Raw genomic sequence first — 40,686 nt, 5'->3', positions numbered from 1 at the left:
GGTGCCGTGGGGCGGGGCCTCGTGGTCCCCCGCCCGCGGAGGACGAGGGGACCACGAAGTGGGAGGAGTCAGTCCCCCAGCGTGGCCCGCAGAGCCCTGAGGCGCGCCAGGGACGAGTCCCTGCCCAGGATCTCCAGCGACTCGAACAGCGGCGGGGAGATGCGCTGCCCGGACACGGCGGTGCGCACGGGTCCGAACGCGAGCCGGGGCTTGATGCCCAGCCCGTCCACGATGGCCTCGCGCAGCGCGGTCTCGATGGCCGCGGCGGAGAAGTCCGGGAGGGGCTCCAGGGCCGTGATCGCGGCGTCGAGCACCTGGGGCGCGCTCTCCCTGAGCTGCTTGGCGGCGTCGTCCGCGACCACGATCTCGTCGTCCGAGCGGAAGAGGAAGCCCACCAGGCCCTCGGTCTCACCCAGCAGGTTCATGCGCTCCTGCACGAGCGGCGCGGCCTGGTCCAGGATCTCGTTCTCGCGCGGGGTGAGGGTCTCCCCCACCAGGCCGGCGGCACGCAGGTACGGGACCAGCCGGTTGCGGAAGTCCTCCGGCTCCAGCATGCGCACGTGGGTGCCGTTGATGGCCGTGGCCTTCTTGACGTCGAAGCGCGCGGGGTTGGCCAGCACGTCGTGGATGTCGAAGTTCGCCACGAGCTGCTCCACCGTGAAGATGTCCTCGTCCGCGGACAGGGACCAGCCCAGCAGGGCCAGGTAGTTCAGCAGGCCCTCGGGGATGAACCCGTTGTCCCGGTGGTGGAACAGATTGGACTCCGGGTCCCGCTTGGAGAGCTTCTTGTTGCCCTCGCCCATCACGTACGGCAGGTGGCCGAACTCCGGGATGAACTCGGCCACGCCAATGGCCACGAGCGCGCGGTACAGCGCGATCTGGCGCGGGGTGGAGGACAGCAGGTCCTCCCCGCGCAGCACCTGGGTGATGCCCATGAGGGCATCGTCCACGGGGTTCACCAGGGTGTAGAGGGGCTTGCCGTTGGCGCGGGCCACCACGAAGTCCGGGACCGAACCGGCCTTGAAGGTGATCTCACCGCGGACCAGGTCCGTGAAGGAGATGTCCTCGTCCGGCATGCGCAGGCGCAGCACGGGCTGGCGGCCCTCCGCGCGGTACGCCGCCTTCTGCTCCTCCGTGAGGTCGCGATCGAAGTTGTCGTAGCCGCGCTTGGGGTCCTCACCCTTCTCGCGGTGGCGCTGCTCCACCTCCTCCGGGGTGGAGAAGTCCTCGTACACGTGGCCGGCGGCCACCAGGCGGCGCAGGACATCCTGGTAGATCTCGCCGCGCTGGGACTGCCGGTAGGGCTCGTGGGGACCGCCCACGTTCACGCCCTCGTCCCACGTGATGCCCAGCCAGTCCAGGGCCTCCAGGATCTGCTGGAAGCTCTCCTCGGAGTCGCGGGCGGCGTCCGTGTCCTCGATGCGGAACACCAGGGTGCCGCCGGTGTGCCGCGCCCAGGCCCAGTTGAACAGCGCGGTGCGGATGAGGCCCACGTGCGGGGTGCCCGTGGGGGACGGGCAGAAGCGCACGCGGACGGGAGTGCCCTCGGGAACGGTGGGATGCAGAGTGGATGCGTCGTCAGTCATGATGGCGCCATTCTACGGGGTGCCCCCGGACCGCCGCCCGCCCCGGCCCTAGCGGCGCAGGACGGTGGTGAGCTCGCCGATGCCCTCGACCTCCACCGAGAGCTGGTCACCCTCGTCCACGGTGCCCACACCGGCGGGTGTGCCCGTGAGGATCACGTCCCCGGGCAGCAGGGTGAACGCCTCGGACACGTAGGACACCAGCGCGGGGACGTCGAAGATCATGTCGGCGGTGCTGCCGTCCTGCTTGAGCTCCCCGTTCACGGAGGAGCGCACGGACAGGGCCGAGGTGTCCAGGTCCGTCTCGACCCACGGGCCCAGGGGGCACGCGCCGTCGAAGCCCTTGGCCCGGGCCCACTGGCCTTCCGTGCGCTGGGCGTCCCGGGCGGTGAGGTCGTTGGCCGCGGTGTAGCCGAACACCACCTCCGGCACGCGCTCCACCGGGACGTCCTTGCACATGCGCCCGATCACCACCGCCAGCTCGGCCTCGTAGGAGACCTCCTCGGTCCACGCGGGCAGGGTCACGGGATCGCCGGGGCCGGAGACGGCCGTGTTGGGTTTGAAGAACAGCAGCGGCCGGGACGGGACGTCGTTGCCCATCTCCGCGGCGTGCTCGGCGTAGTTGCGGCCCACGCACACGATCTTGGAGCGCGGGATCACCGGTGCGAGCAGCCGGGCCTCGGACACCGCGACGGTGCGGTCCAGCTCCTGGACGCCCACGTACAGGGGATCCCCGGTGAGGTACCGCAGCGTCTCCTGCCCCGGGTCCCCGTGGACGGTGCCGTAGTGGATTTCATTCTCGTGTGTGAACCGTGCGATGCGCATGCCCACAGGCTACACAGCGGCCCCGGTCCGTTCAGCACGGACCAGGGCCGCCACGGACGTGGAGGATCACACGAGGCGGGTCAGCCAGCCGTGGGGGTCCTCGGCCCTGCCGGTCTGCACGTCGAGCAGCTGCCGGCGGATGGCCATGGTGACCTCGCCGGGGCGCTCGTGCTCCGAGCCGATCACCTCGTCGTGGCTCAGGAGCCGGCGCACCGGGGCGATCACGGCGGCGGTGCCGCACGCGAAGACCTCCGTGAGGCGGCCCGAGCGCTTGCCCTCACGCCACTCGTCCAGGGTGAACGCGCGCTCCTCCACCTGCATGCCGCGGTCCCGGGCCAGCTTCAGCACGGAGTCCCGCGTGATGCCCTCGAGGATGGTGCCGGTCAGCTCGGGGGTCACCAGGCGGTTGTCGTCGAAGACGAAGAACACGTTCATGCCGCCGAGCTCCTCCACGGCGCCCTCGCGCTCCGGGTCGAGGAAGAGCACCTGGCTGCAGCCGTGGGCGTCCCCCTCCAGCTGCGCGATGAGCGACGCGGCGTAGTTGCCGCCGCACTTGGCCGCACCCGTGCCCCCCTTGCCCGCACGCGCCCACGTGTCGGAGAGCCAGATGTCCACGGGCTCCACGGTGCCGAAGTAGTTGCCCGCCGGGGAGGCGATGACGGAGAAGAGTGCCTGTTTGGAGGGCCGCACGCCCAGGAACGGCTCGGTGCCGATCATGAACGGGCGCAGGTACAGGGACTCCCCCTCCCCGGAGGGCACCCACGCCTCGTCCACCCGCACGAGCTCCCGGACCGCGTCCACGAACGTCTCCTCGGGCAGGGCGGGCAGGGCGAGGCGCTGCGCCGAGCGGTTCAGCCGGGCGGCGTTGGCCTCGGGGCGGAAGCTCCACACGGAGCCGTCCTGGTGGCGGTAGGCCTTGAGACCCTCGAAGATCTCCTGGCCGTAGTGCAGCACGGACGTGGAGGGGTCCAGGCTCAGCGGACCGTAGGGCTGGATGCGCGCGTTGTCCCAGCTGCCGGTGCCCTTCTGGACGTCGCCCTGCCAGTCGATGCAGACCATGTGGTCCGTGAAGTGCTGACCGAAACCGGGGTTCTCCAGGACTGCGGCACGCACCTCGTCGGTGGCGGGCTGGGGGTTGATCTGCCGGGTGAACTCAGTGCTCACGGGTGGTCTCCTTCGACGGTGCGGTCGCGCCACCCGCCCGGCGGGGCAGGGTGCAGCGTGATGTGTGTCTCACCAGTATGCCGTCCCGTGGGGACCGCACCCGGCAGCTACGCACCGACGGCGCGGAGGCGGGCCACGACGTCGTCGCCCACCCGTGTCGTGCCGCGCGTGGCGGGGCCGTTCTCCTCGAGGTCCGCGCGCACGGCGCGGTTCACCCGGTCGGCCAGCTCGGGGTGGCCCAGGTGCTCGAGCATCATGGCACCGGCGAGGATCGCGGCGGTGGGCTGCGCAGTGCCCGTGCCGGCGATGTCCGGGGCGGACCCGTGGACGGGTTCGAACATGGACGGGGCCGTGCGGTCCGCGTTGATGTTGCCGCTCGGCGCGAGCCCGATCCCGCCCGTGATCGCGCCGGCCTGGTCCGTGAGGATGTCCCCGAACAGGTTGTCCGTGACGATCACGTCGAACCGTGCGGGGTCCGTGGTCAGGAAGATCGTGGCGGCGTCGATGTGCATGTAGTCCACCGTGACGTCGGGGAACTGTTCCGCCACCTCGTCCACCGTGCGCTGGTACAGCCGACCCGCGTTGACCAGCACGTTGTGCTTGTGCACCAGGGTCAGCTTCCTGCGCGCACGGCTCTGGGCGAGCCCGAAGGCGTAGCGCACCAGCCGGCGCACACCGTGGGCGGTGTTCACGGAGACCTCGGTGGCGATCTCGTGCTCGGTTCCGGTGCGCAGGGTGCCGCCGTTGCCCGCGTACGGGCCCTCGGTGCCCTCCCGGACCACCACGAAGTCGATGTCCCCGGGGTCCGCCAGCGGACTCGTGGTCCCCGGGTAGAGGGTGGCCGGGCGCAGGTTGACGTAGTGGTCGAGGCCGAAGCGCAGCTTGAGCAGCAGGTCCCGCTCCAGGAGGCCGGAGGGCACCCGCCGGTCGTTCGGGGCAGCGCCCACCGCACCGAAGAGGATCGCGTCGTGCTGGCGGAGCCGCTCCATGGTGTCCTCGTTCAACACCTCACCGGTGTCGAGCCAGTGCGCAGCACCCAGCGGATAGGTGGTCTTCTCCAGCGTCACCCCGGCGGGGTCCGTGACGGCGTCGAGGACCTTGACCGCCTCCGCGACCACCTCCGGGCCGATCCCGTCCCCGGGAAGCACGGCGATCGAGTGGTGGCGGGCGGTCTCGGCGGCAGTGGATTCGCTCATGCGCCCACCCTAGGGGCATGAGAACGGGCACATCCACATGATGAACGCCTGTTCCACATGTTGAGACGGCAGGTAGCCGCGCGTGTGGGCGGAGAGCATGCAGGAGGGGCCCGGCAGGCAGCGGGCCCCTCCGTGCAGGTCCCCTCCGTCCGAGGACAGCGGACACCCGAGGCGCTCCGGCCCGGGCCGGGGCGCAGGGACACCTCAGTCCGCGAGCGCCGTGGGCTCCTCGTAGCGCGGGAAAACGCCCGAGGGCTTGGGCAGTGGCGTGCCGGGGGCCAGCGGGGTGTCCAGAGCGGCGAACGTGCGGGCCGGCCCCTCGGGCTGGCCGAGCTGGTCCAGGAGCCGCGCCATGGCACCGGGCATCACGGGCTGCACCAGGACGGCCACGATGCGCACCACCTCGGCGGTCGTGTACAGCACGGTGGCCATGCGCCCGGGATCGGTCTTGCGCAGCACCCAGGGCTGCTGGGCCGTGAAGTAGCGGTTGGCGGAGGCGATCACGCGCCACACGGACTCGAGCCCCCGGTGGAAGGCCAGGGCGTCGAACGCCGTGCGGTACTCCGCCACCACGGCCCGCGCCTCGTCCAGCATCGCCCGGTCCTCCGCCGTGAGCTCGCCGGGCCCGGGGACCGTGCCGTCCAGGTTCTTGGCGACCATCGACAGGCTGCGCTGGGCCAGGTTGCCGAGGTCGTTGGCGAGGTCCGAGTTGATGCGCCCCACGATGGCGTCGTGCGAGTAGTTGCCGTCCTGCCCGAACGGCACCTCGCGCAGCAGGAAGAACCGCAGCGGGTCCAACCCGTACTCCCCGATCAGCGCGTGGGGGTCGATCACGTTGCCCACGGACTTGGACATCTTCTCCCCCTGGTTGAAGAGGAATCCGTGCGCGAACACCTTACGCGGCAACTCCAGTCCCGCGGACATCAGGAACGCGGGCCAGAACACGGCGTGGAAGCGCGCGATGTCCTTGCCGATCAGGTGCACGTCCGCGGGCCAGAACCGCTGGAACAGGGGGTTCTCGGTGTCCGGGTAGCCCAGACCGGTGAGGTAGTTGGTCAGGGCGTCCACCCACACGTACATCACGTGGTCCGGGTTGCCCGGCACGGGCACACCCCAATCGAAGGTGGTGCGGGAGATGGAGAGGTCCTGCAGTCCCCCTTCCACGAAGGACGCGATCTCGTGCGAGCGTGTCTCCGGCTGCACGAACCCGCTCCGGTAGAGCTCGAGCAGGCGGTCCTGGTAGCGGGAGAGCCGGAAGAAGTAGCTCTCCTCCTCGGTCCAGGTCAACTCGGTGCCCGTGCCGATCGAGTAGCGCTGCCCGTCCGCTCGTACCTCGGTCTCGTCCTCCGCGTAGTACGCCTCGTCCCGCACGGAGTACCACCCGGCGTAGGTGTCCAGGTAGATGTCCCCGTTGGCCTCCATGCGCCGCCACAGCTCCTGCGACGCCGCGGCGTGGTCCGCGTCCGTGGTGCGGATGAAGCGGTCGTAGGAGATCTCCAGCTCGTCGTCCATCTCCCGGAAGCGCGCGGAGTTGGTGTCCGCGAGCTCGCGCGGGGTGGTGCCGAGCTTCTCGGCCGTCTGCTGCATCTTCTGACCGTGCTCGTCCGTGCCCGTCTGGAAGCGGGTCTCGAACCCGTCCAGGCGCTTGAACCGCACCAGGGTGTCGGCGGCGATCGCCTCGTAGGCGTGGCCGATGTGGGGGCGCCCGTTCGGGTACGAGATGGCCGTGGTCGCGTAGAAGGGAGTCTGCTCAGTCACCCCTCCACTCTAGCCACCCCGCGGCACCGCGCCCGTCCCAGGCGCGGGAGGTCCTGCTCCCCTGGGCACGACGACGCCGCGGCGCCCGTCCCGTGGGAGGGGCGCCGCGGCGTCGTGGTGGGGTGTGCCGTTCCCCTCCGCCGCGGGCGGCGGGCGACGCGGGAGAGGATCAGCGCGCGGCGGTGCCCTCGGTGTAGTCCTCGTCCGTCTGCTCCCACGCGAAGAGCGAGCGCAGCTGGCGGCCCGTGGTCTCGATGGGGTGCTTCTCCTCCTTGGCGCGCAGCTCGTTGAACTCCTTGGCGCCGGAGGCCTGGTCCTTCATGAAGCGGTCCGCGAAGGCGCCGTTCCGGATGTCCGCGAGGACCTCCTGCATGCGCTCCTTGACGTCCGGCTGGATCACGCGGGGGCCGGAGACGTAGTCGCCGTACTCGGCGGTGTCGGAGCAGGACCAGCGCTGCTTGGCAATGCCGCCCTCGACCATGAGGTCCACGATCAGCTTGAGCTCGTGCAGCACCTCGAAGTAGGCGATCTCGGGCTGGTAGCCCGCCTCGGTCAGCGTCTCGAAGCCGTACTGGACCAGGTGGGACACACCACCGCACAGCACGGCCTGCTCGCCGAACAGGTCCGACTCGGTCTCCTCCGTGAAGGTGGTCTCGATGACGCCGGCGCGCGTGCCGCCAATGCCCTTCGCGTAGGACAGGGCCAGCTGCAGGGCCTGCCCCGAGGCGTCGACCTCCACGGCCACGAGGTCCGGGACGCCGCGCCCGGCCTCGAACTCGCGGCGGACGGTGTGGCCGGGGCCCTTGGGGGCGACCATGGCCACGTCCACGCCCTGGGGCGCCTCGATGTAGCCGAAGCGGATGTTGAAGCCGTGCGCGAAGAAGATGGCGTCGCCCTCGTCCAGGTTGTCCTTGACGGACTCCTCGAAGACCTGCGCCTGGACCTGGTCCGGGGTCAGGATCATGATCACGTCCGCCTCCTTGGCGGCGTCCGCGATGGAGAGCACCCGCAGGCCCTCGGCCTCCGCCTTGGCGCGGGACCTCGAGCCCTCGTTGAGGCCGATGCGGACGTCCACGCCGGAGTCGCGCAGGTTCAGCGCGTGGGCGTGGCCCTGCGAGCCGTAGCCGATGATGGCCACGGAGCGGTTCTGGATGATCGAGAGGTCGGCGTCGTCGTTGTAGTAGATCTTGGCCATGGGGTGCTCTGTCTCCTTGGGTAGCGGGTGGGTCGTTGGTGGTCCCGCGCGGGCTCTGGGGCGCCACGCCGGACCGGGTCTGAGGGTGGTCGTACGGTCAGTGTCGCAGCGCCCTGTCCGACATGGACTTGGGGCCGCGGCCGAGGGCCACGGTGCCGGCGCGGACGATCTCGCGGATCCCGAAGGGCTCCAGGACGTCCAGCAGCGCGTGGATCTTGTCCCGGGACCCCGTGGACTCGATGACCACGGACTCCGTGGAGACGTCCACGATGGTGGCACGGAACAGGTCCGCGGCCTGCGTGACCTGCAACCGGGTGGCGGCGTCCGCGCGGACCTTGACCATGATGTGGTCCCGCTGCACGGAGGCCTCCGGCGCGAGCTCCACGATCTTGATCACGTTGATGAGCTTGTTCAGCTGCTTGGTGACCTGCTCGAGCAGCTCGCCGTCCGCGTCCACCACCACGGTGATCCGGGAGATTCCGGACAGTTCGGTGGGGCCCACGGCCAGCGAGTGGATGTTGAAGGCGCGGCGGGCGAAGAGCCCGGCCACCCGGGTCAGCACGCCGGGCTTGTCCTCCACCAGGACGGAGAGGGTGTGTCGGCTCATGGATCAGTCCTCCGTCTTCCACTCGGGAGTCATGTTGCGGGCGATCTGGATCTGGTCGTTGGAGACACCGGAGGGGACCATGGGCCACACCATGGCGTCCGCGGAGACCACGAAGTCGATCACCACCGGGCGGTCGTTGATCTCCAGCGCCTGTTGGATGGTGGCGTCCACGTCCTCGTCCCGCTCGCAGCGCAGCGCCGCGCAGCCGTAGGCCTCCGCGAGCTTCACGAAGTCGGGGATCCGGCGCGAGTCGTGGCCCGTGTTCAGCTCGGTGTTGGAGTAGCGGCCGTCGTAGAACAGCGTCTGCCACTGCCGCACCATGCCGAGCGACGAGTTGTTGATCACCGCCACCTTGATGGGGATGTCGTTGAGCACGCACGTGGCGAGCTCCTGGTTGGTCATCTGGAAGCAGCCGTCGCCGTCGATCGCCCACACCACGCGGTCCGGCTGGGACACCTTGGCGCCCATGGCCGCGGGGACCGCGAAGCCCATGGTGCCCAGGCCGGAGGAGTTCAGCCACTGCCGGGGACGCTCGTAGTCCACGAACTGGGCGGACCACATCTGGTGCTGGCCCACACCGGAGGCGTAGACGGCCTCCGGGCCGGTCAGTGCCGAGATCCGCTCGATCACGTGCTGCGGGCTGCCGTGGCCGTCGTCGGTGCTCGTGTAGCCCAGGGGGTAGGTCTCGCGCAGGGAGTCCAGCGTCTCCCACCACGTGGTCAGGTCCGGGGTCTGCGCGTCCGCGAACTCCTGGCGCACGGCCTGGGTGAGGTCCGGGATCACGTGCTTGAGGTCCCCCACGATCGGCACGTCCGCGATCCGGTTCTTCGAGATCTCCGCGGGGTCGATGTCCGCGTGGATCACCTTCGCGTTCGGGGCGAACGTGTCCAGCTGACCGGTGACGCGGTCGTCGAAGCGCGCGCCGAGCGTGATCAGCAGGTCCGACTGCTGCATTGCGTACACCGCAGGCACCGTGCCGTGCATCCCCGGCATCCCCAGGTTCTGCCGGTGGGAGTCCGGGAAGATGCCGCGGGCCGTCAGGGTGGTGACCACGGGGGCCCCGGTGAGCTCGGCCAGCTCGGTCAGCTCCGCGGCGACGTCGGCCCGCATGGCCCCGCCGCCCGTGTAGAGGACGGGACGCCTGGCCTCGGCGATGAGACGGGCCGCCTCCTTGATCTGCTTGGAGTGCCCCCGGGTGACGGGGCGGTAGCCCTTGAGCTCCACGTGCGGCGGCCAGCTGAAGGTCAGGCTCCCCTGCTGGGCGTCCTTGGCCACGTCCACCAGCACGGGTCCCGGACGGCCGGTCGAGGCCAGGTGGTAGGCCTCGGCGAGCACCCGGGGGATGTCCCGGGCGTCGGTCACCAGGTAGGAGTGCTTGGTCACCGGCATGGTCATCCCCACGATGTCCGCCTCCTGGAAGGCGTCCGTGCCGATCGAGGAGCTGGCCACCTGGCCGGTGATCGCAAGCATGGGGATGGAGTCCATGTTGGCGTCCGCCAGTGCCGTCACGAGGTTCGTTGCACCGGGGCCGGAGGTGGCAATGCACACCCCCACGCGGCCCGAGGCCAGGGCGTAGCCCTCGGCGGCATGGCCCGCGCCCTGCTCGTGGCGCACGAGCACGTGGTTGATCTTGTCCGTGTCCAACAGCGGGTCGTACGTGGGCAGGATCGCGCCACCCGGCAGACCGAAGACATCCGTGACACCGAGCAGCTCGAGCGAGCGGATGATGGCCTGCGAGCCGGTCATCTCCTCCGGGGCCACGACATCCGTGGCGGAACCGGTCAGCAGTACCTGGTCCGACTCGGCGGCCTGCTCCGTGGGCGCGGACGGAGCGCGCCGCTGAGCCATCACCGCCGGGGAGATCGGCTGGTCCTTACTCATGTGCTGTGTCCTTACGTGCTGTGGGGTGCGGGATGCCCGGCGGGGTGGTGCCTGGCGGGTGCGACCGGGATGGGGTCGTGCATGAAAAAGGCCCCTGCCACGGATCTCGTGGGCTGAGGGCCTGGGGAACGCGCGCGTCGAGACCGCCTCAGGCCGGATGTCCCACGAGGACGACCGGTACGAGGTCGATGATGATGCGCAGCGCCGAAGTCATGCCCTCATGGTGTGACGCAGGAAACCATCGTGTCAATCTGCGGACACCTCGTCTCAGATCATGAGACGCCCCGGGCTGACCAGGAACTGCGGCGCCCTGCCCTGCCGGAGGGCGGCGAGCTGCTGCAGGAGGAGGTCCCGCATCCGTGGCAGGTACGAGGAGTTGGAACCGCCCACGTGGGGCGCGATGATCGACCCCCGGGCGCTCATGAGCGGGTGGTCTCCCGGCAGGGGCTCGGGCTCCACGACGTCGAGCGCGCACCGCAGCCTTCCCGAGCACACCTCCGCGCTCAGCGCCACGGTGTCCACCACGGCCCCGCGGCCCACGTTGACCACCAGTGCGTCGTCCGGCAGGGCCGCCAGGGCCTCGGCGCCCACGAGTCCACGGGTCGCGTCGCTGAGGGGCAGGGCGAGCACCAGGACGTCCGTGCGGGGCAAGATCTCCCCCAGCTCGGCGATGCCGTGGACGCTCCCCCGCTCGTCCTCCCTCGCCGTGCTGGCCACCCGGGTGAGCTCCACCTCGAACGGCTCCAGCCGCGCGACCACAGCCCGCCCGATCTCCCCAACCCCCACCACGGTGACCCGGGAGTCCGCGAGCGAGCGGGAGAAGAACTGCCGGTAGACACCGTCCGCCTGCTGCCGCACGGCACGGTCCAGGTTGCGCTGGGCCGCGAGGATCAGACCCAGCGCGATCTCGGCGGTTCCGGCGGCGTGGACCCAGCCGGCCGCGGCGAGTGCGGTGCCGTCCCCGAGCAGCTCGGGCACCCCGTCGTAGCCCGTCGACTGCAACTGGAGCAGGGAGACGTCCCGCAGGACGGAGGGATCCCTCCGCCAGCGCGCACTGTAGTAGGGGGCCACCGCGACATCCACCTCCTCGCGGGCACACCCCTCCGGCTCCCCCACCATGTCCCACAGGACGCAGCGGAAGTCCGTGACGTGCGGCACCACCGCATCGAACAGCTCCTGCTCCGGCAGGGAGACCACGCGCAGGGAGGCAGGGTCAACGGGGGGTCCAGGGTGGCTCATGACACCGATTCTACGGCGCGGCAGGCCGCCCGCCGGTGCGCACCGCCCGGGGTGCGAGCCACCCCCGGACCTCGATTTGACTCACCCCGTCGGACTGCTAAAGTTATCTCTCGTTGCAGGGGAAAGCAGCGGGGAAAGACCGCCGCAAACCGACAGCAGCACACGCGCCTCTAGCTCAATTGGCAGAGCAATTGACTCTTAATCAATGGGTTCAGGGTTCAAGTCCCTGGGGGCGCACAGCAGAGACGAAGGCCGGACCACCGTGGTGGTCCGGCCTTTGTCGTGTCCGGCACCCCGTCCAGGCCCGGGTTCAGGATTCCCGGCCCGTACGACGGGCTTCACGGCGCGGGGCAGGGGGTCTCGGAGAGCAACCGGGGCGGGCCGGGCAGCGGCGTCTGCCGGTGCAGGAAGAGCGGGTGGAGAAAGAGGGAGGGGTCAGTGACCCTCTGCAAGGGCTCCCGCGCCCCGGTCCGCCGTCGCCGCACCGTGGCTCCGGGAGCGACCGTCCTCGACCTCCCTGCGCCACCGGGCTCCACCGTGGGCGGCAATGATCTCCACGAGGCGGTCCCGGAACTGCTCGTCGGAGTCACGGGACTCACCCAGCAGATTCTGCTCCAGGCGCGCCGCGTCCGCGAGCACCCGCTCCCCCGCCAGCGAGATGGCCACCACGTGGGAGCGGCGGTCACGCTCGTTGCGGGAACGGGTCACGTGGCCGTGGGCCTCGAGGCGGTGCAGGGTCTTGCCCATGGTCTGCGCCTGGACGCGCACCTGACTCGCGAGCTGGGCCTGCGTCATGCTCCCCTCGGACTGCAGGACGTCCAGTGCCATGACGCCCGCGTGGGTCACCCCGAGAGACGCGAGGTCCTCGTTCCACGCGTGCTCCACGAGTCGCGCTGCCGTGGACAGCAGACGGTTCGTGGGCCACTGGTTCCTGTACGACATGAGACAACTATATCCGCTCGACGTGATCCGCTTCCTATACTCCAGGAGGACGTTCAAGTCAAATCCCCCGCCGCCGGGCTCCCGCGTGCGCAGGGGATCCCGACCGCGCAGAGGATGCCGACCGAGCGGCGTCGTGCGGAGGGCCGGGACGAGAGACACCCGGGCCGTGGGATGATCACCTGACGAGCAGCGCGACCCCGTCCGCACCCCTGAACTGTACGCGAGGTCGGACTGTTTAGGGAACATCTGTCACCACACCGTAAGGAACACCTCATGGCCGATCGCCTTGCCCCCGGCACCGCCGCCCCTGCCTTCACCCTCCCGGACGCCCACGGGAAGCCCGTGTCCCTGGAGGACATGCGTGGCGAGAAGGTCATCGTGTACTTCTACCCGCGCGCGGCCACCCCGGGGTGCACCACGCAGGCCTGCGACTTCCGGGACAGCCTGGCCTCGCTCGCGTCCGCAGGCTACCGGGTGATCGGCATCTCCCCGGACGAGCCGGCCGCGCTGGAGCGGTTCGCCGCAGCTCAGGAGCTGGGCTTCCCGCTGCTCTCCGACCCCGACCACCGGGTGGCCGAGGCCTACGGCGCCTGGGGCGAGAAGAAGAACTACGGGAAGGTCTACGAGGGCCTCATCCGCTCCACCGTGGTCCTGGACGAGACCGGCACCGTGGTGCTCGCCCAGTACAACGTGCGCGCCACCGGTCACGTGGCGAAGCTGCGCCGGGACCTCGGCCTGGACGGCTGAACCTGCTCCTGCTCCCCCACGGCCCCCACAGCTGGCCCGCGGGACGCGAACGTGCCCGGCGCCGAGGCCAGGGCCGCGGGCCCTCGGCGCCGTGGGCCATCCGCATGACGGGCGGTTGATAAGGTGGGCGCTCCCGGGTGGAGCCGGACCCTGCTGGCTCCGGACCCGGCAGCGGCGCGAGTGGTGGAACTGGCAGACACGCAGGATTTAGGTTCCTGTGCCTCACGGCGTGCGGGTTCGATTCCCGTCTTGCGCACCAGACAGCTGCGGACCGCCACGCAGAACGGGACCACGGCGGCAGAAAGGGCCCTCGGTGACGTATGAGAACGGTTTCGGGCGGCGTGCGTTCCTTGCCGCCGCCGGACTCGGCGCGGTCCTGACCGGCTGCGGACGTCCCGGCGCGCACTCCGGGTCCAGCGCATCGGTCCCCGGTGGTCACTTCGTCCTGGCCCACGCGGCGGCACCCACGGGCCTGGACCCCTCACGACGCACCTCCCAGGAGACCTCGCGGATCGCCACGCAGGTGCTCGAGGGGCTCGTGACGGCCGACCGCTCCACGGGGGAGGCCGCACCCGGTCTGGCGGAGTCCTGGACCGTGGCGGACGACAAGCGCTCCGTGACCTTCCGGCTGCGGGACGACGTCCTGTTCCACGACGGCACCGAGTTCGACGCCGCCGCGGTCAAGGCGAACTTCGAGAAGTGGCAGGCACAGTCCGAGTCCGAGCAGCCGTGGGCACCGCGGTGCGCATTCGCCACGACCTTCCGCCACGGCCGAACCGGGTCCTCGGTCTCCTCCTGCTACGCGGGCGTGGACGTCGCGGACGAGCGGACCGTGGTGCTCCGACTGACCCGCCCCTACTCCCCCCTGCTCTCCGCACTGACCCAGCCCGCCTTCGGCATGGCCTCCCCCGAGAGCATCCGTGCGGGCACCGAGGACGAGCACCTCGTGGGCACGGGCCCCTTCCGCCTGGACTCCGCGGACCCCGAGAGCGTCACGCTGCTCGCCAACGAGCGCTACTGGGGGGAGCTGGGTCAGGTGGGCACACTCGAGATGCGCGTGGTGCCGGACGCCCACGTGCGCTGCGCCGCCCTGCTGAGCGGGGATGTGGACGCCTACGACCTCGTGGGGATGGACGCCTTCGCGCCGCTGGCGCGCGAGGGTGTGCAGGTGCTCTACCGGGACCCCTACTCCGTGTGCTACCTCGGGATGAACCGCTCCCTGCCCCTGTTCCGGGACGTGGACGTGCGCCGGGCCGCGGCCGCGGCCGTGGACCGCGGGGCTCTGGCGAAGAACCTCTTCCCCAACGGCACCAATGTGGCGGACCAGTTCGTGCCGGCCCGCTTCACCGTGGACGGGGACAACCTCCAGATCCCCGGCTACGATCCCCAGCGCGCCAAGGACCTGCTCCAGGCCAGCTCCTACAGGGGCCAGCGCCTGAAGTTCGTCTACCCGCGCAACACCTCGCGCCTGTACCTGCAGGAGCCCGAGCGGGTGTACGCGCAGATCTCCGCCCAGCTCACGAAGGCCGGCTTCCGCATCACCCCCGTGCCCATGGACTGGGACCGCGGCTACGCGGACGCCGTGACGGATCCGTCCGGTGACCACGCGTTCAGCCTCATGGGCTGGAGCGGGAGCTTCCGGGACCCGGACAGCTTCATGGGCCCCCTCCTGGGCACGGAGCTCGCCCTGCTGGGGGACGACGACGCCGGACTCACCACCGCGGTCAACCGCGCCGCCGGCATGGCGCAGGGGGACCCCCGCACCGCCGCGTACAAGACGCTCAACGACCGTGTGTCCGAGGTGCTGCCCGCGGTTCCCCTGTGCCACCCGGTCTCTGCCGTGGCCGTGAACTCGCGCGTGGTCAGCTTCCCGCTCACCTCCACCGGGTTCGAGCGCTTCAACGAGCTGCAGCTCGCCTGAACCCACTCACCGCCCCGTGCAGCCCGGACGGTGACCCGGCCCCGGCGAGGCGCGCGGGCGGCGTCGTGGCGCGCCCCGTGCGGCCCCGGGACGCGTTGGGAGAAGCCCGGGGCTGGGGATACCCTGGACGACGAACGCACGGGCGCAGTGCCGCGCCCACCCTGCACGCACGGGAGACACAGTGACTTCACCTCAGCCCACCGAATCCGTCGACGTCGTCCTCGTGGGCGCCGGCATCATGAGCGCCACCCTGGCAACCCTGCTCAACGACCTGCAGCCGGACTGGAAGCTGCTCGTGCTCGAGCGCCTGGACGCGGCCGGGCTGGAGAGCTCCAACGCGTGGAACAACGCGGGCACCGGGCACTCCGCCCTGTGCGAGCTCAACTACGCCCCGCAGGCCGCGGACGGCACCGTGGGCGCGGAGAAGGCGCTGAACATCAACGAGCAGTTCCAAGTCACGCGCCAGCTGTGGAGCTCCCTGGTGGAGAACGGCACGCTGCGGGAACCCCGCTCCTTCATCAACCCGGTTCCGCACGTGTCCATGGTGTTCGGCGAGGACCACGCCACCTACCTGCGGGCCCGCTACGAGGCCTTCAAGCCCCACAAGCTCTTCGAGCGCATGGAGTTCACCGAGGACCGCGACCTGATTGCGCAGTGGGCACCGCTCACGATGCACGGGCGCGGTGCAGGCCGGGTGGCCGCCACGTTCGCCCCGGAGGGCACCGACGTGGACTTCGGCACCCTCACCAACCAGATGCTGGACCACCTGACCGGGCGAAGCATCACCGTGCAGTACGGCCAGGAGGTCACCACCCTGGACCGCCAGAGTGACGGCTCCTGGCTGGTCTCGGTGGAGGACCGCCTGAACAGCGACAACAACCGCGTGATCCGCGCGGGCTTCGTCTTCCTGGGTGCGGGCGGCGGTGCGCTGCCGCTGCTGCAGAAGTCCGGCATCAAGGAGGCCAAGGGCTACGGCGGGTTCCCCGTGTCCGGGCTGTTCCTGCGCAACACCGATCCCTCCGTCACGGCTCAGCACAACGCCAAGGTCTACGGCCAGGCCTCCGTGGGAGCACCTCCCATGTCCGTGCCCCACCTGGACACGCGCTACGTCAACGGGCGCCGCGCCATCATGTTCGGCCCCTACGGCGGGTTCAAGCCCAACTTCCTCAAGCACGGCTCCCTGCTGGACCTGCCCAAGAGCGTGCGGGCGCACAACCTCTACCCCATGACCCGCGCCGGCATGGCCAACCTGGACCTCGTTAAGTACCTCGTGGGCGAGCTCACCAAGACCAGGGCGCAGCGCATCGATGCCCTGCACGAGTACTACCCCACCGCCGACGGCTCCCAGTGGGAGCTCATCGAGGCGGGCCAGCGCGTGCAGGTCATGAAGTCCGACGCCAAGAAGGGCGGCGTGCTGCAGTTCGGCACCGAGCTCGTGACCAGCGCGGACGGCTCCATCGGCGCCCTCCTCGGGGCGTCCCCCGGTGCCTCCACGGCCGTGCCGATCATGCTCAACCTGCTGTCCAAGTGCTTCCCAGCCAAGATGTCCGAGTGGGAGCCCCGGATCAAGGAGCTCATCCCGTCCTACGGGACCACGCTCAATGACAACCCTCGCCTCGCGGACGAGATCATGGGTCACACCGCCTCGGTGCTCGGCATCGAGTAGCCCACCCGTTCGGGTGGGCCCGCGGGGGCCGGTACGCACTGCGCGTACCGGCCCCCGCGCCGTCGTGTACCCCGTTGCGTGGACAGGCACGCCCCGTTCGGCCAGAAGTGTGGACAGCGGCGGCCGGAAATGCATCCTTTTGCTCTCGTAACATATAGATAACGTTCATAGGGGGTGAACGTCGCAAAGGGGGAACTATGACATCTAGGGGGAGCATCGAGGCCTGGGACGCTCTGAGCCGCTGCCACGTGTCGGTGACCCGGCAGCTGCAGCGCGACGTGGACCTGCGCGGTCTCTCACGCCGTGAGTTCGAGGTGCTGGCCACCTTGGACGGCGCGGATCGTGGCGGACTGCGGCTGCGGGACCTGAACAGCCACGTGCTGCTCACGCAGTCCAGCCTGTCCCGCATGCTGGAGCGGCTCGAGAACAAGGGTCTCGTCACCCGCCGCCAGGACTCGCAGGACCTGCGAGGCGTGCGAGTGGCGCTGACCGAGGCCGGGGGGCGGCTCTACAAGCAGATCTCCGAGGACAACGACCAGAAGGTCGCGGACGTGATGAGCACGGCACTGGACTCCCAGGAGATCCGGGTGCTCACACGGCTGAGCGAGCGCATCCACCAGTACGCGCTCTCGCTGTCCCGGTAGCCCACCGCAGCACCCGTCACCGCGTCCGTGAACCTTTCACGGGCGCGGTGATCTGTCTCCCCCCCGCCGCATTCGCTCCCGGACGCGTTCACCATGCCCCTGCAGGTTCCAAGATCAGTACACTTCTTCCTGACCCCGTGGTGCACACAGTGCGGCAGTTCTGCCAGAACACCGCGGAGATCGCTGCTTCCCCCTTCGAGAGGACCCCCATGACCCACCAGAACCTGGAGTCCACAGTGGCCCGGGAGGACTCCGCGCCCCACCCGGACCACGGCACCAAGCCCGATTCCCCCGGCAAGCTCAAGGGGCAGTCATGGGGGTACATCTTCAAGCGGGCACTGTCCGAGTTCACCAAGGACGGCTGCACGGACCTCGCCGCCACCCTGACCTACTTCGCGGTGCTGTCCATCTTCCCCGCGCTGCTGGCGCTGGTGTCGCTGCTGGGCGTCTTCGGCCAGGGTGAGGCCACCACCAAGGCCATCCTGGACTTCCTGGACCAGTACGCACCCGCGGCCCTCGTGGACCTGCTCTCGGAGCCGATCTCGCAGCTGACCACCCAGTCCGGTGCCGGACTCGCCCTGGTGGTCGGCATCGTGGGTGCGCTGTGGACCGCTTCCGGCTACACCGGTGCCTTCTCCCGCGCGCTCAACCGCATCTACGAGGTCGCCGAGGGGCGCCCCTTCTGGAAGCTCAAGCCCGTCATACTGCTCGTGACCCTGATCGTGGTGCTGATCGTCGCCGCCGTGATGATCATGGTGCTGCTCTCGGGAGACCTCGCGCAGACCCTCGGTGACGCCGTGGGTCTGGGATCCACCGCGGTCACCGTGTGGAACTGGGCCAAGATCCCCGTGGTCCTGGTCCTGCTCGTGCTCCTCATCGCCATCCTCTTCTACGCGACTCCGAACGTGCGGCAGCCCAAGTTCCGCTGGATGAGCCCCGGCGCGGCCATCTCGCTCGTGTTCATGATCGTTGCGGGGCTCGCGTTCGCGTTCTACGTGGCCAACTTCGCGAAGTACAACGCCACCTACGGGGTCATCGGCTCCGTGATCATCCTGCTGCTGGGCCTGTGGGTCATGAACAACGCGCTGCTCTTCGGAGCCGAGGTGGACGCCGAGCTCGAGCGCGGCCGCCAGCTGCAGGGCGGCATCCGGGCCGAGGAGACCATCCAGCTCCCGCCCCGCGACACCACCCAGGTGGAGAAGCTGCGCGCCAAGGAGGAGAAGCTGGAAGCCGAGGGCCGCAAGATCCGCCTCCACACCGAGCACCTGGACTACTCCCAGGACAGCTGAGCCCGTTCCCTCCCGGACTCCTGCCCCGACGGGCCCGCACGGTGCACACCGTGCGGGCCCGTTCCGTGTCATGGTCCGCCGCCGCACGCCACCGGCCGCCAGCTGCCCGCTGCCGCTGCTCACCGCCCACCGTTCACCGGGCGGCGAACGACCCGCCCGGGCACTGTGCGGGTCCGTGCGGCACCCCCCATACTGGGACCGGCACGCAACCGAGCACGATGACGGAGGCAACTTCATGCACAAGGTCAAGGGCGTAGTGGTCCGGGCGAAGAACGAGCCCGCGACCGTGGAGACCATCCTGGTTCCGGATCCCGGGCCCGGAGAGGCACTCGTGGACGTGCTCACGTGCGGGGTGTGCCAGACGGACTTGCACTACAAGGTGGGCGGCGTGGGCGACGACTTCCCCTACCTCCTCGGCCACGAGGCCACCGGTGTGGTCAGCGCCGTGGGAGACGGGGTCACGGAGGTTGCCGTGGGTGACCACGTGATCCTCAACTGGCGGGCCGTGTGCGGTGAGTGCCGAGCCTGCCGCCGGGGCCAGCCCTGGTACTGCTTCGACACCCACAACGCCTCTCAGCGCATGACCCTCGAGGACGGCACCGAGCTGGAGCCTGCACTGGGGATCGGCGCCTTCGCGGAGAAGACCCTCGTGGCGGCAGGCCAGTGCACCCGCATCGAGTCCCCGCTGGAGGACGACCAGTACGCCGCCGTGGGCCTGCTGGGCTGCGGTGTCACCGCCGGCATCGGTGCCGCCATCAACACCGGCGCCGTGCAGCGCGGGGACTCCGTGGCGGTCATCGGCTGCGGTGGCGTGGGGACCGCGGCCGTGGCCGGTGCCGCCCTGGCGGGCGCCACCACGATCGTCGCCGTGGACGTGGACGACGACAAGCTGCGCACCGCCCAGCGTCTGGGCGCCACCCACGTGGTCAACTCCCGCTCGGAGGACCCCGTGGAGGCCATTCGCGCGCTCACCGGGGGCAACGGCGCGGACCTCGTGATCGACGCCGTGGGCGTGGCGGACACCTTCCTGCAGGCCTTCCAGGCACGGGACCTCGCCGGGCGCATGGTGCTCGTGGGCGTTCCCGATCCCGGGACCACCGCGGAGCTTCCCCTCGACGAGGTCTTCTCCCACGGCGGGTCCATCAAGTCGGCGTGGTACGGGGACACCCTGCCCTCCCGCGACTTCCCCATGCTCGTGGACCAGTACGTCCTCGGGCGCCTGGACCTGGACGCCTTCGTGTCCGAGCGCATTGCTCTGGACCAGGTGGACGCCGCGTTCGACACCATGAAGTCCGGCAAGGTCCTGCGCTCGGTCGTGGAGCTGCAGCGATGACCCGGCAGCCCGAGACCGTCCTGACCGATCCCCGCGGCGGGGTCACCGTGGTGAACTGCGTGACCGCGGGGACGTTCAACCTGGACGGCGGCACGTGGGAGGTGGAGAACAACGTCTGGGTCCTGGGCAACCAGGCGGAGTGCGCCGTCATCGACCCCGCGCACGACCCCGAGGCGGTGCTCGCCGCCGTGGCCGACCGCACCATCACCCACGTGCTGCTCACCCACGGCCACGACGACCACATCAAGGCCGTGCGCGAGTTCGTGGAGCGGGCGGGCACGGACGCTCCCGTCATGATGAACCACGAGGACCTCATGCTGTGGCGCGCCGTTCATCCCGAGGGTCCCGAGCCGGAGCCCCTGCACGACGGTCAGCAGATCCTCGCCGGGACGGTGGCCGTCACCGTGGTGGCCACCCCGGGGCACTCCCCCGGTTCCGTGGTCTTCCACGCACCGGACCTGGGCGAGGACGGGGTCGTCTTCACCGGAGACACCCTCTTCCAGGGCGGTCCCGGCGCCACGGGCCGGTCCTACTCCGACTTCCCCACGATCATCGACTCGATCGCCAAGCGCCTGTTCACGCTCCCGGAGGACACCCTCGTGCTCACAGGCCACGGGGACTCCACCACCGTGGGCCGGGAGAAGCCCCACCTGGCGGAGTGGATCGCGCGCGGTTCCTGAGTTCAGCCGAGCACCCTGCACCAGGAGCGCACGAAGCCGCCTGCGGAACCTGACCCTCGCGGGTACGGTTCCGGAGGCGGCGTCGTGCTGGTGGGGCACCGTTCCTGCAACACGTGCCCCGGCGGGTGCTCGCGACGGCGAGCCGCCCTGGCCCCGGCCGGAGCGAGGGCTCAGATCCTCGGCTCCGGCCCGGGGGCGCGGCGCAGCCCGTGGTTGAAGACGAGAGCCGTGCCCAGCAGCAGCATCGAGGCGGCCACGGGCACCATGGCGGCGGACATGTAGTCGTGGTGCACGCCCAGGTACGCGCAGATGATCAGGCCCAGGGCGGTGGCCACACTCGTGGCCACGTTCATGAGGCCCACGAGACCCATGTAGCCGTGGGCCATGTCCACCTGCCCCGCGGAGCTGTGGATGCACAGCAGGCACGGACCGGAGAAGAAGCCCACGGCTATGAGCACCACGGAGAAGCCGACTGTGCCGGAGGGCCCGGAGAGCAGCATGGACGTGAGCAGGGCGCCCGTGGCCACCAGGACCCACATGTTGGCGGCCGTGATGCGGTGGCGGAAGCGCACCGCCAGGCTGGAGCCCGCCGCCGCCCCGAATCCGACCAGCGCGTACATCACCCCCATGGTCTTCACCGTGTCCAGGGAGACCGAGTAGACCGCGAGGCATCCCTGAGCCGCGCCGAGCAGGGCGTTCAGCGCGGCGATGCCGTAGAGCAGGCCGTGGCGCAGCCGGAACGCCGCGCGCTGCTGCGCCCGAGGAGCTGGTCGACGGTCCCGGCGCCACTGGCTCTCGGGCATGTTGGCCTGTGGATGCCTGGCCGAGGGGTGCACCACGAACAGCACCATGGTGAGCACCGACAGGATCGCCGAGGCACGCAGCACCGACGACGGTCCTGCCACCACGGCCAGCAGCCCGGTCAGTGCGGCGCCCAGGACCGTGGCCAGTGCCTCGTTGACGGACTCGCGGCGCATGGCCCCGCCGAACGCCTCGGGACGGTTCTCGGACTCCACCACGGACACCCACCGCAGCCGTGCGGCCAGACCCATCGGGGCCAGGGAGAGACCCGCGACGAAGAACGGCATGAACGCGCCCGCAGCGTCCCAGGTGGTTCCCACGGCATCGACGTCCACCCGGGAGAGCTGCCACATCACCACGCCCTGGATGAGAGCAACCCCTGCGAGGGCCCAGAGCCGCCAGCGGACGTTCGCGAAGACCGCCATGCCCACGCCGCACACGGCCATGCCGAGGCACAGGGCAGCCGAACTGACCGCAGCCGTCCACGCCGAGGCCGCGGATACCGCCACCCAGGTGAGGACTCCCAGGGGCGTCATGACCTGCGGCACGCGCAGCAGCAGGGTGATGAGCGCGAGCTGCCGGTCGCGGCGAACCCACTGCTCCCTGGGCGGGAGGCTCCCGGCCGGCAGCTCCGTGGTCTGGGGGTGCATGGCGGTGTTCACGCGCTCAGCCTACGCGGGGCCATAGCGCTGGGGCCGACGGTCGACGGGCCCTCGGATCGACGGCTCCGGCTGCCCGGGGTCACGGGCCGGTGGTGATGCTCAGGTGGGAGCCCTGCGGCGTCTTGGTGACCACGAGCTGGGTGGCGATCCGCTGCTTCATCTCGCTCACGTGCGACACCACCCCGATGACCCGACCGTCCCGCCGGAGGCCGTCCAGGGTTTCAAGCACCTGTTCGAGGGTCTGCTCGTCCAGAGACCCGAACCCCTCGTCCACGAACAGGGTGTCGATGTCCTGGCCACCGGCCTCGGCGCGCACCACGTCCGCGAGTGCCAGGGCCAGGGCCAGCGAGGTGAAGAAGGACTCCCCTCCGGAGAGGGTCTCTGTGCCGCGACGAACGCCCGTCCAGGAGTCGTCGATCTCGAGTCCGAGGCCGGCCTTCCCGCCACCGCGGGTCTGGTCCGTGTGCACGAGGGTGAACCGCCCGGAGGACATCCGGGACAGGTGCTCCGATGCCACGGCCGCAACGTGCTCGAGCTTGGCGGCCAGCACGAACGAGGTGAGCGTCATGCGCAGGGCGTTTTCCGAGGACGTGGCAGTGGCGATGTCCGCGAGCCCGCTCAACCGCTCCGAGCGTTCCCGGGCCCGTTCGTACGCTCCTTCCAGCTCCGGCACCTCCCGCGCCGAGGTCTCGATCTCGGCCGCAAGGGCCCGCAACCCTCCGAGCTGCTGGGTGAGGTGGTCTCTGAGCTGTGCTGACGCGGCCAGCTCCTCGGCACCGCGCGCGAGCGCCTCCGCGGTGAGCTCCGCCCGTTCCTCGGGGGTGAGCCGTGCGGCTCGCTGCATGTCCTCCGTGGACAGCTCCGCCTCCACGCGGGAGAGCTCCCGCTGCCGGTCCTCCAGCCAGGACTGTTCCCGCGCTGCCCTCTCGGGATCCATGAGCGCCGCTGAGACCTCCTGGGGGTCGCCGAAGGGAGAGTCCGCGAGGGCCCGGTCCAGGGCGTCCCGATGGGCGGCGGCGTGGTGCCGGGCGGAGTCCAGAGCCTGCTGGCCGGCATCCAGGTCGCTGACCAGGCGCACAAGCTCCTCCGCCCGGTCCAGGAACTCCCGGGCGGTGGCGAAGCCCCGCAGCTGCCCCGCGAGATCGCTGCTTTCCCGATCGCACCGCTCTTTGAGTGCTTCGGAGCGCGTCCGGGCCTCCTCGGCCTCCGCCGTGAGGCGGGTGGCCTGCGCCTCGAGGTCCGCGAGGCGCTCGCGCGCCTCCTCGAGCTGCTGCTCGCACATTTGCAATGCCTCGAGCGCCTCGTCCAGACGCTCCTCGGCCGCCCGCGCACCACGGGCCCTGTCCTGCACGGCGTCCAGGTCCGGATCCGCACCGCGTGCGAGCGTCTCGGCGGTGGCGCGGCGGGCCCGTTCGAGCTCCGCATGTCTTGCATCCACGGCGTCCTGGGCCACCTCACGGGCGGCGCGAGCACGGTCGAGTGTCGCCGTGGTCACGTCGTCGCCGTCCTCGATGCTCGCCGGCCGTGGGTGTTCCGTGGCCCCGCAGACGGGACACGGCTGGCCGGGACCGAGCTCACTCGCGAGGGTCGCGGCGGCATTCGCGAACCGCCGCGCCTCCAGGTCCTCGACGGCGCGGGCAGCCTCTCGCCTGGTGGCCTCCGCCCGTTCGTAGGCGGTGGCGCTGCCAGTCTCTGCCGCCCTGGCCCGTTCATGCTCTCGACTCGCCTCGACGGCGTCGCGCGCGGAGCGCGCCCGCTCCCGGATCAGCGCCTCGTCCCTGGTGGCCCGCGCAAGGTCGTCGCGTCGGCGTTCCGCGCCGCTCAGTTCCTCCCGAGCCACCCGCAGGTCGTCCCGCGTGCGCTCGGCCCGGCCCCTGAGGTCGGCGGACCGTGCGCCGTCGCGCTGGGCGGCCGCGCGGTCCTCGGCCACGGCCCGCTCTCGCTGCACGCACGAGCGCGCAGACTCCCCCGCGGCGACCGCGGTGTCCCGCAGACCCTCGGGCGGCGGCGCATCTCCCGCGAGTCCCTCGAGGAGAACTGCCCGTCCGGCGAGGACCTGCCGGGCAGCCTGCCCGGAGTCCGTGTCCGGGGCGAGCCGCCCCCGCAACTCCTGCACGCTCGCATGCAGGGAGGCCACGCGCTGCTCGGACTCCTCCACACGGTCCACGGCCCCCTGCAACTGCTGGGCCAGTGTGTGCTCACGAACCCGCCGGGCTGCTGCCTCGGCCCGCTCGGAGTCGCCGTTCAGGACGTCGAGCCTGCCGGTGAGCTCCGCGCGACGGCGCAGCAGTGCTTCGAGCCCTTCCCTGCGTGTGTGCCGCGACGCCGCCTCCGCGCAGCGGTCGGCCGCTTCACCCCGCGCCCGGCTCACAGCGTCCACCAGCGCGCCGCACCGTGTCACGACGGCGTCCCACCCGCAACGGGCGAGGTCCCGGTCCGACGGCGCGGGCTCCTCCGCGACCGGGGAGTCGGCCACCTCGGAACACAGGTCCGCGGGCAGTTCCGCCAGGGCAGCGTTCACCCGGCCCCGATAGCGCTCGAGCAACTGGTCTCCTCGTTCGACGTCAGCCTCAGCGGACCGCAACTCGGTCCTCGCCTCGTCCGCGCGGGCCTTGAGCTCGTCCTGGATCCCGGCGTAGACGTCGGTGCCGAACAGGGTTTCCAGCAGCTCTTCACGCTCCCGGGATCCCGCCTGCAGGAAGCGGGCGAACTGCCCCTGCGGGAGCATCATGACCTGGGTGAACTGCTCCCTGTCCAGACCCACCGCGTGGTGGATCATCTGGCCCACGTCGTCAGGACGGTAGCCGCGCTCCACCCACTCGCCCGAGACGAGTTCCCGCAGCAGCACCGTGGCGTGGCGCTCCGTCCACCCGGAGGCGGCCCGTTTCGACGGCGCACGCCACGCGGGCGTCCGGCTCACGTGCCACCGGCGGCCACCCGCGGTGAACTCCACGTCCACGCGCGGCCCGGTCTGCGGGTGCGCGTGGTCGCTGTGCTGGGCCTTGCGCCCACCCTTGGCGGCCGTGGTGGGCCCCGAACCGTAGAGTGCAAAGCAGATGGCATCCAGCACGCTCGTCTTGCCCGAACCGGTCTCACCGTTCAACAGGAAAACGCCCGCGTCGTTCAGCGCGTCGAAGTCGATGCTCTCGTGGCCCGGGAACGGGCCGAAGGCCGTGATCTCCAGGCGGTGCAGCTTCACCGGGACACCTCCCTGCTCCGCACCGCGGCAACGGCGTCCGAAACGTCTGTGGCCTCCGCCTCACTAAGCGACCGGTGGCGCACGTGCTCGTAGAACCTCCCGCACAGCTCCTCGGGGCTGGCCGCTTCCGCGACCCGGGTCGCGTAGGCCTGCGGGGTCATTGCCCTGCCCCCTTCCGGCTCCCAGCGCAGTTCCACCGTGCGGGGGAAGCGGGCACGGATGCGTTCCATGGCTGCCGCAGGCCTCTCGGGGTCCGTGAGAACCACCTGGCACCACGCTCCTTCGGCGGGTGAGTGCTCAGTTCCCTGCAGGAGGTCCTCCAGCCTGCCTCTCAACCGGGCAAGCTCCAGGCCCGACTCGTGCTCCAGCGGACTCACGCCACGCACCCCGTCCTCTCCCACGTCCAGGAGCCACGCACCCTTCGGGTGGCCGGCCTCGGAGAACGAGTAGGCCACGGGTGACCCGCTGTAGCGCACCGTCTCGGAGATCCGCTGCCGGCGGTGGATGTGCCCCAGCGCGGTGTAGTCGTGGTGCTCGAAGATGTCTGCGGACACGGTGCCCAGGCCCCCGGAGTCCACGATCCGCTCCGAGTCCGTGGCGTGGGCCCCCGTGACGAAGGCATGGGCCATCACGACCGACGTGACACCGTCCCGGGCACGACGGTCGGCATCCACGTCCTGCATGACGGCGCCGAGCACGCCCTGGTGCGTGGGCGCGCACTCCAGCTGCGCCGCCGCGGCGCGCGGCTCCAGGTACGGGATGCCGTACACCGCCACCGTGGTGGTGCCCGCCGAGGTGCCGTGACCCGGGACGGGGCCGTGCGGCGTCGTCGGGGTCACGAGGCCTTCGCCTGATTCGGAGAACAGCACCGGGTGTGCGGCACCTTGCGCCGTGGTGAGCAGGTGGACACCTCCGTGGGACATGATCCGTGCCCCGAAGCCCAGGCGCGCCGGGGAGTCGTGGTTGCCGCTCGTAAGCACCACCTGGGCGCCCGCCTCACGGATCTGCGCGAGGGTGGAGTTGAGAAGTTCCATCACCTCCGTGCGCGGCTGGGCGCGGTCGTACACGTCCCCCGAGACCAGCACGAGGTCGATGCCGTGCTCGCGCACCCAGGTGACGATCTCAGCCATGGCGCGCGCCTGGACGTCCAGGATGTCCACGCCGTGGAACGTGCGGCCCAGGTGCCAGTCGGACGTGTGCAGAATCAGCATGAGGTCAATGTAACGAGGGTCTCGGACACCCACAGCGCGCCTGGCGAAAACGTGGAGATCGGATGACCAGCCGCACCGCGGAGGCGATGGTCCCCGAGGGGGGTCCCGACGAGCGGACCCGGGCATCGCCCCCGTCGACCGGCGGGGTCCGGTACGAGCCTGGTCCCCCCCTCGAGCCTCCCTTCCTCATGCCCCTCGACCTGAAACATCCCGCATTATTCGTCGCGGCGATGTGTGGGAATTGTCGTCTGACCTGGCGTCATGCAAGCGCATGTTCCTCGTTCTCCACAGGCGGCGCCTTTCCACGCCCATCCGTGATCGAGCCCCCTATGATGCGGAACGTAAGGCACATCACAGATCGGCGGATTCCGCAGGGGGATTCATGGGAATGCATCATTCGCGCTCGATGCGCGGACACCTGGCAGGGTGGGCACTCGTGTGCTCGGGCGCACTCCTGCTCAAAGGCTGCGACGGGAACCAGAACGAGACCGCAGCCGGCAGCACCCAGAGCCCCTCCGCGGCCACGTCCGCAGCCTCGCCACAGGGCTCCGGGTCACCCACACCGGACGACGCCGCCGCCTCCACTGCCCACCCGTCTCCCGACGGCAGCCAGTCACCGCTGCCGGACGACTGGCGCCCCGAGGAACCCACGGTCCTCGCCACGGGACAGAAAGTGCCCGAGGATTACGAACCGGCCACCCTGGAGCACCCTGCACGCAACGTGCCCAAACCGGTGATGCCCGCGGAGGCCACGAAGGAGACTGAGGCCGGTGCTCAGGCGTTCCTGAACTACCGCGCTGATGCGCAGTGGTACGCCATGCAGACGGGTGACACAACATTGGTACGGGACGTAACCGCCGCAGAATGCTCAAAATGCACAGCGCAATTCGATGATATCGAAGCACTTTACCAACATGGCGGTTGGGCCATCGGGGGATGGGAAAAAGTAACGATACTCCCGGGTGGATTCACAAAAAGAATGGACGGGGGTTACAACTTACCGGTCGATATTATGAGTTCCGGTTCGAAGACTGTGCCTTCTTCATCCAAATCAGTGACGCAATCGCCGTTTTCCGGAACGGATCTAATCGATATTTACGTTGATTATCGCGAGGGGCATTGGACCCACGTGACAGCCTCACCCCGGGGCGCGCTGTGATGAGCGGGTCTAAAGTGGCAAAGGCGAGCACCTATCCGTTCAAAGCTAAAATAGGCTTGCTTAGTTTAGTCATTTTCGCACTCCTTCAAGCATCTTTTTCTCCTGCAAACGCTGAGGAAGATCCCTTGATTGGCGGCAGTGGCTTAGTTGGCGACTTTGGAGGGTTTCAGCACGGCGCAGCCTCCGACGGAGCGGACATCATACTTAAGCTGCGCGCTCACTTAGGCGGAGAGGGTGGCGTCACTCGTCCGCGCAGTAACGCACCTGGCGGCTTCGGGCCCGACCAGCAAAGGCAGACCGGCGTCGCCTGGAACCCCGACACCGATCCCGCCTTCCAGAAGGCCCTCCGGGACCGTCTCATGTCCGACGACGACTCGATCTTCTTCAATGCCCGCCTCATGGACACGGCCAAGAACAATACAACCTACGGGCTGCAGGACCCGTGCACCAAGGAGAAGGGCTCCGGTCTCAAGAGGTGCCGGGCTGCCCAGGAGTGCACGGACGAGTCCGGTGCGGCGGGCGTGAACATGGACATCGTGGTGGGTGGGGCGAACGAGGGTTCCCGTTCGGCGCGGGGCACCCAGATGTGTGTCTCCGATGCCCAGGCCGCGGGCACGAACGACGACGGGTACGTGCCCCTCCCCGTGTTCACGTTGCAGGATTTTCAGCGACTGGCCGTGGCCCCGGCCGAGAACCACGTTCAGCCCACGCCGGACACCCTGAAGAACATGAACACGAACGTCTACGCGGTGGCCCAGCCGCAGTCGTTCGAGACCGCCCTGGGAGGCTATCCGGTCTCGGTGCGTGCCTACCCCGTCCAGTACACCTGGAACTACGGTGACGGAACCACCCTGGGGCCGACCCCGCTCACGGGATCGCCGCTCGCCGAGGGGGCCTGGGACGTCCCCACGGACACCTCCCACGTCTACACGGCAACCGGGGACTACTCCGTCTCGCTCACCACGTACTTCTTCGGGGAGTACAACATCGCGGGCACCGGCTGGCAGCCTGTGGCGGGCTACAACCAGGTGGTCTCCCCCGCCGTTCCGCTGAGCGTGTGGCGAGCCACCGTGCACAACGTGGCCGACGACTGCCGGATCAACCCGTCCGGACTGGGCTGCCCGGGCGGCTCACGCTGAGAGGGAACGGTTCACCCGGCACCACGGGGGCCAGCGGGTGAACACGGTTCGTCGAGTTCCTAGACTGGGCGCATGAGCACCCCGGACAGCCCCGAACTGATCGCCCCGGACCGAGGACTGGATGCGACCACCACCGCCTACCCGCTCGTGGTGCGCGCCGTACTTCTGGCCCCGTTGCACGAGACCCCCGGCGGCCTCCCGGATGAGGCCACCCACCTGGCCGCCCGCACCGTGGCCGCCCTCAACGAGGTGGCGCGCTGGGCGAACGACGGCCAGTCCGCCGATCCCACGGCCTGCGCATGGCTGGGCTATCTGCGGTGGGCGGTTGCGAACGGCGCACGACTGCCCAGCGACGCTCCGCACCCGCCCACTGACGACTTCGACCGGGACCATCCCCTCCTCGCCCAACCGGGCGAGCACGCGGGGGACAGCTTCGCAGCTCTCGCCACCGGTGCTCTCGGGGAGGTCGTCCGACCGGTGCTGCCGCGTGCCGGGAGCCCGGAGGTCCTGGCACGCACCGCACCGTACGGTCTGCTGCCCAACATCGGGTGGAAGTCCCTCGTGGCCCTGGCGGTGGACTCCGCGGCCATCACCCACGGAAGCCCGGAGTCCCAGACCGCCGCCGTAGCGATGGCCCTGGCGGTGCATGCTGCGGCCCGGGCCGCTGAGATCAACGCAAGCCTCACGGAGGTCGTTGCTGAGACCGCCCGCGTGTGCGAACTGGTCACCCGCCCCGCACCGGTGACCCTGGGTCTCCTGACACGCTGCGCCGATCCAGCGGCACGTGAGGACCTGCTGGACGCGGCAGCCGCGGGGACCGCCGCTTCCGAACCGGAGCTGGCGGCGTCGTACGCGCTGGCCCTGGGGCTCGCCGCGCTCCTTGCGGTCGAGGGAGAGTCGGGGAACCGCGAGGAGAACGACGTCGCTCGGCGGGCTCTCGGGCGTCTGCCCGGTTCCGGACCGGTCGCGCGGGCTGCCCGCACCGCCGCGGTCACGGTCGCCGCTGCACGCTGGCCCCATCCCAGCGCGGAGGGCGCGGAGGACCGCTCCGGAGCGGGGCACGGCCACGATGCCGCGCGATCGGGTACGCGGGACGCGCAGGCGGAGCTGGAGCAGCTGGCCGCGGAGTGGAACGCCCGCTGGCGGCCCTGACCGGACGCGTCGATCTCCGGCCGCTCCCGAAAACGACGGGAGGACCGGGGCGCCGCCCCACGCCGGTTCCTTGACGTGCGTAGCACGCCGCGGGACCGCAGGCGGCTCACAGGGCGGCGCGTTGCACCGTCACGCCGTAGTGCGCGGCGAGGCCCGCCATGTCACGCGCCCCGCTGCGCCGTGCGAGGTCGAGCACGATCCCGGCGCACGCCAGGGAGTCGCTCAGCGCGTTGTGGTGCTCCACCACCTCGGCGCCTGCCGCGCGGGAGGCCGAGGGCAGCGCGTATGAGCGCAGCGTGTAGGCCGCCCGCGCGAGCCGCAGGGTGCAGGCGTAGTTCCAGGGGCGCGCCACCCCACCGCACGCCGCGTTCGCGGCGCGGATGACGCCGGTGTCGAACACGGCGTTGTGCGCCACGAGAGTGGAGTCGGGGTCCTCGTCGGTGAGGTTCTCGCACATCCACTGCCACAGCCGGTCGAAGGTGGGAGCGTTCCGCACGTCAGCCGGGCGGATGCCGTGGATGCGGATGTTTCCCGCCTCGAACGCGTCGTGACCCGCGGGGGGCCGGATGAGCGAGTAGCGGGTGTCCACCACCTCACCGTCCCGGACCCTGACCACCCCGAGGGCGCACGCGGAGGCAAGGCTGCGGTTGGCGGTCTCGAAGTCTATGGCGGTGAAACTGACGGGCACCCGCCCAGACTAGGCACCCGCTCCGACATGCTCGGGGGTGGTCAGACGGCCGCCATGGCCCGCGTCTCGAACCACGCGTCCGCCTTCTCCACCGCCTGGCGCACCTGGGCGGTGTCGAGCTCGTGGTGCAGGGCGTACGCCACGGCCTGCAGGGGGAAGATCCGCGCGTGCAGCCGGGCCCGGCGGCAGCTCTCCTCGTCGGTGGCGTCACCGACGCTGGCCCAGCCGAACCACAGCCCCAGCGAGGCGACGTCGTAGGCGGGGTCCCCCAGGCACGCGTGGTCCCAGTCGATCACGCCCACCAGGTGGTCGTCCTGCCACAGCATGTTGGAGCCCATGAGGTCCCCGTGCACCAGCCGCGGTGCCACCGTCTCGAGTGAGACGAGGTCTTCAATGGCGCGCAGGGCCCGGTCCCTGTTCCGGGGCAGCAGCCGTGGGAGCACCTGGTCGAGCAGCACGTGCCGCCGCCGGTGGCCGCCCCAGTGCTGACCGGGCCGGTCCAGCCACGGTTCGGCGCCGCTCGGGTCCGCGTGACGGATCTGCTGGAGCACCCGGTGCAGCTCGCGGGGATCCACGGGACCGGGAGACCTCGGTGCCCCGGGGATCCAGGTCATGCCCACGGCGGTGTAGCGGCCGTCCTGGATCACGGGAGTGAGGGGGCGGGGCACCGCGAAGTCGAACTCGGGCATCTGGGCGAGCGCCTTGGTGCGGCGCCGCACGTTCTCCCCGGAGATGGGGTTCTTGGCAATGCGCACACTCATCATGTGGCCGGCGTTCACCACGATGTGGGCCGAGCCTCCGGCGTGCAGCTCCCACTCGGAGCGGTCCACGTGCACGCCGGCCTCGGCGAGCACCGCTTCCACGGCTCGGGCAAAGGGGAGGTGTCCGCACGCGAAGGTCATGGGTCAGTCCTCGCGCCCCGATCGGGTGGAAGAGGACGCGCTGGTCTCGTGCCCGGTCTCCCGTTGCAGGAACTCCAGGACCCGGGGCAGCACGGCCGCCATGGCCCGGGCCCGGTGGCTGATCCGGTTCTTGTGCTCCGGCGTGAGCTGCGCGCAGCTCAGCCCGTTCTCGCCGTGGGGCGCGAAGACGGGATCGTAGCCGAACCCGTTCTCCCCGGCCGGTGCGGTCAGCAGCGAACCCGGCAGCTCCCCCAGCACCACGTGCTCGGCGCCTCGCGGGTTCACCACGGCCGCCGCGCACACGAACCTCGCACCGCGGTGCTCCGGCGCGATGTCCGCGAGCTGGGCGAGGAGCAGGCGGAGGTTGGCGGCGTCGTCGCCGTGGCTGCCGGACCAGCGGGCGGAGAAGATCCCGGGCGCTCCACCCAGGATGTCCACGGCGAGCCCGGAGTCGTCCGCGAGTGCGATCAGACCCGACTGCTCGGCGGCGGCGCGGGCCTTCAGCAGGGCGTTCTCCTGGAACGTGGTGCCGGTCTCGACGACATCGTCCAGCCCCACCGCGCCCGCGTCCACCACGATCCCGGGATCGGACAGGCCCGCGTCCGCGAGCATGGCCCGCAGCTCGCGGACCTTGCCCTGGTTGTGCGTGGCGAGCACCAGACGGGCGTCGCCGGTGTCATCGGACACGGCTGGACTCCAGGGTCTCGCGCTGGATCTGGGAGAGCTGGGCGCAGCCGGAGACGGCGAGGTCCAGCAGGGAGTCGAGCTCGTCACGGCGGAAGGGCACGCCCTCCGCGGTGCCCTGGACCTCCACGAAGTCCCCCGATCCGGTCACGACCACATTCATGTCGGTCTCGGCGCGGACGTCCTCCACGTAGGGCAGGTCCAGCATGGGAACGCCGTCGATGATGCCCACGGAGACCGCGGACACGGAGTCGGTGAGGGGGTTCACCCGGGGCTTGAGCACCCCGTTCTCGTGCGCCCAGGAGATGGCCTCGGCGAGCGCCACGTACGCGCCGGTGATCGAGGCCGTGCGCGTGCCGCCGTCGGCCTGCAGCACGTCGCAGTCCAGCACCACGGTGTTCTCGCCGAGGGCCTTGAGGTCGATGACGGAGCGCAGGGACCGACCGATGAGCCGGGAGATCTCGTGGGTGCGTCCGCCGATCTTGCCCTTCACGGACTCGCGCGCGGAGCGGGTGGACGTGGCCCGCGGCAGCATGGCGTACTCGGCGGTGACCCACCCGCGCCCCTCGCCCTTGAGCCAGCGGGGCACGCCCTCGGTCAGGGATGCGGTGCACAGCACCCGCGTGCCGCCGAACTCGATGAGCGCGGAACCCTCCGCCTGCTCGGACCAGCCCCGGGTGATGGTGATGGGACGTAGCTCGTCCACGGCCCGTCCGTCCGCGCGCACCACGGGGGATGCGCCCTGACCCTCCTGCGCAGTGCGTGCCGAGGAGTGTGCCGGACCGTGGGGCGAAGTCATGCTCGTCAGCCTATCCCTCGCCACCCGGGCGTGCCAACGCATCGACCGAACGACCGGTCGGGTCCGCCACCACGTACGAGGCGCCCGCACGGGCCACCGACACCGGGCCGTCGTAGGCCCCCGCGGCGTCGGACTCGGCCACCCGGGGGTCGTTCCACACGGGCAGGTGCGTGAGCAGCAGGCGACGCACGCCGGCCTCGGCCGCGGTCTCTCCGGCGCGCCCCCCGGTCAGGTGGATGCCGCGCAGGTGGTCCTCCCGGCCGTCCTCGTACGCGGCCTCGCACAGGAAGAGGTCCGCGTCCCGGGCCGCCGCCACGAGCTCCTCGCACGAATCCGTGTCCCCCGAGTAGGTGAGCACCTCCGTGCCGTGCGGACCGCGGTGCTCCACGCGCAGGGCGAACGGCTCCGGGCAAGGGTGGTTCACCGCGTACGGAGTGACGGTGAACGGGCCAACGGTCACGGGAACCCCGGTCTGCCACACGTGGAAGTCGAACTCCGTGTCCATGGAGTGCTCGGCGGGGAGCATGTGCAGCTGGTTGAGGTAGGTGTGCAGCATGGACGGGCCGTAGAGGGGAATCCGCTCCCCCTGCCATCCCCGGGGGTCCCACTTCACCGCCACGTGCAGCCCGCCCACGTCCACACAGTGGTCCGGGTGCAGGTGGGAGAGCATGATCGCGTCGATGGTGTGCAGGTCCACGTGGCGCTGGAGCGCCCCCAGTGCGCCGTTGCCCATGTCCAGCACGATGCGCCACGTGCGCCCGTTCTCGTCCTCGCCGGTGACGAGGTAGCAGGACGCCGGAGAGTCTGGGCCCGGGAAGCTGCCGGAGTTGCCGACCACGGTCAGGATCATGCGTGTTGGCCTTTCTGCGTCCCCGCTCAGCGCTGAGCGGGATGGATCGTCGCGAGGGAACCGGTGGGGTACTGCTCGGCCACCGACGCCGTGTGCCGGACCCGGACCACCTCGGGCCCGAGGAATCTCTGGGCGAGGCCCTCGAAGCGCACGGGATCTCCCGTGGCGAGGAACTCGTGGTGGGGGGCCAGGCCGGGATCGCGCTCCAGGCTGTGGTCCATGAGGCTGCGGTAGACGTCCCGCGCGGTCTCCTCCGCGGAGGAGACCAGGTTCACGCTCTCCCCCATGACGTAGGAGATCACCGCGGTGAGCAGCGGGTAGTGGGTGCAGCCAAGCACCAGGGTGTCCACCTGTGCGTCCTTGAGCGGCTGCAGGTACTGCTGGGCGGTGCGCAGCAGCTCGGGGCCGGTGGTCACGCCGCGCTCCACGTACTCCACGAATTCCGGGCACGCCACGGAGGTGATCTCCAGCTGCGGGGCGGCGGCGAACGTGTCGTCGTACGCTCGCGAGCCGATGGTCGCCTCGGTCCCGATCACGCCCACCCGGCCCGAGCGGGTGGTGGCCACCGCGCGACGCACCGCGGGCTGGATGACCTCGGTCACGGGGATGTCGTAGCCGCGGGTGTAGCGCTCACGGGCGTCGCGCAGCACGGCGGCGGAGGCGGTGTTGCACGCGATCACCAGCAGCTTCACGCCGGAGTCCACGAGCTCGTCCATGATGCGCAGGGCGTTGGAGCGCACCTCCGCGATCGGCAACGGACCGTACGGGCCGTGGGCGGTGTCCCCCACGTAGAGGATCTCCTCGTGGGGCAGCTGGTCGATGATCGAGCGCGCCACCGTGAGTCCGCCCACACCCGAGTCGAACACGCCGATGGGCGAGTTGGGATTGGGCCCGGCGGAACGAGATCGATCAGCATGCATACCGGGAAACTGTAGTGCTTTTCCCGTGTCCCCTCGCGCGTGAGTCACCTTGTGCCGTGAGGCCTGCGTCACCTCGCGGGCAGGGTCTTCAGCAGCGCGTTCATGAGGGTCTCCTGCAGCCAGGAGACGAAGTTGTAGACCACGCCCATGTACTGCTCCACGGACTCGGCCTTCCCGAAGTCGGTGAGCTCGGCCACGCGCTCGGCGTCCTCGGGCGAGTCGATGCGCAGCCGGGAGGCCAGCACCAGGCGGACATCGTTGAGCGAGCGGGCGAAGTCCTGCGCCTGCTCCGTGGTGAGCACCACGGGCTCGGACTCCAGGGCGAGGGAGGACGCCCTCAGCGCGGCGATCTTGCGCTCCCGGAGGGACCGGTCCGTGAGCCGCCGGAACTCTGCGGCCTGCTCGGGGTCCGACGACGCCGGGGGCAGCATCCGCCGCAACGCCGGGTCCGTGGGTTCGGGCACGTCCTCGTCCCACCCCACGAGCGCCTCCAGCGGATCCTGCTCCTCGCGCGGCTCCGGCGCCAGGGTCTCGCCCACGTCCGAGAACAGCTTCTGGAGCAGCCGCACCTCGGGGGCCTCGAACCGTCCCACGATGCCCTTGCGTGTGCGCTTGAAACCGTGTGCCATCAGTTCTCCCCCGCCTTCTCGTAGGTGGCCCACAGGCCGTAGCCGTGCAGTGCGCTCACGTGGGTCTCCGCCTCTTCCAGGGTGCCCGTGAACACGATGGAGCGCCCCCGGTGGTGGACCTCGAGCATGAGGGCGCGTGCTTTGGCGTCCGGATAGCCGAAGTGGGCGCGGAACACGTAGACCACGTAGCTCATGAGGTTCACGGGGTCGTCCCACACCACCACGTTCCAGGGCACGTCCACCGCCGTGACGGCCTCCTCCTCCGTGGTGAGCGCGGGAGACTCCGCAGGAGCAGCGCTCACCAGGACGGTGCAGGCGGGGGCGTGGGCCGTGAGGGCAGTAGTGGACATCGTCCCCATGGTAACGGCGGCCCCGCGGATGTGCTCTCCGCCGGGCGCCCACTAGGCTGGCAGCGTGAACGAGCACTCCTCCTGGCACCCGCAGGCCACGTCCCTGCTGACGGACCACTACGAGCTGACCATGCTGCAGGCCGCCCTGCGCGCCGGCACGGCGTCCCGCCGCAGCGTGTTCGAGGTCTTCGCCCGGCGGCTGCCGCACGGCCGCCGCTACGGCGTCTTCGCGGGCGTGGGCCGGATCCTGGAGGGCCTGGAGCAGTTCCGCTTCACGGACGAGCAGCTGCGCTTCCTGCGCGACACCCGCGTGGTGGACGCCGCCACGGTGGCCTACCTGGAGAATTTCCGCTTCACGGGCCAGATCCGCGGCTACGCCGAGGGCGAGACGTACTTCCCGTACTCGCCGCTGCTGAGCGTGGAGTCTTCCTTCGCGGAGGCGTGCGTCCTGGAGACCTACATCCTCTCCGTCCTGAACTACGACTCGGCGGTGGCCTCCGCCGCGTCCCGCATGGTGGGTGCCGCCGGGGACCGGCCGTGCATCGAGATGGGTTCCCGTCGCGCCCACGAGGAGGCGGCCGTCGCGGCGGCACGTGCCGCCGTGGTCGCGGGCTTCGAGTCCACCTCCAACCTCGAGGCCGGGTTCCGCTACGGCGTGAAGACGGTGGGCACCGCGGCCCACTCCTTCACCCTGCTCCACGACTCCGAGGAGCAGGCCTTCCGCGCCCAGCTGGACGCCCTGGGGGTCTCCACCACGCTGCTAGTGGACACCTACGACGTCGAACGGGCCGTCCGCCTGGCCGTCGAGATCGCCGGGCCGGACCTGGGCGGCGTGCGGCTGGACTCGGGTGACCTCGTCACCCAGGCGGCCTCCGTGCGCGCCCTGCTGGACAAGTTCGGCAACTCCAACACCCGCATCACGGTCACGAGCGACCTGGACGAGTACGCGATCGCCGCGCTGCGGGCCGCGCCCGTGGACGCCTACGGCGTGGGCACGCGGCTGGTCACCGGCTCCGGGGCCCCCACCTCCTCGATGGTCTACAAGCTCGTGTCCCGCGAAGGGGCCTCGGGCACCATGGAGCCCGTGGCGAAGGCCTCCTCCGGGAAGGCGTCCGTGGGGGGCGAGAAGTTCGCCCTGCGCCGTCGTTGCCCCCAGGGGGTGGCCACCCACGAGATCGTGGGCGTGTCCCACGCACCGCGGGACGACGGCGACGACCGCCCGCTGATCGTGGACTACGTGACCGGTGGCGAGCTGCGGGACGGCTTCACGGGCCCCGAGGCCGTGACCAAGGCGCGTGCCCGCCACGCGGAGTCCGTGGCGGAGCTGCCGCGGGCCGCGCACCGGCTCTCCGAGGGTGAGCCCGTCATCCCCACCGTGATCGAACCCGGAACCGCACACTGAGCAGGGAGGCAACCGTGCGCACAGCACTGCTGATCGTGGACGTCCAGAACGACTTCTGTGAGGGAGGCAGCCTGGCCGTCACCGGAGGTGCCGCGGTGGCCGCGGGGATCTCCGAGTACCTGGAGGTCCACCACGCGCAGTACGCCGCGGTGGCGGCCACCCAGGACTGGCACGTGGATCCCGGGGAGCACTTCAGCGACACCCCGGACTGGGCCACGAGCTGGCCCGTGCACTGCGTGGCCGAGACCCACGGCGCGCAGATCCACCCGGAGCTGGACACCGAGCACGTCACCGAGTTCTTCCGCAAGGGCGCGTACGACGCCGCCTACTCCGGTTTCGAGGGTCTCTCCGCCCCGGACGTGGACGTCCCCATGGGCGAGCCCGAGGAGAGCACGGACGAGGACCGTGTGAGCCTGGACGACTGGCTGCGCGAGCGCGACATCAAGGCCGTGGACGTGGTGGGACTCGCACTGGACCACTGCGTGCTGGCCACCGCCCGCGATGCCGTGGACGCCGGCTACGAGACCCGGCTGCTGCTCCCGCTCACGGCCCCGGTCTCCCCGGAGGGCGGCGAGCAGGCCGTGGCGCAGCTGGAGGACGTGGGCGTGGAGGTCGTCACGGACCTGCCCTGACGCGTTCCCGCCGCGCGCGGCCCCGGGGGAGCGAACCAGTGGGGAGTGGCCCGGTGCGGGAACGGGCCGGCTCGGATCGGGAGGTGGTCCGTACGCGTCCGCGCGGTCCTGCGGCGGCCCACGTCTGGACGCCCGGGTCCTCGCACGCCGGGGTACGAACCCCGCGGTGGACCCCCGGGAGGGCGTCTTCCGGAGCGCCCGAGAGGTGCGGAGCGTGGAGGACCCGGCCCTGCGGCGTCGTGCCCGGGGGCTACTTGCGTCCGATGAACCAGCGCTGCAGCAGGGCGATCCGCGCATTGAGCTGCTCTTCGGAGGCCTGCGCCACGGCGGGGCCGCCGCACTTGGCGCGCAATTCGTTGTGGATCACGCCGTGCGGGGTGCCCGTGCGCGCGGACCACGCCGAGACGTTCTTGGACAGCTGCGCCCGCAGGTCCTTGAGCCGCCGGTGGTCCGGGACGGCGGGCTCCTCCGGTTCCGGGCTCACCCGCCCCTGCCGCTGCACCGAGCGGGACTGGCGCTCGCGCAACAGGGCGGAGACCTGCTCGGGGTCCAGCAGACCGGGAATCCCGAGGTACTCGGCCTCCTCCTCGGAGCCCACGGCCGCACCGCCGCCGAACGCACCGCCGTCGAAGAGCACCCCGTGGAACGAGGCGTCCGAGTCCAGTGCCTGGAAGTTGCCCTGGGCGAGCGCCGACGAGGCCCGGTCCTCGCGGTTGGCCTCCTCCAGAAGGTCGTCGTCCCAGCCGGTCTCCATGGGCTGGTCGAAGTCCACGACGTCGGGCACGCTCTTGGGCTTGTCCAGCGCGTGGTCCCGCTCCTCCTCCATGGAGTTCGCGAGCGCCATGAGCACGGGCACCGAGGGCAGGAACACCGAGGCCGTCTCACCGCGCTTGCGGGCACGCACGAAGCGGCCCACGGCCTGCGCGAAGAACAGGGGCGTGGAGGTCGACGTCGCGTACACGCCCACTGCCAGGCGGGGCACGTCCACCCCCTCGGAGACCATGCGCACGGCCACCATCCACCGCTTGTCGGACTCCGAGAACTGGTCGATCTTGTTCGAGGCCGCCTTGTCGTCCGAGAGCACCACGGTGGGCCGCTCCCCCGTGAGGGCGTGCAGCTGCTCGGCGTAGGCCTTGGCGTCCTGGTGGTCGGTCGCGATCACGAGCGCACCCGCGTCCGGCACGGTGCGGCGCACCTGGGTCAGGCGCTGGTCCGCCGCCCGCAGCACGGACGGGATCCACTGGCCCTGCGGGTCCAGAGCCGTGCGCCACGCGTGGGAGGTGATGTCCTTGGTGAACCCCTCCCCGAGCTGCGCGGCCATTTCCTCCCCCGCGGACGTCCGCCAGCGCATCTGACCCGAGTACGCCATGAAGATCACCGGGCGCACCACGTGGTCCTGCAGGGCGTTGCCGTAGCCGTACGTGTAGTCCGCCGTGGAGCGGCGGATGCCGTCCGCGTCCTCGGTGTAGGTCACGAACGGGATCGGTGAGGTGTCCGAGCGGAACGGGGTGCCCGTCAGGGCGAGCCGCCGGGTGGCGGGCTCGAACGCCTCGCGCAGTCCGTCCCCCCAGGACAGCGCGTCACCGGCGTGGTGGATCTCGTCCATGATCACGAGGGTGCGCCCGGCCTCGGTGCGCGCCCGGTGCAGCAGCGGCTTGTTCGCCACCTGCGCGTAGGTCACGGCGGCCCCCATGTAGCCCCGGCCGTGCTGACCGTCCGCGTTCTTGAAGTTGGGGTCGATGGCCAGCCCCACACGGGCCGCGGCGTCCGCCCACTGCCGCTTGAGGTGCTCGGTGGGGGTCACCACGGTCACGCGCTGGACCACTCCGGCATCGTGCAGCTTCTTGGCCACGGTCAGCGCGAACGTGGTCTTGCCGGCCCCGGGGGTCGCCACGGCCATGAAGTCCCGCGGCTGCGCCTGCTCGTAGCGCTGGATGGCCTCCGCCTGCCAGGCGCGCAGCTTCGGGGCGGTGCCCCACGCGGCTCGGTCCGGGTACGCCGGGGGAAGGTCCGCGGCCGCCCCGAAAAGGGACATCTGGTCGTTCTCTGACACGTGGTGCTCGTCCTCTCCGCGCGCTCCGGGGCGCGCATCTGCCCCGCTCCCGGGACGACGCCGCCGGGTGCGGACCGCTGGCACGGCAACGGCGCCCGCAGTGCGGGCGCCGCCGGTGTCCCGTGGTGCGGGACGGGGGTGGTGCGGGGGTGCCGTCAGTCCTCGGGCTTGTCCTTGCCGGGGCGCAGGCCCTGGTAGATCTCCTTGCACTCCGGGCACACCGGGAAGCGCTGCGGATCGCGTCCGGGGGTCCACACCTTGCCGCACAGGGCGATCACGGGTTCGCCGGACAGCGCCGACTCCATGATCTTCTCCTTGCGGACGTAGTGGGCGAACCGCTCGTGGTCACCGGGCTCCGCGAACTGGCGGGTCTCCTCACGCTCGATCGTGGCTGTTCCCCCCACGGTCTCGGTCCCGGACTCGGTGCTGAGGAGCACCCGGCGGGCCCACGCGGCAGGGCCCTGGACGTGCTGGGCTTCGGTGGTTTCCATGCCCTCCACTGTACCCCGTGCACCGAAACCGGGTGTCCGGCTCAGCGGTACCCGGCCACCTCCTGCAGCAGCTCGGGACCGCGTGCTTCCAGCCACTTCCCGCCCACCCGGACACCGGTCCAGAGCAGGATGGCCCCCTCCGCGAGGCCCACCGCGAGCGCCGCCCAGCTCCACACGGCGGCGCCGGTGCCCAGGTGCACGAACAGGAGCACCAGGGGCGGCAGCGCGAGCAGCACCATGAGAGCCATGAGCACGAACTGGAGCAGCAGGTTGAGGATGGTGAAGCCCTGCGG

The 40,686-nt window shown here is 70.6% G+C and carries 35 protein-coding genes, 2 tRNA genes and 1 pseudogene; 14 read left to right on the top strand and 24 right to left on the bottom strand.

Features of this window, described 5'->3' with window-relative positions:
• Positions 1 to 68: 68 nt before the first annotated feature.
• The 9 genes from gltX to CWC38_RS02820 form a co-directional block, all read right to left on the bottom strand.
• Entirely contained in the window at positions 69 to 1,586 is a 1,518-nt protein-coding gene (gene gltX, locus CWC38_RS02860) for a glutamate--tRNA ligase (RefSeq protein ID WP_121845319.1), read from the bottom strand.
• A 48-nt stretch (positions 1,587 to 1,634) separates the two neighbouring features.
• A complete protein-coding gene (locus CWC38_RS02855) occupies positions 1,635 to 2,408 on the bottom strand; it encodes a fumarylacetoacetate hydrolase family protein (protein WP_121845325.1) in 774 nt (257 codons plus the stop codon).
• A 66-nt stretch (positions 2,409 to 2,474) separates the two neighbouring features.
• Complete coding sequence (locus tag CWC38_RS02850) at positions 2,475 to 3,572, bottom strand: branched-chain amino acid aminotransferase (protein ID WP_121845318.1); 1,098 nt, start codon at positions 3,570 to 3,572, stop codon at positions 2,475 to 2,477.
• Between the two features lie 107 nt (positions 3,573 to 3,679).
• Positions 3,680 to 4,768, bottom strand: coding sequence for a 3-isopropylmalate dehydrogenase (locus CWC38_RS02845; RefSeq protein WP_121845317.1), 1,089 nt, complete (start codon positions 4,766 to 4,768; stop codon positions 3,680 to 3,682).
• Between the two features lie 204 nt (positions 4,769 to 4,972).
• Positions 4,973 to 6,526 carry a methionine--tRNA ligase gene (metG, locus tag CWC38_RS02840; protein WP_121845316.1) on the bottom strand — a complete coding sequence of 518 codons (1,554 nt, stop codon included), beginning with the start codon at positions 6,524 to 6,526 and terminating at the stop codon, positions 4,973 to 4,975.
• A 169-nt stretch (positions 6,527 to 6,695) separates the two neighbouring features.
• Positions 6,696 to 7,721, bottom strand: a complete 1,026-nt coding sequence (ilvC, locus tag CWC38_RS02835; protein WP_121845315.1) for a ketol-acid reductoisomerase — start codon at positions 7,719 to 7,721, stop codon at positions 6,696 to 6,698.
• Positions 7,722 to 7,818: 97 nt separating this feature from the next.
• Positions 7,819 to 8,328 (bottom strand): acetolactate synthase small subunit, encoded by a 510-nt coding sequence (ilvN, locus tag CWC38_RS02830; protein WP_121845314.1) that lies wholly within the window; start codon positions 8,326 to 8,328, stop codon positions 7,819 to 7,821.
• A gap of 3 nt (positions 8,329 to 8,331) precedes the next feature.
• Positions 8,332 to 10,209, bottom strand: coding sequence for an acetolactate synthase large subunit (locus tag CWC38_RS02825; protein WP_121845313.1), 1,878 nt, complete (start codon positions 10,207 to 10,209; stop codon positions 8,332 to 8,334).
• Positions 10,210 to 10,476: 267 nt separating this feature from the next.
• Positions 10,477 to 11,448, bottom strand: a complete 972-nt coding sequence (locus CWC38_RS02820) for an NAD(P)-dependent oxidoreductase (protein ID WP_121845312.1) — start codon at positions 11,446 to 11,448, stop codon at positions 10,477 to 10,479.
• 164 nt (positions 11,449 to 11,612) lie between these two features.
• Here CWC38_RS02820 and CWC38_RS02815 point away from each other — a divergent pair.
• A tRNA-Lys gene (locus tag CWC38_RS02815) sits at positions 11,613 to 11,685 on the top strand.
• A gap of 198 nt (positions 11,686 to 11,883) precedes the next feature.
• On the opposite strand, the gene CWC38_RS02810 is transcribed toward CWC38_RS02815, so the two are convergent.
• Positions 11,884 to 12,390 carry a MarR family winged helix-turn-helix transcriptional regulator gene (locus tag CWC38_RS02810; RefSeq protein WP_121845311.1) on the bottom strand — a complete coding sequence of 169 codons (507 nt, stop codon included), beginning with the start codon at positions 12,388 to 12,390 and terminating at the stop codon, positions 11,884 to 11,886.
• Positions 12,391 to 12,663: 273 nt separating this feature from the next.
• Here CWC38_RS02810 and bcp point away from each other — a divergent pair, with 273 nt between their 5' ends.
• The 8 genes from bcp to CWC38_RS02770 all read left to right on the top strand — a co-directional run bounded on the left by bcp (position 12,664) and on the right by CWC38_RS02770 (position 20,670).
• Positions 12,664 to 13,137: a thioredoxin-dependent thiol peroxidase gene (gene bcp, locus CWC38_RS02805; RefSeq protein ID WP_121845310.1), complete on the top strand. Its 474-nt coding sequence runs from the start codon at positions 12,664 to 12,666 to the stop codon at positions 13,135 to 13,137.
• Positions 13,138 to 13,311: 174 nt separating this feature from the next.
• Positions 13,312 to 13,396 (top strand) — tRNA-Leu (locus CWC38_RS02800).
• A gap of 54 nt (positions 13,397 to 13,450) precedes the next feature.
• Entirely contained in the window at positions 13,451 to 15,058 is a 1,608-nt protein-coding gene (locus tag CWC38_RS02795; protein ID WP_121845309.1) for an ABC transporter substrate-binding protein, read from the top strand.
• A gap of 181 nt (positions 15,059 to 15,239) precedes the next feature.
• On the top strand, positions 15,240 to 16,724 hold the full coding sequence (locus CWC38_RS02790; protein WP_121845308.1) for a malate:quinone oxidoreductase: 1,485 nt from the start codon (positions 15,240 to 15,242) through the stop codon (positions 16,722 to 16,724).
• Positions 16,725 to 16,921: 197 nt separating this feature from the next.
• On the top strand, positions 16,922 to 17,368 hold the full coding sequence (locus CWC38_RS02785; RefSeq protein ID WP_121845307.1) for a MarR family winged helix-turn-helix transcriptional regulator: 447 nt from the start codon (positions 16,922 to 16,924) through the stop codon (positions 17,366 to 17,368).
• A gap of 137 nt (positions 17,369 to 17,505) precedes the next feature.
• Positions 17,506 to 18,657 (top strand): YihY/virulence factor BrkB family protein, encoded by a 1,152-nt coding sequence (locus CWC38_RS02780; protein WP_338067513.1) that lies wholly within the window; start codon positions 17,506 to 17,508, stop codon positions 18,655 to 18,657.
• Positions 18,658 to 18,892: 235 nt separating this feature from the next.
• Positions 18,893 to 19,990, top strand: a complete 1,098-nt coding sequence (locus tag CWC38_RS02775; protein WP_121845306.1) for an S-(hydroxymethyl)mycothiol dehydrogenase — start codon at positions 18,893 to 18,895, stop codon at positions 19,988 to 19,990.
• A complete protein-coding gene (locus tag CWC38_RS02770; protein WP_121845305.1) occupies positions 19,987 to 20,670 on the top strand; it encodes an MBL fold metallo-hydrolase in 684 nt (227 codons plus the stop codon). The genes CWC38_RS02775 and CWC38_RS02770 overlap by 4 nt, the downstream gene beginning before the upstream one ends.
• 170 nt (positions 20,671 to 20,840) lie before the next feature.
• Here the strand turns inward: CWC38_RS02770 and CWC38_RS02765 are convergent, their stop codons facing one another.
• From CWC38_RS02765 to CWC38_RS02755, 3 genes are all read right to left on the bottom strand, one after another.
• Positions 20,841 to 22,133 (bottom strand): hypothetical protein, encoded by a 1,293-nt coding sequence (locus CWC38_RS02765; protein WP_240625016.1) that lies wholly within the window; start codon positions 22,131 to 22,133, stop codon positions 20,841 to 20,843.
• Positions 22,134 to 22,212: 79 nt separating this feature from the next.
• Positions 22,213 to 25,332, bottom strand: a complete 3,120-nt coding sequence (locus tag CWC38_RS02760; RefSeq protein WP_121845304.1) for an AAA family ATPase — start codon at positions 25,330 to 25,332, stop codon at positions 22,213 to 22,215.
• A complete protein-coding gene (locus CWC38_RS02755; protein ID WP_121845303.1) occupies positions 25,329 to 26,543 on the bottom strand; it encodes an exonuclease SbcCD subunit D in 1,215 nt (404 codons plus the stop codon). Before CWC38_RS02755 ends, CWC38_RS02760 begins: the two co-directional genes overlap by 4 nt.
• 673 nt (positions 26,544 to 27,216) lie before the next feature.
• Between CWC38_RS02755 and CWC38_RS12005 the strand changes: the two genes are divergently transcribed.
• The 3 genes from CWC38_RS12005 to CWC38_RS02745 all read left to right on the top strand — a co-directional run bounded on the left by CWC38_RS12005 (position 27,217) and on the right by CWC38_RS02745 (position 29,993).
• Positions 27,217 to 27,702 (top strand): DUF6318 family protein, encoded by a 486-nt coding sequence (locus CWC38_RS12005; RefSeq protein ID WP_124106136.1) that lies wholly within the window; start codon positions 27,217 to 27,219, stop codon positions 27,700 to 27,702.
• A 359-nt stretch (positions 27,703 to 28,061) separates the two neighbouring features.
• Positions 28,062 to 28,841, top strand: a complete 780-nt coding sequence (locus CWC38_RS02750) for a PKD domain-containing protein (RefSeq protein ID WP_121845302.1) — start codon at positions 28,062 to 28,064, stop codon at positions 28,839 to 28,841.
• Between the two features lie 72 nt (positions 28,842 to 28,913).
• The gene (locus CWC38_RS02745; RefSeq protein WP_121845301.1) at positions 28,914 to 29,993 is read left to right on the top strand and encodes an ADP-ribosylglycohydrolase family protein; all 1,080 of its coding nucleotides are present in this window, start codon (positions 28,914 to 28,916) and stop codon (positions 29,991 to 29,993) included.
• 106 nt (positions 29,994 to 30,099) lie between these two features.
• Here CWC38_RS02745 and CWC38_RS02740 read toward each other — a convergent pair whose 3' ends face one another.
• The 8 genes from CWC38_RS02740 to clpS form a co-directional block, all read right to left on the bottom strand.
• Entirely contained in the window at positions 30,100 to 30,681 is a 582-nt protein-coding gene (locus CWC38_RS02740; protein WP_121845300.1) for a 3'-5' exonuclease, read from the bottom strand.
• A gap of 41 nt (positions 30,682 to 30,722) precedes the next feature.
• Positions 30,723 to 31,583 carry a phosphotransferase family protein gene (locus CWC38_RS02735; RefSeq protein WP_121845299.1) on the bottom strand — a complete coding sequence of 287 codons (861 nt, stop codon included), beginning with the start codon at positions 31,581 to 31,583 and terminating at the stop codon, positions 30,723 to 30,725.
• Positions 31,584 to 31,586: 3 nt separating this feature from the next.
• Positions 31,587 to 32,270 carry an RdgB/HAM1 family non-canonical purine NTP pyrophosphatase gene (rdgB, locus tag CWC38_RS02730; protein ID WP_121845298.1) on the bottom strand — a complete coding sequence of 228 codons (684 nt, stop codon included), beginning with the start codon at positions 32,268 to 32,270 and terminating at the stop codon, positions 31,587 to 31,589.
• Entirely contained in the window at positions 32,260 to 33,066 is an 807-nt protein-coding gene (gene rph, locus CWC38_RS02725; protein WP_276309552.1) for a ribonuclease PH, read from the bottom strand. Before rph ends, rdgB begins: the two co-directional genes overlap by 11 nt.
• Positions 33,067 to 33,076: 10 nt before the next feature.
• Complete coding sequence (locus CWC38_RS02720) at positions 33,077 to 33,916, bottom strand: MBL fold metallo-hydrolase (RefSeq protein WP_121845297.1); 840 nt, start codon at positions 33,914 to 33,916, stop codon at positions 33,077 to 33,079.
• A gap of 26 nt (positions 33,917 to 33,942) precedes the next feature.
• On the bottom strand, positions 33,943 to 34,836 hold the full coding sequence (gene murI, locus CWC38_RS02715; protein WP_121845296.1) for a glutamate racemase: 894 nt from the start codon (positions 34,834 to 34,836) through the stop codon (positions 33,943 to 33,945).
• A 68-nt stretch (positions 34,837 to 34,904) separates the two neighbouring features.
• On the bottom strand, positions 34,905 to 35,465 hold the full coding sequence (locus CWC38_RS02710; RefSeq protein ID WP_121845295.1) for a DUF2017 domain-containing protein: 561 nt from the start codon (positions 35,463 to 35,465) through the stop codon (positions 34,905 to 34,907).
• Entirely contained in the window at positions 35,465 to 35,815 is a 351-nt protein-coding gene (gene clpS / locus CWC38_RS02705; RefSeq protein ID WP_165860323.1) for an ATP-dependent Clp protease adapter ClpS, read from the bottom strand. Before clpS ends, CWC38_RS02710 begins: the two co-directional genes overlap by 1 nt.
• A 64-nt stretch (positions 35,816 to 35,879) precedes the next feature.
• Between clpS and CWC38_RS02700 the strand changes: the two genes are divergently transcribed.
• Both CWC38_RS02700 and CWC38_RS02695 read left to right on the top strand, forming a co-directional pair.
• Positions 35,880 to 37,217, top strand: coding sequence for a nicotinate phosphoribosyltransferase (locus CWC38_RS02700; RefSeq protein WP_121845293.1), 1,338 nt, complete (start codon positions 35,880 to 35,882; stop codon positions 37,215 to 37,217).
• 14 nt (positions 37,218 to 37,231) lie between these two features.
• On the top strand, positions 37,232 to 37,849 hold the full coding sequence (locus CWC38_RS02695) for an isochorismatase family protein (protein WP_121845292.1): 618 nt from the start codon (positions 37,232 to 37,234) through the stop codon (positions 37,847 to 37,849).
• Positions 37,850 to 38,099: 250 nt separating this feature from the next.
• Here the strand turns inward: CWC38_RS02695 and CWC38_RS02690 are convergent, their stop codons facing one another.
• From CWC38_RS02690 to CWC38_RS02680, 3 genes and pseudogenes are all read right to left on the bottom strand, one after another.
• Positions 38,100 to 39,884: a DEAD/DEAH box helicase gene (locus tag CWC38_RS02690; RefSeq protein WP_121845321.1), complete on the bottom strand. Its 1,785-nt coding sequence runs from the start codon at positions 39,882 to 39,884 to the stop codon at positions 38,100 to 38,102.
• 173 nt (positions 39,885 to 40,057) lie between these two features.
• Positions 40,058 to 40,402 (bottom strand): DUF3039 domain-containing protein, encoded by a 345-nt coding sequence (locus tag CWC38_RS02685; RefSeq protein WP_206059844.1) that lies wholly within the window; start codon positions 40,400 to 40,402, stop codon positions 40,058 to 40,060.
• Between the two features lie 32 nt (positions 40,403 to 40,434).
• A pseudogene (locus CWC38_RS02680) lies at positions 40,435 to 40,686 on the bottom strand (hypothetical protein); the annotation flags it as partial.

The sequence above is a fragment of the Kocuria tytonicola genome (genome assembly GCF_003687455.1).
In the GTDB taxonomy this organism is placed as follows: domain Bacteria; phylum Actinomycetota; class Actinomycetes; order Actinomycetales; family Micrococcaceae; genus Kocuria; species Kocuria tytonicola.
Note: the sequence above shows the minus strand (reverse complement) of the source record. Positions and strands in the feature narration are given on the sequence as shown.

Excerpts from the sequence above, each read along its gene's own strand:
- CWC38_RS02755 (WP_121845303.1), bottom strand. The coding sequence starts at position 26,543 with ATGCTGATTCTGCACACGTCCGACTGGCACCTGGGCCGCACGTTCCAC.
- ilvC (WP_121845315.1), bottom strand. The coding sequence starts at position 7,721 with ATGGCCAAGATCTACTACAACGACGACGCCGACCTCTCGATCATCCAG.
- CWC38_RS02710 (WP_121845295.1), bottom strand. The coding sequence starts at position 35,465 with ATGGCACACGGTTTCAAGCGCACACGCAAGGGCATCGTGGGACGGTTC.
- CWC38_RS02820 (WP_121845312.1), bottom strand. The coding sequence starts at position 11,448 with ATGAGCCACCCTGGACCCCCCGTTGACCCTGCCTCCCTGCGCGTGGTC.
- CWC38_RS02745 (WP_121845301.1), top strand. The coding sequence starts at position 28,914 with ATGAGCACCCCGGACAGCCCCGAACTGATCGCCCCGGACCGAGGACTG.
- CWC38_RS02855 (WP_121845325.1), bottom strand. The coding sequence starts at position 2,408 with ATGCGCATCGCACGGTTCACACACGAGAATGAAATCCACTACGGCACC.
- ilvN (WP_121845314.1), bottom strand. The coding sequence starts at position 8,328 with ATGAGCCGACACACCCTCTCCGTCCTGGTGGAGGACAAGCCCGGCGTG.
- gltX (WP_121845319.1), bottom strand. The coding sequence starts at position 1,586 with ATGACTGACGACGCATCCACTCTGCATCCCACCGTTCCCGAGGGCACT.
- CWC38_RS02845 (WP_121845317.1), bottom strand. The coding sequence starts at position 4,768 with ATGAGCGAATCCACTGCCGCCGAGACCGCCCGCCACCACTCGATCGCC.
- CWC38_RS02775 (WP_121845306.1), top strand. The coding sequence starts at position 18,893 with ATGCACAAGGTCAAGGGCGTAGTGGTCCGGGCGAAGAACGAGCCCGCG.
- CWC38_RS02770 (WP_121845305.1), top strand. The coding sequence starts at position 19,987 with ATGACCCGGCAGCCCGAGACCGTCCTGACCGATCCCCGCGGCGGGGTC.
- CWC38_RS02735 (WP_121845299.1), bottom strand. The coding sequence starts at position 31,583 with ATGACCTTCGCGTGCGGACACCTCCCCTTTGCCCGAGCCGTGGAAGCG.
- CWC38_RS02720 (WP_121845297.1), bottom strand. The coding sequence starts at position 33,916 with ATGATCCTGACCGTGGTCGGCAACTCCGGCAGCTTCCCGGGCCCAGAC.
- CWC38_RS02785 (WP_121845307.1), top strand. The coding sequence starts at position 16,922 with ATGACATCTAGGGGGAGCATCGAGGCCTGGGACGCTCTGAGCCGCTGC.
- CWC38_RS02750 (WP_121845302.1), top strand. The coding sequence starts at position 28,062 with ATGTCCGACGACGACTCGATCTTCTTCAATGCCCGCCTCATGGACACG.
- CWC38_RS02810 (WP_121845311.1), bottom strand. The coding sequence starts at position 12,390 with ATGTCGTACAGGAACCAGTGGCCCACGAACCGTCTGCTGTCCACGGCA.
- rph (WP_276309552.1), bottom strand. The coding sequence starts at position 33,066 with ATGACTTCGCCCCACGGTCCGGCACACTCCTCGGCACGCACTGCGCAG.
- bcp (WP_121845310.1), top strand. The coding sequence starts at position 12,664 with ATGGCCGATCGCCTTGCCCCCGGCACCGCCGCCCCTGCCTTCACCCTC.
- CWC38_RS02690 (WP_121845321.1), bottom strand. The coding sequence starts at position 39,884 with ATGTCCCTTTTCGGGGCGGCCGCGGACCTTCCCCCGGCGTACCCGGAC.
- clpS (WP_165860323.1), bottom strand. The coding sequence starts at position 35,815 with ATGTCCACTACTGCCCTCACGGCCCACGCCCCCGCCTGCACCGTCCTG.
- CWC38_RS02825 (WP_121845313.1), bottom strand. The coding sequence starts at position 10,209 with ATGAGTAAGGACCAGCCGATCTCCCCGGCGGTGATGGCTCAGCGGCGC.
- murI (WP_121845296.1), bottom strand. The coding sequence starts at position 34,836 with ATGCATGCTGATCGATCTCGTTCCGCCGGGCCCAATCCCAACTCGCCC.